The organism is Haloarcula amylolytica JCM 13557 (genome assembly GCF_000336615.1).
GTDB classification, from domain to species: Archaea; Halobacteriota; Halobacteria; order Halobacteriales; family Haloarculaceae; genus Haloarcula; species Haloarcula amylolytica.
The window spans coordinates 1-57,671 of sequence record NZ_AOLW01000011.1 but is presented as its reverse complement, the minus strand read 5'-3'; the positions used below and the strand labels follow the sequence as shown (position 1 = coordinate 57,671).

The 57,671-nt window shown below is 60.7% G+C and carries 41 protein-coding genes (1 of these 41 running past the window's edge); 16 read left to right on the top strand and 25 right to left on the bottom strand.

What is annotated here, in order from left to right; translation table 11 throughout:
• Nucleotides 1-602, top strand: partial view of an enoyl-CoA hydratase/isomerase family protein gene (locus tag C442_RS05030; RefSeq protein ID WP_008308355.1) — the 3' portion only. 160 nt of this gene lie to the left of the window's left edge; 602 of the gene's 762 nt are visible here — the last part of the coding sequence; its start codon lies off the left edge, out of view; its stop codon occupies nt 600-602.
• On the opposite strand, the gene C442_RS05025 is transcribed toward C442_RS05030, so the two are convergent.
• Entirely contained in the window at nt 599-1,474 is an 876-nt protein-coding gene (locus C442_RS05025; RefSeq protein ID WP_008308354.1) for an amidohydrolase family protein, read from the bottom strand. The two genes, C442_RS05030 and C442_RS05025, sit on opposite strands and share 4 nt — an antisense overlap.
• Nucleotides 1,475-1,691: 217 nt before the next feature.
• Between C442_RS05025 and C442_RS05020 the strand changes: the two genes are divergently transcribed.
• Both C442_RS05020 and C442_RS05015 read left to right on the top strand, forming a co-directional pair.
• Nucleotides 1,692-2,525, top strand: coding sequence for an HpcH/HpaI aldolase/citrate lyase family protein (locus C442_RS05020; protein WP_008308353.1), 834 nt, complete (start codon nt 1,692-1,694; stop codon nt 2,523-2,525).
• A gap of 42 nt (nt 2,526-2,567) precedes the next feature.
• Nucleotides 2,568-3,290, top strand: a complete 723-nt coding sequence (locus tag C442_RS05015) for a class I SAM-dependent methyltransferase (RefSeq protein WP_008308352.1) — start codon at nt 2,568-2,570, stop codon at nt 3,288-3,290.
• Between the two features lie 41 nt (nt 3,291-3,331).
• Here C442_RS05015 and C442_RS05010 read toward each other — a convergent pair whose 3' ends face one another.
• From C442_RS05010 to C442_RS04975, 8 genes are all read right to left on the bottom strand, one after another.
• A complete protein-coding gene (locus tag C442_RS05010) occupies nt 3,332-3,796 on the bottom strand; it encodes a MaoC family dehydratase (RefSeq protein WP_008308351.1) in 465 nt (154 codons plus the stop codon).
• Nucleotides 3,797-3,799: 3 nt separating this feature from the next.
• Nucleotides 3,800-5,518 (bottom strand): acyl-CoA carboxylase subunit beta, encoded by a 1,719-nt coding sequence (locus C442_RS05005; protein WP_008308349.1) that lies wholly within the window; start codon nt 5,516-5,518, stop codon nt 3,800-3,802.
• A 2-nt stretch (nt 5,519-5,520) separates the two neighbouring features.
• Nucleotides 5,521-7,305 (bottom strand): acetyl/propionyl/methylcrotonyl-CoA carboxylase subunit alpha, encoded by a 1,785-nt coding sequence (locus C442_RS05000; RefSeq protein WP_008308346.1) that lies wholly within the window; start codon nt 7,303-7,305, stop codon nt 5,521-5,523.
• On the bottom strand, nt 7,305-8,471 hold the full coding sequence (locus tag C442_RS04995; protein WP_008308344.1) for an acyl-CoA dehydrogenase family protein: 1,167 nt from the start codon (nt 8,469-8,471) through the stop codon (nt 7,305-7,307). The genes C442_RS05000 and C442_RS04995 overlap by 1 nt, the downstream gene beginning before the upstream one ends.
• Nucleotides 8,472-8,581: 110 nt before the next feature.
• Entirely contained in the window at nt 8,582-10,276 is a 1,695-nt protein-coding gene (locus C442_RS04990) for an acyl-CoA synthetase (RefSeq protein ID WP_008308342.1), read from the bottom strand.
• A 170-nt stretch (nt 10,277-10,446) separates the two neighbouring features.
• Nucleotides 10,447-11,850: a UbiD family decarboxylase gene (locus tag C442_RS04985; protein WP_008308340.1), complete on the bottom strand. Its 1,404-nt coding sequence runs from the start codon at nt 11,848-11,850 to the stop codon at nt 10,447-10,449.
• Nucleotides 11,847-13,352: a UbiD family decarboxylase gene (locus C442_RS04980; protein WP_008308338.1), complete on the bottom strand. Its 1,506-nt coding sequence runs from the start codon at nt 13,350-13,352 to the stop codon at nt 11,847-11,849. Before C442_RS04980 ends, C442_RS04985 begins: the two co-directional genes overlap by 4 nt.
• Nucleotides 13,353-13,355: 3 nt before the next feature.
• Nucleotides 13,356-13,850 carry a hypothetical protein gene (locus tag C442_RS04975; RefSeq protein WP_008308336.1) on the bottom strand — a complete coding sequence of 165 codons (495 nt, stop codon included), beginning with the start codon at nt 13,848-13,850 and terminating at the stop codon, nt 13,356-13,358.
• 290 nt (nt 13,851-14,140) lie between these two features.
• On the opposite strand from C442_RS04975, the gene C442_RS04970 reads away from it, so the two are divergent.
• Nucleotides 14,141-15,706: an ABC1 kinase family protein gene (locus C442_RS04970; protein WP_049942833.1), complete on the top strand. Its 1,566-nt coding sequence runs from the start codon at nt 14,141-14,143 to the stop codon at nt 15,704-15,706.
• A gap of 219 nt (nt 15,707-15,925) precedes the next feature.
• The gene (locus C442_RS04965) at nt 15,926-17,164 is read left to right on the top strand and encodes an MgtC/SapB family protein (protein WP_008308333.1); all 1,239 of its coding nucleotides are present in this window, start codon (nt 15,926-15,928) and stop codon (nt 17,162-17,164) included.
• 144 nt (nt 17,165-17,308) lie between these two features.
• Here C442_RS04965 and C442_RS04960 read toward each other — a convergent pair whose 3' ends face one another.
• The 6 genes from C442_RS04960 to C442_RS04935 all read right to left on the bottom strand — a co-directional run bounded on the left by C442_RS04960 (nt 17,309) and on the right by C442_RS04935 (nt 26,267).
• Nucleotides 17,309-19,717 (bottom strand): heavy metal translocating P-type ATPase, encoded by a 2,409-nt coding sequence (locus C442_RS04960; RefSeq protein WP_080504283.1) that lies wholly within the window; start codon nt 19,715-19,717, stop codon nt 17,309-17,311.
• A gap of 60 nt (nt 19,718-19,777) precedes the next feature.
• Nucleotides 19,778-20,527, bottom strand: coding sequence for a helix-turn-helix domain-containing protein (locus tag C442_RS04955; protein WP_008308331.1), 750 nt, complete (start codon nt 20,525-20,527; stop codon nt 19,778-19,780).
• A gap of 239 nt (nt 20,528-20,766) precedes the next feature.
• Nucleotides 20,767-21,954, bottom strand: a complete 1,188-nt coding sequence (locus tag C442_RS04950) for an orc1/cdc6 family replication initiation protein (RefSeq protein ID WP_008308330.1) — start codon at nt 21,952-21,954, stop codon at nt 20,767-20,769.
• 1,371 nt (nt 21,955-23,325) lie between these two features.
• The gene (locus C442_RS04945) at nt 23,326-23,757 is read right to left on the bottom strand and encodes an OB-fold domain-containing protein (RefSeq protein ID WP_049942844.1); all 432 of its coding nucleotides are present in this window, start codon (nt 23,755-23,757) and stop codon (nt 23,326-23,328) included.
• A gap of 32 nt (nt 23,758-23,789) precedes the next feature.
• Entirely contained in the window at nt 23,790-24,959 is a 1,170-nt protein-coding gene (locus C442_RS04940; RefSeq protein ID WP_008308328.1) for a thiolase C-terminal domain-containing protein, read from the bottom strand.
• 189 nt (nt 24,960-25,148) lie between these two features.
• On the bottom strand, nt 25,149-26,267 hold the full coding sequence (locus C442_RS04935; protein WP_008308327.1) for an oxidoreductase: 1,119 nt from the start codon (nt 26,265-26,267) through the stop codon (nt 25,149-25,151).
• A 439-nt stretch (nt 26,268-26,706) separates the two neighbouring features.
• On the opposite strand from C442_RS04935, the gene C442_RS04930 reads away from it, so the two are divergent.
• The 5 genes from C442_RS04930 (at nt 26,707) to C442_RS04910 (ending at nt 32,158) form a co-directional block, all read left to right on the top strand.
• On the top strand, nt 26,707-27,903 hold the full coding sequence (locus C442_RS04930; protein ID WP_008308325.1) for an ABC transporter substrate-binding protein: 1,197 nt from the start codon (nt 26,707-26,709) through the stop codon (nt 27,901-27,903).
• The gene (locus C442_RS04925) at nt 27,903-28,787 is read left to right on the top strand and encodes a carbohydrate ABC transporter permease (RefSeq protein WP_008308323.1); all 885 of its coding nucleotides are present in this window, start codon (nt 27,903-27,905) and stop codon (nt 28,785-28,787) included. Before C442_RS04930 ends, C442_RS04925 begins: the two co-directional genes overlap by 1 nt.
• Nucleotide 28,788: 1 nt before the next feature.
• Nucleotides 28,789-29,691 (top strand): ABC transporter permease subunit, encoded by a 903-nt coding sequence (locus tag C442_RS04920; protein WP_049942832.1) that lies wholly within the window; start codon nt 28,789-28,791, stop codon nt 29,689-29,691.
• A gap of 10 nt (nt 29,692-29,701) precedes the next feature.
• Nucleotides 29,702-30,841, top strand: coding sequence for an ABC transporter ATP-binding protein (locus C442_RS04915; protein ID WP_008308320.1), 1,140 nt, complete (start codon nt 29,702-29,704; stop codon nt 30,839-30,841).
• 405 nt (nt 30,842-31,246) lie between these two features.
• A complete protein-coding gene (locus C442_RS04910; RefSeq protein WP_049942831.1) occupies nt 31,247-32,158 on the top strand; it encodes a glycerophosphodiester phosphodiesterase in 912 nt (303 codons plus the stop codon).
• Nucleotides 32,159-32,206: 48 nt separating this feature from the next.
• Here the strand turns inward: C442_RS04910 and C442_RS04905 are convergent, their stop codons facing one another.
• Complete coding sequence (locus C442_RS04905; protein ID WP_008308318.1) at nt 32,207-32,998, bottom strand: HAD-IIA family hydrolase; 792 nt, start codon at nt 32,996-32,998, stop codon at nt 32,207-32,209.
• A 122-nt stretch (nt 32,999-33,120) separates the two neighbouring features.
• Entirely contained in the window at nt 33,121-34,422 is a 1,302-nt protein-coding gene (locus C442_RS04900) for an MgtC/SapB family protein (RefSeq protein WP_008308317.1), read from the bottom strand.
• A 299-nt stretch (nt 34,423-34,721) separates the two neighbouring features.
• On the opposite strand from C442_RS04900, the gene phnD reads away from it, so the two are divergent.
• The 6 genes from phnD (at nt 34,722) to C442_RS21795 (ending at nt 40,209) form a co-directional block, all read left to right on the top strand.
• The gene (gene phnD, locus C442_RS04895) at nt 34,722-35,900 is read left to right on the top strand and encodes a phosphate/phosphite/phosphonate ABC transporter substrate-binding protein (protein WP_193363401.1); all 1,179 of its coding nucleotides are present in this window, start codon (nt 34,722-34,724) and stop codon (nt 35,898-35,900) included.
• A 15-nt stretch (nt 35,901-35,915) separates the two neighbouring features.
• Nucleotides 35,916-36,731, top strand: coding sequence for a phosphonate ABC transporter ATP-binding protein (phnC, locus tag C442_RS04890; RefSeq protein ID WP_008308314.1), 816 nt, complete (start codon nt 35,916-35,918; stop codon nt 36,729-36,731).
• 5 nt (nt 36,732-36,736) lie between these two features.
• A complete protein-coding gene (gene phnE, locus C442_RS04885; RefSeq protein ID WP_008308311.1) occupies nt 36,737-37,552 on the top strand; it encodes a phosphonate ABC transporter, permease protein PhnE in 816 nt (271 codons plus the stop codon).
• Nucleotides 37,552-38,346 (top strand): phosphonate ABC transporter, permease protein PhnE, encoded by a 795-nt coding sequence (gene phnE / locus C442_RS04880; RefSeq protein WP_008308309.1) that lies wholly within the window; start codon nt 37,552-37,554, stop codon nt 38,344-38,346. Before phnE (C442_RS04885) ends, phnE (C442_RS04880) begins: the two co-directional genes overlap by 1 nt.
• A 297-nt stretch (nt 38,347-38,643) precedes the next feature.
• Nucleotides 38,644-39,906 (top strand): RNA-guided endonuclease InsQ/TnpB family protein, encoded by a 1,263-nt coding sequence (locus C442_RS04875; RefSeq protein ID WP_008308308.1) that lies wholly within the window; start codon nt 38,644-38,646, stop codon nt 39,904-39,906.
• 57 nt (nt 39,907-39,963) lie between these two features.
• Nucleotides 39,964-40,209: a hypothetical protein gene (locus C442_RS21795; RefSeq protein ID WP_008308306.1), complete on the top strand. Its 246-nt coding sequence runs from the start codon at nt 39,964-39,966 to the stop codon at nt 40,207-40,209.
• 213 nt (nt 40,210-40,422) lie between these two features.
• On the opposite strand, the gene C442_RS04865 is transcribed toward C442_RS21795, so the two are convergent.
• The 8 genes from C442_RS04865 to C442_RS04830 form a co-directional block, all read right to left on the bottom strand.
• Nucleotides 40,423-43,338 (bottom strand): helicase-related protein, encoded by a 2,916-nt coding sequence (locus tag C442_RS04865; protein WP_008308304.1) that lies wholly within the window; start codon nt 43,336-43,338, stop codon nt 40,423-40,425.
• A gap of 82 nt (nt 43,339-43,420) precedes the next feature.
• Nucleotides 43,421-47,617: a BREX-5 system adenine-specific DNA-methyltransferase PglX gene (gene pglX, locus C442_RS04860; RefSeq protein WP_008308302.1), complete on the bottom strand. Its 4,197-nt coding sequence runs from the start codon at nt 47,615-47,617 to the stop codon at nt 43,421-43,423.
• A 78-nt stretch (nt 47,618-47,695) separates the two neighbouring features.
• The gene (gene pglZ, locus C442_RS04855; protein ID WP_008308300.1) at nt 47,696-49,888 is read right to left on the bottom strand and encodes a BREX-5 system phosphatase PglZ; all 2,193 of its coding nucleotides are present in this window, start codon (nt 49,886-49,888) and stop codon (nt 47,696-47,698) included.
• A 2-nt stretch (nt 49,889-49,890) separates the two neighbouring features.
• A complete protein-coding gene (locus tag C442_RS04850) occupies nt 49,891-50,322 on the bottom strand; it encodes a hypothetical protein (RefSeq protein WP_008308299.1) in 432 nt (143 codons plus the stop codon).
• A 9-nt stretch (nt 50,323-50,331) separates the two neighbouring features.
• Entirely contained in the window at nt 50,332-54,702 is a 4,371-nt protein-coding gene (gene pglX / locus C442_RS04845) for a BREX-5 system adenine-specific DNA-methyltransferase PglX (RefSeq protein ID WP_008308298.1), read from the bottom strand.
• Between the two features lie 351 nt (nt 54,703-55,053).
• Nucleotides 55,054-55,866, bottom strand: a complete 813-nt coding sequence (locus C442_RS04840) for a DUF6036 family nucleotidyltransferase (protein ID WP_008308297.1) — start codon at nt 55,864-55,866, stop codon at nt 55,054-55,056.
• Complete coding sequence (locus C442_RS04835; protein ID WP_008308296.1) at nt 55,863-56,783, bottom strand: helix-turn-helix domain-containing protein; 921 nt, start codon at nt 56,781-56,783, stop codon at nt 55,863-55,865. The genes C442_RS04840 and C442_RS04835 overlap by 4 nt, the downstream gene beginning before the upstream one ends.
• Before the next feature lie 59 nt (nt 56,784-56,842).
• Nucleotides 56,843-57,631: a hypothetical protein gene (locus C442_RS04830; protein ID WP_008308295.1), complete on the bottom strand. Its 789-nt coding sequence runs from the start codon at nt 57,629-57,631 to the stop codon at nt 56,843-56,845.
• Nucleotides 57,632-57,671 lie beyond the last annotated feature (40 nt).

Sequence of the window (57,671 nt, the reverse complement as noted above, 5' to 3'; positions counted from 1 at the left end):
TCAGTGCCGGCGGGGATATCGAGGCGATGAGCGAGCGTGAGGAGTCCGCGACGGAAGCCTACGAGCGGGTCCGGACGACGCTGGGTCAGGTGGCCAGCAACATCCTCGAAGCGCCGGTGCCTGTCGTCGCGAAGGTCAACGGGGATGCGGTCGGTGCCGGGCTGTCGCTCGTGGCTGTCGCTGATTTCGCGTACGCCGCCCAGTCCGCCCGGTTCGGTGCGTCGTTCATCAGCGTCGGCCTCGTGCCGGATATGGGCGCAACCGCGATACTCCCCCGGCTCATCGGGCTCAGGAAGACCAAGGAACTCGCGTTCACCGGGAAACTGATCGACGCCGAGACCGCCGCCGAGATGGACCTGATCAACGAGGCTGTCGAGCAGCGTGACCTCGATGCGCGGACGGCCGACCTGCTCGAAACGCTTCGGGCACAGCCGACGGCGAACCTCGGGCTGGCGAAGGAAGCGATCCACGACAACATCGGCCAGCCGTTACAGACCGGGCTGCGCCGAGAGGCACGCATCCAGTCACTGGCGTACGATACGCCGGCTCATTCGCGTGGCGTCGAGGGGTTTCTCGACGGGCGAACACCGGATTTCGATTAGCGGTCGAAAAACTCCTGCGCGTTTTCGAACAGGATCTTCCGCTGGACGTCCGTATCGAAGTCGGTGTCGCGAGCGAACGATTCGAGCCACGTTTCGGGGTCGATCATCGGGTAATCGGTGCCGAACATCACCTTGTCTTTGAGGACTGTCCCGGCGTAGTGAAGGACCTGATCGTCGATGTACTTCGGCACCCAGCCCGAGAGGTCCATGTACACGTTGCCCTTCTGCTGACAGATAGCCAACTGCTCTTTCTCCCACGGGAACGCGGGATGGGCGATGAGGATGTCGAGGTCCGGATGGGCGGCGGCCACGTCGTCGATGAGCATCGGGTTGCCGTACTTGACTTTCAGGCCTCGGCCACCGGCGCTACAGGCCCCGAGCGTCGAGTTGCCGCCGTGAAAGACGACGGGGACGCCGAGGTCTTCGATGGTACTCCACAGGTGGTCGTGGCATTCGTCCGAGGGGTCAAAGCCCTGTGCGATCTGCTGGAACTTGAACCCGGAGAGGTCCAGATCCTCGACGCACCGAATCGCCTCCTGCACGCAGTCGTCTTTCAGCGGGTCGACGCTTCCGAAGCCAACGAAGAAGTCGGGATGCTCGTCCCGGACCTCGGCGACGTAGTCGTTTGGGACGGGCGGGTTCCCGGTGTTCGTCTCCGCGTCCCAGCCAAGCAGGACAGCGCCACCGACGCCCGCCTCGTGGTACTCCGCGAGCATCTCTTCGTAGTCCCACGTCTCCAAGTCGGTGCCAAAGCGGTCGGCGGCGTCCTGCATCATTTCGCCGCCGGCGTCGTGGAGGAACTCGCTGGTCGGCTGGTGGGCGTGCGTGTCGAACAGTTGCCTGTCGGCGACGCCGGGGAGGTCAGTTGTCACAGAGGGAGGTTTTACCCAGTATCATAAAAATCCATGCCCGTCTGTGCTGTGCAGAATACTCGCCGGAGCGAGTGGAGAACCGTGCTGAGGGTACCAGCATCGAGAAGGGCCGATGGTGACTGTGACAGCCGAACAGATCGCCAGACGAAGGCTCACCATGGGTATGGCCGGGCGTCAATCCCCTACAATCTTACTGCCGGGGGGTGAAGGTACAGCTATGGTTCGTCGCAGTGTTCTGTTCGCACCGGGTGACAACGCGGAGTTGATGCGGAAAGCGGCCGGTGGCGACGCTGATGTCGTCGTCTTCGACCTCGAAGATGCGGTCGCACCGGCCGATAAAGAGCAGGCACGTCAATCCGTTCAATCAGTACTCTCGGCTGTCAGTTCGGACAGCCACATCTGCGTTCGCATCAATCCAGTGGGGGTAAGCGCCACAGCCGACCTCGCTGCGATACTGACAGACGCCGGTCCCGACAGCGTGATGCTCCCCAAGGCCGGGTCCGCCGACGACATCGAAGCACTGGAACGGCTCCTCAGAGAACACGATACGGACCTCCCGGTGCTTGCGCTGGTCGAATCGGCCACCGGCGTCCTCAACGCGGCGGAGATCGCAGCCGCCGATTCCACCGATGCGCTCCTGTTCGGGGCCGAAGACCTCGCGGCCGACATCGGTGCGAGTCGCACCAGCGATGGACGGGAGGTGCTCTATGCACGCCAGCGGGTCGTCGTTGCGGCCAGCGCCGCGGGAATCGACGTAATCGACACGATCTACCCGGACTACGGCGATCTGGACGGCCTCCGCGAGGCAACTGAGTTCGCCGCACAACTCGGGTACGACGGGAAGATGGCGATCCACCCGGACCAGGTCGCGGTCATCAACGACGCGTTCACCCCCAGTGACGAGGATATCGCATGGGCCGAACGCGTCGTCACAGCCGACAACGAGACAGACGCCGGCGTTTTCGAGGTCGACGGGGAGATGATCGACGCACCGCTTATCGCACAGGCGGAGCGTGTCCTCGAACGCGCTCGCGAAGCCGGTCAGCGGTAGCCAACGGCAACACCTATCCGGGACCTGGCTGTGCTGTCGCGTATGAAAGACGTCGTCCGGCAGAACTTCGATGCCAGCGTCGACGCCTACACGACCTACGAGCGGCGGACCAATCGCTTCACGTCGCTCGCGCGACTACTCGCCGCCGAGATGGGCGCTCGTACTGACGGCGGCCTCGGGACAGTTCTCGATGCGGGCGCAGGAACAGGCGTGAGCACACGCGTATTCGCCGAGACAACAGCGGACACAATTGCCCTCGATATCAGCCGCGAGATGCTGAGCGAGATCGAGTCCACTGCTCGACTGCAGGCCGATTTCGACCATGTGCCACTCAAAGACCGGTCAGTCGACGGCGTCGCGTTTACCGCCTCGCTCTTTCTGGTCCCTGACCCGGCCGCCGCAGTGCGAGAAGCCGCCAGAATCCTCCACACAGACGGCGTGGTCGGCGCTGTCGCACCGCTGGGCTGGTTCCGGCCTGACGGCACGGACGTCTTCGAACAGTTCGAGCGCGAGTCACGCTCCCCGACTGATACACCGGCTATTCGGGACGCCCTCGCGGACGAGTTCTCGACGATTACGGGGACCTGGAATTTTTCGACGACTGCCGAAAACATCCGGCTGTTCCACGCGATTCCCGCGATGGCCGCACGGCTCTATCCGAAACTCGAAACGGAGGAGCGGGTTCGACAAGCTCGTGAACTCCTCGGCGCTCTCGACGGCACGTTCGAGCAACGATGGCGCTGGGTCGTCGGTGTGCCCGAATAGGTGACTTGAATCTGCGGTTCGTCCGTCGAGCGGTCACAGCGTCACTCGGCGTGGTCCCGTTTCAGCGACAGCACGGTGCGGTCGAACTCACAGACGAGGACGTCGTCCGAATCTGCGAGTTTGAACACCTCGACGTGCATCGTGACGACGCCGCGTTCGCCGTCGCTGGTCTCGCGTTTGTCGGTCACGGTCGACTGCACGCGAATCGTGTCGCCGTGGAACACCGGGTTCGGATGCTCGACGCTGTCGTAGGACAGGTTCGCGACGATGGTGCCGTCAGTCGTCTCTGGAATGGTCAGTCCGACAGCGACACTCATCGTGTAGAGTCCGTTGACCAGTCGTTCGCCGAACTCCGTCTCGGCCGCGAATTCAGCATCGAGATGGAGCGGCTGCTGGTTCATCGTCATATCGCAGAACTGCTGATTGTCGCGCTCGCTGACGGTACGGCGCTTCTCGTGTTCGATGGTCTCGCCGACCTCGAACTCCTCGTAGTAGCGTCCTGTCATAGCTCAGAGGATGGTCCCGTGTTTCTTGTCCGGGAGGTCTTTCTCGACGGTCTCGTAGAACGCAAACCGGTTTGTCAGTTCCGTTCTGAGGTCGCTCGGCGGGACGATGTCGTCGACGACGACCTCGCTAGCCATTCGATGAATGTCGATATCCTCGCGGTAGGCCTCGCGGAGTTCCTGCTCCTTTTGCTGTCGCTCGTCCTCGTCGTCGATCTCGGAGAGCTTGCGGGCGTACACGGCGTTGATGGCCGCTTCGGGACCCATGATCGCGATTTCCCCGCTCGGAAGGCCGATTGTCGATTCGGGGTCGTACGCGGGGCCGGACATCGCGTAGATGCCCGCGCCGTAGGCTTTCCTGACCACGACTGACTGCTTGGGCACTGTCGCCGAAGACGTGGCGTAGATCATTTTCTTGCCCTGTTCGAGGATGCCCTCCTTCTCGACGCCTGACCCGGCCATGAACCCCGGCGTATCACAGAGGTACAGTAGCGGGATGTTGTAGGCGTCACAGGTCCAGATGAACTGGGCGGCTTTCTCCGCCGCGTCCGGGAAGATGGCCCCGGCGCGCTGGGCTGGCTGATTGGCGATGACTCCGACCGGGCGGCCGTCTATCCGGGCGAACGACGTAATTATTTCTTTGCCGTACTCGGGCCGGAGTTCGAGCGTCGACCCGGCGTCGACGACCCGCTGGATCACGTCGAACATATCGTAGCCTTTGTTCGGCTTGTCCGGGACGACGGCGTCGATGCCCTCCGGCGAGCGCTTCGGGGCCGTCCCACTGGTCTGTGGTGGGTCTTCGTCGGCGTTGTCGGGCAGATAGCTGATGAGTTGGGCGACGAGTTCCCGGGCGTGTTCCTCGTCGTCGGCGATGAGGTCCGCACTCCCGGAATGCTGTGCGTGGACAGCAGGGCCTCCGAGGTCTTCGAGGCTGATCTCTTCGCCGGTGACCATTTCGACCATCCGGGGGCTGGCAATCGCCATTGCACTCATATCCCGGACCATGACGGTGAAGTCCGCGAACACCGGCGTGTACGCCGCACCGGCGATACAGGGTCCGTACAGCACACAGATCTGTGGGACCCGCCCCGAGAGCATCGAGTGGTTGTAGTAGAACTTCCCGATACCCTCGCGGTTGGCGAAAAAGCCCGTCTGCTGGTCGATACGGCCGCCCGAGGAGTCCATCAGGTACAGCACCGGTCGCCCGGTTTTCAGCGCCCGCTGTTGCATCCGGAGGAACTTCTCGACGCCCTTTGCGGCCATGCTGCCGCGCTTGACCGTGTAATCGTTGGCCATGAAATGCAGGTCACGGCCCTCGAACTCCGCGGCCCCCGTGATGAGCCCGTCGGCAGGGAGCTGGTCGTCGGCGTCGAACTCCGCGAACGTCCCGTCCTCGAACAGGAACTCGTCACCGAACCACAGGTCGATACGGTCCCGGACGAACAGCTTGCCCTCTTCGGGCAGCTGCTTCTTGTACTTTTCCGGCCCGCCTTCGAGGATCTCAGCAATCTCCTTGCGCAGATTCTCCTCGCGTTCGGTCGGACCGAGGTCGTCGTCGACTGGGTCCGTGGCTTCGGCCCGTCCATTGCCGTCGTAGGTCGCGCTGCCGACCGCGTCGCCGCTGTCGACGACGAGGGTTACGTCGTCCTCGAAGTGTGTCGCCAGCGCCTCGGCAATGGCCTGTGCTTCCGATTCGGTCGCGTCGGCTGAAATTCTGACTTGCATACTTACTCCTCCAGTACGACCAGGGTGTCTCCCATGTCTACGGAATCGCCCTCCGCGACCGGGACGGACGCGACGGTTCCACCCGTGGACGCCACCACGTCGTTTTCCATTTTCATCGCCTCCAGCACGCAGACGACATCGCCCGCGGCGATATCGTCGCCGGGCGTGACTTCGGTCGAGAGAATCGTTCCCTGCATCTCGGCGGTAATCGCACCCGACGTGGCCACGTCCGCCGTGCCGCCACCGGCTGCGTCGCCGCCCGAGGTACCACTGCCGGAGCCGCCACCGGCGTTTCCGTCACGGGAGACGCGGGGAAGTCCGTCCGTAACGACGACATCGAAGCGCTTCCCATCGACCTCGACGGCGATTTCGTCCGTCGACGCCGACTGGGCGTCGCCACCGACCTCGTCTGAACCCCATTGCGCAACAGCCGCGTCGAGAGCATCGTCTGGGAGTTCCTGGTCGAGGTATTTCGTCGTGTGCGTCCCGGCGACGAAGGTGTCGTCGTCGAGCATCAACCGATGGAACGGGATGGTGGTATGGACGCCTTCGACGGTGAAATGGTCGAAGGCACGCTTCGACCGGTCCAGACAGTGGTCCCGGTCCTCGCCGGCGACGATGAGCTTCGCGATCATCGAGTCGTAGTCGCCCCCGATCTCGTCGCCCTGCGAGACCGCGTGGTCGAGGCGCACACCGATGCTGCTGGGCGGCGCGTACGTCGTCAGCGGTCCCGGCGTCGGTGCGAAGTCCTCGGCCGGGTTCTCCGCGTTGATCCGGTACTCGACGGCGTGCCCGTCTATCGACACGTCGTCCTGTGTGAAGTCCAGTTGCTCGCCCGCGGCGACCCGGAGCTGCCAGCGAACGATGTCGATGCCCGTCACAGCCTCGGTGACGGTGTGTTCGACCTGGATCCGGGTGTTCACCTCCATGAAGTAGAACTCCCCGTCCTCGACGAGGAACTCCACCGTGCCGGCGTTCGTGTACCCGGCTTCGCTGACACCGCGTCTGGCGGCCTCGCCGATCTGCGTGCGCAGTTCGGCACCGAGGGCCGGACTCGGGGCTTCCTCGATGACCTTCTGATGGCGACGCTGGAGCGAGCAGTCGCGCTCGCCCAAGTGACGGACGTTGCCGTGTTCGTCTGCAAGCACCTGCACTTCGACGTGTTTCGGGGCTTCGAGGTACTTTTCGACGTACACGGAATCGTTGCCGAAGTAGGCTTCCCCTTCGCGCTTCGCGCTTTTGAGCGCCTCTGCGACCTCGGCCTCGCTCCGGACGATCTTCATGCCGCGACCGCCGCCGCCACCTTCGGCTTTTATCGCGATGGGGTAGCCGTACTCGGCACCCAGTTCGCGTACTTCGTCCGGTTCACTGACGAGGTCCGTCGTGCCGGGGACGACCGGGACGCCGGCGTCCTGCATCACCGTCCGGGCTTTCGTCTTTTCGCCCAGCGTCTCCATCGCGTCGCTTGGCGGGCCGACCCAGGTGATTCCGTCAGCGGCTTCGACGCGGCCAGCGAACGCGGCGTTTTCCGCGAGGAAGCCGTACCCGGGATGGACCGCGTCGGCCCCGGCCCGCTCGGCGACGTCGAGGATCGCGGTCTGGTCGAGGTACGACTCGCTTGCGGGTGCCGGCCCGACGTTGTATGCTTCGTCGGCGTACTCGACGTGGCCGGCGTTGCGATCGGCGTCGCTGTAGACGGCGACCGTCTCGATACCCAGCTCTTCACACGCAGCCATCACACGGACCGCGATTTCGCCGCGGTTTGCGACAAGGACTTTCTCGAACATTAGTAGGATCTGGGGAAACCGAGGTGCTGCCCGATGTGGTTGTACGCCATCTGCTGGGAGACCGGGGCCAGCCGCGTCAGGTTGATCTCGCGCCACCACCGCTCGACGTCGTACTCCTTCGCGTAGCCCCAGCCACCGAACGCCTGCATGGATTGCTTGACCGCTTCGATGCCGGCACTGACGGCCGTCGCCTTGGCGACGTTCGTCTCGTACCCGCACTCCTCGCCCTGATCGTAGAGCCAGGACGCCTTCTCACGCATGAGCGCCGCCGTTTCTATGCGGGCGTACGCCTTGGTGATCGGGAACGAAACCGCCTGATGGCTCCCGACCGGCGCGCCAAACACCTCCCGGTCGCTGGCGTACTCGATAGCAGTGTCAGCAGCCAGTTTACCGATGCCGGTCCCGGCGGCCGCAAAGCCGATGCGTTCCGGGTTCAGCATATCGACCAAGACCCACCAGCCGTCGTCTTCCTCCCCCAGGAGGTTCTCCTCGGGGACCCGAACGTCCTCGATGAAGACTTCACAGGACTTCGAGTAGTTGATACCGTGTTTGGGGATCGGCGAGACGTCGATGCCGGGGTCGTCCATATCGACGATAAACAGGCTTATACCGTCGGTCCCGCGCTCGACCTCGTCGCGTGGGGTCGTGCGCGTGACGAGGATCATGTTGTCGGCCCGGTCCGCGAAGGTAATCCAGGCCTTGTTCCCGTTCAGGACGTACTCGTCGCCGTCTTTCTCGGCGCGGGTCGCGACGTTCAGCGTGTTTGTCCCGGCCTCGGGCTCTGTGATACCGATAGAGAAGTTCCGCTCGCCGTTTGCGATGTCCGGCAGATAGGTCCGTTTCTGCGCTTCTGTTCCGTTGTCCCTGATGCCGACGGCGGCCATACCGGCGGTGAGCACCAGATACCAGGTGCCCGCCATGCCACAGCCTTCGGCACAGAGCGTCTCCATGACCAGCCCCATCTCCTGTATGCCCATCCCGGCCCCTTCGTACTCCGGCGGGACCAGCAGGCCGTGGAAGCCGGCCGCGGCCAGTTCGTCCCAGAATTCCTGTCCGAACTCGCCTGCCTCCTCTTTCTCGCGCCAGTACTCCGGTCCGTACTCGGCCGCCACGTCCGCCGCGGTCGACCGGATCATCGAACGTTCCTCCGTAGATTCGAAATTCATTGGTGGTTGTGTGCGTGTTGTCGCTCGTAATTCTCACAATCCGCGTCAGGATTCGGCTTCGGCTTCTGCTTCGGCGTCGTCGTGGAGTTCGGTTCGGCGAATTTTCCCGGTCACTGTCTTGGGCAGGCCCTCCCGGAACTCGATTTCGCGCGGGTACTCGTGTGCCNGCTCAGAGATGTGTATAAGAGACAGGTCTTGGGCAGGCCCTCCCGGAACTCGATTTCGCGCGGGTACTCGTGTGCCGAGAGCTCTTCTTTCACGTAGCTCTGGATGTCTTCTTTGAGCGGGGCGGACGGCTCGGCGTCCTCGCTCGGCACGACATAGGCCTTGACGATGTTCCCCCGCGCCTCGTGTGGTTTGGGGACGACTGCCGCCTCGGCGACCGCGTCGTGTTCGCCCAGCGAACTCTCGACCTCGAACGGCCCGATGCGGTAGCCAGCGGAGAGGATCACGTCGTCCGCCCGCCCCTCGAACCAGAAGTAGCCGTCCTCGTCTTTGTGTGCCAGGTCACCCGAGAGGTACCATGTCCCGTTTGGCCCGTCAATAAACGCTCGCTGGGTCTTCTCGGGCTTGTTCCAGAACTCGGCGAAGAAACACGGGTAGTCGCCCCGCTGTGCGATTTCGCCCGTCTCGCCGGGTTCCAGAACCTCGCCGCTCTGTGGGTCGACGATGTCGGCCTCGATTCCGGGGAGTGGTTTCCCCATTGACCCGGGCCGGAGATCCATCGTGGGATAGTTGTTGATGATCATGTTCCCGGTCTCAGTCTGGCCGTACGTGTCCAGAATCGTGACGCCGAGTTCGTCTTCCCCCCACTCGACGACGCCGGCGCTGAGCGGTTCGCCGATGGAAAGCGCGTGCCGCAAGTCGAGGTCCACATCAGCAAGGACCTCCTCGTTCTCCCGGAGCATCCGGTACGCCGTCGGGACCGAGAACAGGACGCTGATCGGGTATTCGTCGAGCAGGGCGGCCCACTCGTCGGTGTCGAACTCGCCCTCGTAGGTGAACAGCGATGCCCCCCAGAACCATGCGCCGAGCGTGTTGATGGCCCCGGTCAGCCAGCCGAGGTCGCCGGTCGACCAGTACAGGTCGCCGTCCTGGAGGTCCACAGCGTACTTCTGTGTTGCCGCGACGCCGGCGATCCAGCGCTGTTTGTGGAGGACACCCTTGGCCAGCCCGGTCGTTCCCGAGGTGTAGTACAGCAGCGCGTCGTCTTCCCCGCTGGTCTCAGCGACCTCGTACGACGTACTCTCGCCGTCAAGTGCGGTATTGAACACCACGTCGTCAGCGGGTGCGCCGCCCCCACGGTCGACGGTGATTACGTGTTCGACCGCCGGGGCCTCGTCCAGCGCGTCTTCGACCGTGTCGCGATTGTCGGTCGTGGTAACGACGACCTTCGCGTCGCAGTCGTCCAAACGGTACGAGATGCCGTCGGGGCCGAACCGCTCGTTGACGCTTCCCCAGACAGCACCGTGTTTGAGCGTGCCGACCAGCGCCACGTAGTGCTCCGGAATCCGGGGCATATATGAAAAGACCCGGTCACCCTGGGCGACCCCGAGGTCGTCGAGAACGTTGGCAAACTGGCTCGAACGGTCAGCAAGCTCCCAGAACGTCATTTTCGACAGCTCTCCGTCGGTCCCGACCTGGTAGAGTGCGATCTGGCCCCGGTCGGTCGCGTGTCGGTCGGCGACTTCGTGGCCGATGTTCAGGTCGTTCGGTGCGTCCCAGTCCGCTGCCGCGTAAATATCGTCCCAGGAGAACTCGTTTCGCGCTGTGTCGTAGTCCGGGAGGTTGTGGCTGGTGACCATACACCGCTCGGAATACCGGAATCTGGTATAACTGTACCGGTTGCTTTTTGCGAATAACGTATTGAATATATTTTATTTTTTATTCCCACATAGGTATTATTCGATTGTAGTATGGCGTAAACAGAGCTGATTACAACATATTTGAAGATATATACACGCGAGAGACATATTCAGTGGGGCGATTCGTTTTCGGTCGTCTCTCCGGGAGCGGTGTCGGGTTCGTCCCACAGGACACGAGCCACGTCACGGACGTCGGTTGGGAAGGAGTTCTCGAACGTGACTCGCGGTGCGATGTAGGTCTCCTTCCAGCGCGGGTCCCACGCCGCGTTCACGTACAGGCGCGAGCCGGTTTCGTTGTCTCGTCGATAGTGTGGGCGTGTCGCTGCCGGTGCATCCGGTTCGCTGAACGTCCAGTCGCGAGCGGGGTGGGATTTCAGCCAGATATCGGCCAGAACGCGGCCGAAGTCCTGTGGCGGAACGTCTTCGTCGACGATGACGACCGTGTCGAAAAGCGACGAGAACGAAAAGAGAATGTTCGCGAGTTGCCACTCGAAGCCGCCGTAGAGCACGTCACTCGCGACGAAACAGATTCCGAGTTCAGCCTCTGCCGGCAACATAATCCATTCGACTGGCGAGATGCCCCAGTAGTTGTTGAGCCGGTGATAGAGCGCTGCGGCGGTCGCGAGCCCCGTGAGACGGGTGTCATCCGCGAGTGGGCGACCGACGGGGGAGATAGGGATGACCGGGTTTTCAGTAGTGCGGACGCGCTCGACCGACAGCGAGAGCGGGCCGCTCTCGACGACGTACTCCCAGCCCTCTCGGCGGTCGGACCGGAAGTCCGGTTGGCGGTCCACGACTGTCGTCTCCATGACGACCTCTGTCGCACTCGGGACGAGGCCGCCGTTGGTCGGGACGAGCGGGACGGTTCCGGTCACCCCACAGGACTGGATCGGCGTGGCAGTTTGCTCGGTGACAGCGAGCAGGTACGCCGTCGTGATCGCCGCCGGCGGCACGCCGAGCGCTATCGTTATTGTCGTCCCTTCACTGACAAGCGACGACAGCGTGTCCGGGACGCGCACTCTGAGCGTGTCGCCGCCTACGACCGAGCCGTGGACCGGTGCCCAGTGTGTGCCGTCAGCGGTCGAAACCGATGCGACACCGAGCGTCATAGCGGGCCACGTATCGGTTTCCCCCTGCGGGAACTGCAGGTCCTGTACGTCGATATCTGCCTCCGAGGCCGCCTGCCCGGTGTACGTCGGTTCGGAGTCCCTCCCGTCCGGACCGAGGCTGCTGATCGTCTCCAGCACCTCGACGAGCGTGGCTTCCGGGTCGAGTCCGAGGCCGAGCGACAGCCGCGACCACGGCCGGGCCTCGCGCTGCTGTGTCTGGTCCGGACCGCTGAACACACCGCTAACGAGGTCACTGCCAGCGGATCGCTGGAATCGAAGCGCCGGCCCACTTGCCCGGAGCGCCTCCGCCGCAAGTACGTCCACCGGGACCTCGAACGGGCCGTCGAGTCGGACGAGATCGTCGTCGCCGGCCAGTCCGCGGACGTACTGCGTGAACGGTATCACTGTGACTGCCCCTCCCGCTCGTCGAGCCGGTCGAACCGCGCAGCGTTTAGGCCCGCTTCGACCAGCCGCTCCTGGGCTCGCTTCCGGGTTTCTGTGGTCGCTGCCATCTCCGCCGCGTCACCGTCGGTCGTTGCGTCAATGTAGGCTTTGGCCGTCTTCGCCTTCGACGTCCCCACGTCCGCGTTGCCCTTCTCGTCGGGCGTCTGGTAGATGTTGAGCGGAACTTTCGGCATTCGCTCGACGCCGAACTGGTGGAAGTCGGCATCCGGATCGGCCTCAAGCGCGATAGCTGTCAACACTGCCCGTGGATCGAGCGGGTCGACAGCAGCGTCGACGAACACGAAGAAGTCGATGTGGAGCATCCCCCACGTCGTGAAAATAAAGTTCGCCAGTTCGTGGAGATAGCCCGGATACGGTCGATCCGTCGCGATGACCCAGACGGTGCGGGAGGTGAACCGCCATGGGACCGCCATCGCAACGTCGAATCCGGCGGCCCGAAGACCGACAGTCGCGTCGGGACCGGCCGCGACGAGCCGGAGCGTACTGGTCGAGTTTTGCCCGTATCCGACACCGCTCCCCTCGACACAAAACGGTATTCGCGGTTCGTGGCGGTGGGTGATCGCATCGACCTCGAACACCGGCATGGAACGTCGCGGGCCGTTCATGTAGCCGAAGTAATCGCCGAACGGTCCCTCATCCAAGCGGTCGTCAGGTCGAACGTGGCCTTCGAGAACTAGCTCGGCCGTCGCCGGGACGTACAGATCATTGGTTTCACACTGGACGAGGTCCACAGGCTCGCTTTTCAGGCCGCCCGCGAATGCCGCTTCGCTCCGGCCTGTCGGAATCCACATATCGGCAGTACACTCGACGGTGGGTTCGGCACCGATGACGACCGCGACTGGCATCGGTTCGCCCCGGGGTTCGTAGTCGTAGTAGTAGCGGTTGGGCACCTGCTCGCCGGCCAGTAACAGCAGACTGGCCTGAGAGTCGTCGTGGATCATCATGCGATGGCTCGACCAGGTCCCCCACTCCGTATCGGGGTCCGGTGCGACGATGGTGTGGTGATTCGAGTACCGTCCCCCGTCGCCCTCGTGGATATATGGCCACGGGAACGACAGGAGGTCGACCTCGTTCCCCGTCCGTACTGTTTCTTTGCAGGGGGCGTCCTGGCTCGCGACAGGTCGGGGCGCTTGCGGCGCGTTGAGGCGATCAATCACTCGGTCGTAGTACGTACGGCCCGAAAGGCCGCTTGGGAGCCCCAGCGCACGGGCGAAGTGATCCCAGGGACGCGTCTGGGGGCCGCGGTACGGATCGCCAACCAGTTTCGACTCCGTCTCTAGCCCCGCGATGGACTCGAACACCGGAATCGGGCCGTCACGGATATTGGCGAGCATCGTCGCTGCGCTCGCTTCGAGGTCCCACGACACCGGTTGGTCAAAGGACCGGAGCCAACCGGTCGTGTCGAGCAAATCGAGGTACTCGCGGAGCGAACTAACCGACATAGATCACTCCTGGTGTTCCAGCACGCGCCTCAGTGGGTCGTCGTCGAGTTCGCGGCGGACCTCAGCGTAGGCGTCAAGCAGGGCCGGTCGTTCTGTGGCGAGCTGGTCGAACGCGATCTCGCGAAGCGCATCGGACGTTGACTCGTACTCGCCGGTCTCGACGAGATACTGCAAGAGGACCTTCAGATCGTCGGACCGTGTATTGAGGATGTTCGACGCCGTCTCCTGTTCGGCCGCCAGATGCGTCACCAGCTCCTGATCGATACCGGTCTCCTCAGTCTCGTCGAGCAGTTCGACGTATCTGGTCTCGCTGACGCTCTCGTGTGGCCCGGCAACGATCGTTAGCGGTTCCGGGTCAGTGAGCGTATCGGGGTCCTTGGCAATCCGAACGCGTGCCTCGAAAATGCGTTTCGTTTGGGCATCCGTGATCTGTAGTGTGGTCTCTGCCTGTGCTTCCTCGGGGAGATGGTCTGCTGACGTGATGTAGTGGTTCGACATTACCTGCCCTCAGTTGTTTTGCTGATGTTCTTAGCAACCTCTTGTCCCTATGGCATATATGTACCGTCGTCAGTCCACCGTTTCACTGACCCGTGCATCCCGGGCACAGTTTGTCGCTCGAATCAGCCCTCTGTGAGGTGAAATGCGCGAATCACTAGTATTGAGAGGGTATCAGAAAGCGTATATTTACACGAGACAATATAATGTTTCCTTCAGTTATATATGCCACTTGATCGAAGCCAGAGTATGCACTGCCAATTGACGCCACTCGGCCGTTTTCGCTTCGAGAGATGAACGGATTGTTTCGCCGGTATCTGGTTGTCATCGTCCGATTTCTACCCTTTGCACTGGCATTTCTCCGTGACCGTCGGCGGTTCGTCCTTTTTGGCTCACGAAGACAGGTTCCAGACGAGAGCCATCGACAACGAGCCGAGCGTATCCGGGATACGATGCTCGAACTCGGACCGGCATTCATCAAAGTGGGGCAAGTCCTCTCGACACGCCCCGATATCGTTCCACCGGTGTACGCCGACGTTTTCGGAACCCTTCAGGACGAAGTGCCAGAGGGCACAGGGGGAGATCCAAAACACGTCGTCGCGGAAGAACTGGGCGACGAACTCGATCAGTCGACGCTCGAACCGGTCGCCGGCGGGTCGCTCGCGTACGTCTATACGGCAGACTATCGGGGTGAGCGAATCGCACTGAAAGTTCGACGTCCCGAATTGAAACCCGTGATAACGCGTGACCTCCGGGTGGTCCGGGGGCTGCTTCCGCTGATTCGGCCCGTCGCTACCGAACGCCAGCAGTATTCGATCCAAAACGCGGCTGACGATTTTGAAGACATCATCCTGAACGAGTTGGATTTCAAGCGTGAAGCGACGATCATGGCCGATATCAGGGAGAACTTCGACGACGATGAGCGAGTCGTCATCCCTGCCATCTACGAAGACCTGTGCTCGGAGCGTGTGTTAGCTATGGAGTATCTGACCGGTCGGAAAATAACCGACGACGACGCCTTCAATGATATCGACGTGACGCCACACGAGATGGCGACACGGATCATCACTGTGTACCTGGAGATGGGTCTCGTCGACGGCGTGTTCCACGCTGACCCCCATCCGGGCAACCTCGGCGTCACAGACGACGGCCGTCTGTTACTCTTCGATTTCGGCATGAGCGAACGCCTGCCACCGACGGTTCAGGACGATATCATCGCCCTCTATCGGGCACTCGTCCGTCGAGACGTGGACGGCCTGGTGGACGCGCTCATCGCGCTCGATGTCCTCGAACCACACGTCAACCGCGCCGAGGTCGGCCGAGTGCTCGAACTCGTCATCGAGAACCTCGAAGGCCAGTCGGAGATCACCTGGCGGCAGATTATTACGGAGTTGACGACGACCCTCCGTGCGTTCCCGTTTCGGATTCCGCCGGACGTGATGCTACTCATCCGGGTCGGGACCGTCGGTGAGGGCGTCTGTCGACAGCTCGATCCGGAGTTCGATTTCCTCGCCGCTGTTCGCTCGTTTCTCGTCGAACAGGGCCTCATCGAGAGTGAATTCGACGCAATCATCGAGGAAACGTGGGCGGACGTGCGCCGGTCGCTTCCCGCGCTGGCACGGGTCCCGTCACGAGTCGACCGAACGTTGTATCGGCTCGAACGGGGTGAACTGGTCGTCCGTACGGAACCGGCTGATGGACATGGAATGGGGGAGCGGAATCTCGGTTACGCGGTGATCGCCGGAGCGCTCATCGTGGCAGCAGCGATTCTGTCCTTTCACCAGCGTCCGTACGAGATCCCAGTACTTGCCGTCGCCGCCGGCTTTCTCCTCGTCTACCTCGTCGACATCGAGTCGTAGCTCCTGCCTCACCGGGTCTCCAGAAGAACAAACAGCGATCCGACCGAGAGTCGGAATGCAGGTGACGGCACAGGTGTAGTCGGCTCATCCGGAATGGCTCGCGCAGTTCTCCGGTCATCAGGGAAAAACCGAGCACGGCTCCGTAGTCGCCACAGCAGACGACCGATGCCGGCTCTCACACCCGAAGTTTGACAACTTGGAGGCATGAACCCCTAGAGAATGGTCGCGATCATCGATTCGCTTCTCCTTCGTCTCCTCGTTGCATTCGGTATTGGCGCTCTCATCGGACTGGAGCGGGAACAGGCGAAATCTGGGGGGACGTTCGCTGGCAGCCGGACGTTTCCGCTGTTTGCCCTCGTCGGCGCAACCGCCCAGGCGTTCTTTCCTGGCCTCTTGCCCGTCACTGTCCTCGCTATTGCAGTCCCCCTGACCGTCGCGTATGCCGGGAAAGTGCTGACTGAAGGGGATATCGGACTCACGACGGTGACCGCTGCCTTGCTCACTGTCCTTCTGGGTGCGTTGGCAGTGTCCTCCGAACGCGGGATGCTGTTCGCGATCATTCTCGGCGGGAGTGTCACTGTCCTCATGTCTGCGAAACCGACGATCCACAGTTTCGTCGACCAGATCGACGAGCGTGAACGCCGTGCCTCGCTCAAATTCATCCTCGTCGTGGCGGTCGTGCTGCCGATCCTGCCTGATCGTGAACTCGATGTCCTATTCGGTCTCAATCCCCGGTTCATCTGGCTGATGGTCGGCTTTGTCACCGGCCTGAGCTTCGTTGCCTACATTTTGAGCCGGTTTCTCGGAGCCAAGCGGGGGATCGCCCTCACGGGAATCCTCGGCGGGTTCGTCTCTTCGACCGCGACGACGGTCTCGATGGCCGAACGGATCAGTGAAACTCCCGAACTCTACAAGATCGGGTCGTTCTCGATTGTCGTCGCATCGATCGTCATGTTCCCGCGTGCACTCGTCGAAGTCGCCGTCGTCAACCCGGCCTTACTCCCTCGCGTCGTCGTTCCGCTTGGAGTAATGACTGGTGTCGGCGTGGGTATCGCCGGCATCGTCTACTGGCGATCGACGACAGAGTCCGCGGTCGAGACCGATCTCAAGAACCCGTTTCGTCTCCGACCGGCACTGTTTTTCGGCGCTGTTTTCGCTATCGTGCTCCTCGTGTCTCAGTCCGCGAATACCTGGTTCGGCGATTCGGGTATCTATGCGACTGCGTTCCTCTCGGGGCTCGCTGACGTCGATGCGATCACGCTCACGCTGAGCGCACTCGAAGCGGACGGTGAGATCTCGCCCGAAGTAGCGACTACCGGCATCGTCATCGGCGCTATCGCGAATACGCTCACGAAAGCCGGACTCGCGTGGCTACTGGGGACGGTCGAACTGGGCCGGCGAGTGACGGTCGCTCTTGGAATCGTCGCCGCCGCCGGCATCGCTGTCGTCGTCCTCTAATCCGTTGGGCCACCGAAGCCACATCGGTCCCGAAAAACGCGTCTGAAAGCCCTGAAAGGGCTGCCTATGAACGCCCGAGGTGCCGAGAAGCCCGCAAACAGTCTGTGGACGTAAGTGCTGGGCTGGCGGAACTCAGACATCGAATTACCGGTCCGGCTCGATCCGCGACAGCCGCATCGCGTTTCCGGTGACGCCGAGGCTCATCCCCATGTCGCCGACCACGACCGCGAGCGCGACGCTCACAAGTCCCAGTGGGACGCCCAGTGCGAGCAGGAACTTCGCGCCGAGGCTCACCCAGATGTTCTGCCGGATCACGCCGTTGGCGGTGTGTGACAGCTCGTACAGGTAGGGGAGCTTCCCGATATCGTCGCCCATCAGTGCGATGTCCGCCGTTTCCAGCGCGGTGTCGGTGCCGGCAGCGCCCATCGCGATACCGACCTCCGCGGTGGCGAGCGCGGGCGCGTCGTTGATCCCGTCGCCGACCATCGCCACCTCGCCGTACTCCGCCTGCAACTCCTCGACTGCATCGACCTTCTCGTCCGGCAGGAGTTCGGCGCGGTACTCGTCGACACCGACCGCGTCGGAGATAGCGCGGGCAGTACCCTCGTTGTCGCCTGTCAGCATCACGACCCGCTCGACACCAAGCTCGTGTAAGCGCTCGACAGCCTGTTTCGAGGCAGGACGTACCTCGTCGGCGATAGCGATGGCACCCAGCAGCTTCGACTCCGTCCCGACGATAACGACCGTCTTGCCCTCCCGCTCCAGTGCGGCGAGTGCATCCTCGGCGAACGCCCCGTCGTCGGACGCAGCCGTTTCTTCCGGCACGATGCCACCGTCAGACCGATGCGCTGACGAGGCTCCGGTCGCTCCGCTCCCGGGGACACCGTCTGGGTCGCGGCGGGCCCGCGAGAGATCGAAGCCAAACTCCTCGAAGAGCGCGGGCTTGCCCGCGTAGTACGTCTCGCCGTCGATCTCCCCGCGGATACCCTTCCCGGTGAGGCTCTCGAAGCCCGTCAGGTCGGGGCGGTCGTCCACACCCTCCTCGTTTGCACGGGCGAGGATCGCCGTGGCGATCGGATGCTCGCTGCGCCGCTCCAGTCCGGCGGCGTGACTGAGGAGCGTCGCCGCGTCGGTGTCGCCGGCAGGGACGACATCGGTGACGGCGAGTTCACCCTTCGTGAGCGTGCCCGTCTTGTCGACGGCGACGGCGTCGACCCGGCCCATCGCTTCGAGGTAGTTACCGCCCTTGATGAGGACGCCGTTCTTCGCGGCGCTGGTGATGCCCGAGACCACCGAGACGGGCGTCGAGATGACAAAGGCACAGGGGCACGCAATCACCAGCAGCGTGAGCCCGCGGATGAACCACGTCTGCCAGTCGCCAGCGAACGTGACGCCGTACCCGGCCACGCTCACTGACACTGGGTCGGCGATGACCAGTGGCGGAATGGCGGCGGTCAGAATCGCCAGCACGACGACGACCGGCGTGTAGTACCCCGAGAACCGGTCGACGAACTGCTCGGTGTCGGTCTTTTTCGCCTGTGCGCCCTGTACCATTTCGATGATGCGCGAGAGCGTCGAGTCGCCCGACGTCGACGTGACTTCCACTTCGAGGTACCCCTCTTCGTTGATAGCGCCGGCGTACACTTCGTCGCCGGCGGACTTATCCACGGGAACACTCTCGCCGGTAATCGGTGACTGGTCGACCGCGCTCTCGCCCTCGACGACCGTCCCGTCGAGCGGGATTTTGTCGCCAGGGCGGACGACCACGGTCTCGCCGACCGCCACCTCGTCGGCGGGCACCGTCACTTCCTCGCCATCGCGCATGACGGTGGCCTCGTCCGGTGATAGCTCCATCAGCTCGCGCAGGGAGTCCCGTGCCCTGTCCATCGCGTAGTCTTCGAGCAGCTCGGCGATGCTGAACAGGACAGCCAGCGTCGCGGCCTCGACAAAGTAGCCGATACCGGTCGCGGCGATGATAGCCGTCCCCATCAGCAAGTCGATGTCGAGGCTCAGATTCTTCGCGGAGTAGTAGCCGCTGCGGACGACAGGGGCGCCGCTGGCGGCGACAGCCCCCAAAAATAGCACGTCGGCAACGGCCAGCGGATAGCCGAGAACACTTGCCACCGCGATATTCTGTGCTGTCAGGAGAAACTCGAAGAGGAGACCGAACGTGACCAGCGCCGCGCCGATCCACGTCTTCATGGCGCGGGGACTCGTCCAGACCTCCGAGGGCGGCGCGATATCGGCGCCGCCACCCATCTCCGCTTGCTCGTCGGCGTCGGAGGCCGGGCCGCCGACGACCTCGTAGCCAGCGCCCTCGATCGCCTTGACTACGTCTGCCTCGCCCGTGCGTTCAGAATCATACGTGACACTGGCTGTACCGGTGGTCGGCTGGAGCGTGGTGTCGACAACGCCGTCGACACGCTGGAGACTTTTGTCGACTTTCTGGGCACAGGAGGGGCAATCCATCTCAGGAACTGTGAGGCGGACAGTCAACTCCTGTTGCTGACCGCCCCCACTTGCCTGACCCGTCGAATCCGGATTCTCTGTCATCACTTCATGATAGGCGCGTGAGTTCGATAAGGTTTTGTTGGAATATTCCAACCCAATGGGTCAACGTGATACCGAGGACTCCTCGCCCACTCGCCTGCCCGCGACGTACTGCTTCGCCAGCTGTTCCTCAGCCCGACGCAGTCGGTAGGTGAGCGTCGACCGGGGGACATCGAGGTGCTCGGCTAACTCGCCGACGTCGACCTCTCGGGGTGACTCGTAGTAACCGTGCTCGACAGCGGCCCGGAGTGCGGCCTCTTGCTCCGGCGATAGGGCACCCTGTGTCCCGTCGGATTCTCGCATCGACGCCGTCGTGTCCGCAGTGCGGAGTATCTCCATCTGGGCACTTTCCCCGACTGCCGCCGCGAGGTCGTCGAAGAACGCGGCCACGTCACCCTCGCCGGAATGAATGAGCCGCCACGTATAGTGATGCCCCTCATGGCGCGTCTCGAACAGCACGCCCTCTCCGAGGTGATCGCGGGCGATGTGGGGAACCGAAGCACAGGCGGGGGTGCGTTCCCAGTCGGAGTAGAGGACAAGCGTGTCGTCGGCGCGGTCGAGGACGCGAGTGGTCTGGGTGGCTCCGCAGTCCTCGGTGGCGAGACAGTCGGCGTAGTAGTCGCTGGTGAGAAAGGCGTCTTCGATGGCGTCGAGTGCCTCGGGAGTTCCGGTAGCGTGGTCGACGCGCCAGAGACGGTCAGCAGTGGCGTGCAGCGAGAGCGAGCGGACACGGACGTTGGGGTGTTCGGCGAGAGCGTCTGCAACCCTGTTGCAGCCCGGCTCGTAGTCGAGAGCGAAAACGAGTTCGCGCATACGCATCGTAAGCAGCGGTTCGATAAAACACGTCGGGACGATGCCGTTCAGCCTTGACTTCGGGACGCTCCGCTCAGCGTTGACGACAGTCAGAGCACGTCATCGGTATCGGGCCCCGCATTCGTTGGATCTCAACGGCTTGTCGCTCGCGGTACGGAATTCCGTCGGAGAGATTGTCTATGTCTGCTCTCCGTCTAACAGCAGAACCAGTGGGGTGGCTAACAGCGGAAGCGGTGGGGTTACGGACTTTTTTGCAGGAGTTCTGATAGGCCCGTTTTGATCGAACTGATGGATTGCTCTAACTCGAATTCCTTGTACTTGCCACCGCCTTTCCCCCGGTTGTACTCCGTCGAGGACACAATTCCGAGTTGTGTGAGTTCACCGAGATAGTCACGGACGGAACGCTCTGAAACCGGGTCCAGACCCTCATCACGGGCTAACTCCTGATACGCACCCAGGATGTCTCGTGTCCGGGCTGGCGTGTCATCGTCTTTGGCGAGCCCGGTGAGCGCATAGAGAACGAGTTGGCCGTGATCGGAGTAGTTACGGATACCTTCAACGACCTGGTCGGTCTGAAGCCGCTGCCGGGCTTCGCGTACGTGATGTTCCGTTACGAGTTCATCGTCGTACTCCCGAGCGAGGTCTCCGGCCTCAAGGAGGAGGTCCAGAGCCTGGCGGGCGTCCCCGGAGTCTTTCGCGCCGTACGCAGCACACATTTCGATGACGCCGTCATCGAGGACATCGTCCTGAAACGCGACAGCCTCACGCTGTTTCAGAACGAGCTGAAGCTCGTTGGCGTTGTACGCCGAGAAAGACACTTCCTTTTCACAGAGACTCGACCGGACTTTCGAGGACAGTTGATTGCGGAAGTCGAGATCGTTCGAGATACCGATGACGCCCAGTTTCGCTTCGGAGATGTCACCGTTCGATCTGGCGCGGGGAAGTTTGTACAGCAGCGAATCGTCTTCGATGTGATCGACTTCGTCGAGAACGATGAGTACCGTGCCGCCCAGGTCATCGAGTGCGTCGAAGAGGAATTGATACACTGAAGCCTGTGGATATCCGGTGTTGGAGATTTGATTCGCTGGATCACGAAGTGTATTGACGATTGCGACCGCGGCCTGATAGCTCGAATTGAGTCCATCGCAGTTGACTTCGACCGTACTGAGGTCCAGTCCGTCGACATCTGCTGCATCGCGTTCCAGGGCGGAGAGGAGGTATCGGGTGGCAGCAGTCTTCCCGACACCGCTTTTCCCGTACAGGAAGATGTTCGACGGAGTTTCGTTGTTGATGACTGGCTGGAGAGCAGCGTGATACTTCTGGAGCTCCTCGTCACGTCCGACGAGCTCCTCAGGAGTCCACTCTTCGAGTAGTGCCTCGCGTTGTTCGAATATTGTGGAGGTGGGCGAAAACGTAATATCGCTCATTTGTGTGTAGTTGCAACACGGAGTGTCTTAACCTTTGGTTCCGCTGCTTCCGCTGTTCGGTTAAGTATATAAATGAGCGACCCCGCCACTTCCGCTGTTAGATGAGAGGGGGCACCTGACTGACCACTCCCCCACCCCACCGCTTCCGCTGTTAGATGGGAAATGGGATAGCAATCCTCCTACTCCCCCACCCCACTACTTCCGCTGTTAGATGAGAAATGGGATAGCGACCCTCCTACTCCCCCACCCCACCGCTTCCGCTGTTAGCGCGGTAGCCGAGAAGTTCCCTGGTCGAGGAACGGGATCGAGTAACTGCGAGTGGTTAGACAGCAGGATTTCGCGGGATTGTAGCTGTAGAGCGACACACCCACCCCACTACTTCCGCTGTTAGCTCGATGGAAAGGGGTATACGGTGTGGGACCACGCTGTTTCGCCACCCTGAACAGGACGAGTATCTTGGGATACCTCTTCTTCGACCCTTACCCCCACCCCACTGGTTCCGCTGTTAGGACTGAAAGTTGGTGGTGACCTATCCAGATCGCGGCCTGAATATCTCTAGAGCTAGTAAATAACTTCAAGTGCCTCGGCAAGAAACCGTAACCGTACGGCGTTAACACAAAATAGCAAAGCACCCCCTCCCATGGGGGTGGTGCCGTCTATTTATTCCCTAACAGCGGAACCAGTGGGGTGGGGGTGTGGACCCATTCCTGTTACAGTTGTTGGGGCAGACCATCCACAACTTCCAGTCGAGCCAGAGAGTCGGCTGAGATATCTATCGACTCGACACAGCGATGAACCACACGGCCCAAACTTACGCCGACAGACGATACCCGGAGTAGACTTTATTCATGAGCGAGAGTAAGACAACCGCTCGGTAAGCGTGCGGATTGACTGAATCCAGAACCGTAATACGACTTGAAGCTGCATTGTCCATTATGGCCGACAAAAAACCACAGCCAAATAATCCATTAGCTCCGTATTATCCCTCAGAAACGCCGAGTTTGTCGGGGAATGGACGAAAGTGGTTTACCATACTTGTTCTCGGGTTCTGGCTATTCCTGGCGGCGGTTGCGCTCGCTGTTGAGCTTTTCCTGTGACTTCGCCACAGTTGCGACTGAGAACCGCCGGCACGAATAGACACACCCATTATGACAACTGGTGGAGAGACGCTGTGTATCCAGAGGTTTTGAGTAGTGGTGCAGTACGTACTGTCGGTCACCCGTCCATCTGTCAGCTACCCGGCAGCGCCCTAATAACCATTTTCAGCGTATTACGCGCGTCTCCTCACCTCAGTGCCCCTCTCCAGTTTCGCTCGTACCAGACTGGGCTCCCGGTCACTCACCGATAATCGCTGTGGAGTCGGCCTGCCCCTCACCGCGGTTCGAAAACGTGGACCGGCCAGTCGCTCTCGTAGTCGAGCGCGACCTCACGCTCTGTGGCCGTCGGCTCCCGCACCGTGAGTTCGACCGCGTCGCCGATAGTGACATCGGCGTAGTCGGCGGCAACGCGGCCAAGCAGGCGGCCACCGTCCGCGAGTTCCACGACGGCGACCGTGTAGGGCGCGTCCGCTGCGAACGCCGGCGGCGGCGTGTGGACCGCCGTGTACGAGAAGATCTGACCCTCGGGGGACTGTGGTTCGACGTCGACGGCGCGACTGCCACAGGCGTAGCAGGCCGGTCGCGGCGGCAACAGGACCTGTCCACAGTCCGAACAGACCCCGCCCAGGAGTTCGCCATCGGCGAGCGCGTCGAAGAAGCCCGGCAGCGTCCGCGGGTCGGTCGCATCGAGGCCGCCGTCAGTCATGCTGTCTCCGCTGGCATCGAGGCCGCCGTCAGTCATGGTGCCTCCGCCGTCGTGAGCACATGGCCAACGGTAACCGCGTCCGCGACGCCCCCCTCGTTGAGCAACAGGGCCGTCTCGGCATCCTCGACTGCCCGGTCGCCCGCGGCCCCCGTGAGCTGTTCGTAGGCTTCGAGCGCCTGCAAGAGCCCGGTCGCACCGATGGGGTGACCGCGGGCCTTCAGGCCGCCGCTCGGGCTCAACTGCACATCTGTCCAGCCGTCAGCCCGCTCCGCTGGCGGCTGATAGCTCTGGTAGCCCGTTCCCGCGGGAGCGAAGCCGGCGGCCTCCGCGAGCAGCGCCTCGCAGACGGTGAAGGCGTCGTGAACCTCGGCGATATCGACGGCCTCAGCATCGATACCGGCTTCATCGTAGGCCGTCTCGGCAGCAATCCGAGCGCCCGCGATGTCGGTCATGTCCCGCTCGGCGACCGCGATGTTGTTCGCGGAGGCCCCGCTACCCGCGACGCGCACCTGCGGCTGGTCGAGGTCGGCCGCCATCTCGGCGGTCGTCACGAGAACAGCGGCGGCACCGTCCCCGACAGGCGCGCAGTCGTAGAGCTTCAACGGCGGGGCGACGGGGTCGGACTCTAAGACGGTCGCGACGTCGATTTCCTTCGGAAACTGTGCCCGAGGGTTGCGAGCGGCGTTGGCGTGGTTCTTCACTGCGATCTCGGCGAGGTCGCGTTCCGTGGCGTCGGTCTCGTGGAGGTACCGCTGGCCGAGCAGTGCGTACTGGCTGGGGGCGGTGATGCCGGAACGCTGCTCGATGGCGCGGTCGAACGCCGCCGAAAGCGCGTCCGTCGCGCCGCTGGTGCCCGCGGACGTCATCTTCTCGACGCCGCACGCGAGCACGGCCTCGTGTTCGCCGTTACGGACGTCCTTGACCGCGTGTCGTAGCGCGAGCGCGCCCGCGGCGGCACACCCTTCGACTCGCTCGGCGGGGACGTGTCGGAGGCCGGCCCACTCGGCCAGCAGCGTCCCCTGCATAATCTGGTGTTCGTAGGTCTCCGACTGGTTGCCGACGTACACCGCCTCGACGATGTCGGCAGGGTCGGGCAGGTCGTCGAACGCCTCCGCAAGTGCGACCGAAAACAGGTCGCGGCCCGGGAGGTCTGTGCGGCCGAGCGGCGAGGCACCGACCGACGCGATGACTGGATCTGGCATTCGTACCTCCCATATCTCTGCGGGCCTAGTTAGTAATTCCCATTTTCTCGATAGTTGAAACATTGGGCCGTCGAACGACGAACATAGCATCGCAGGTGCCGCCGGGGTCGCTCGTCTCCGATCTAACTCACCCCTCGAATCGGCGTTCGGACCGTCTTTCGCGTCGCGGTATCTGGTGTCCAGACTGCTTCAGTCGTCGGCCGAGGCACCGCTTGTCTGCAGTTCATGCTCCGAGAGTTCTGCGGACGGAGCGAGGAACTCAGCAGGGTCGAATGCGGTCAGTTCTTCACCCTCCGAGACCTTCTCAGGCCAGTCCGGATTGGCGAGTGCGCTCGTCGCCAGCGTTACTAGGTCGGCACCGGCATCGACCTTCTCGCGTGCCGCGTCAGGCGTTCCGAGCCCGCCGTTGTCGATAATGACTGTCTCATCCGCTGCGTAGGTAGCCGCGGCCTCGGCCAGCGTCGGTCCGTCGTCGCCAAACGCCGGCGTGGTCGCATCGGGTTCGGTGACGTGGATGTAGTCGGCACCGGCCATCGACAGTTCCTCGAAGAACACCGCTGCGGCGTCCTCGCCTTCGGGCCACCGGTGGTCCTCGTCAAGGGCGGTCGACTGTGAGACACGGATGCCAACGACGAAATCGGCGGGTGTCGCCTCGTCGACCGCAACGACAACCTCTTGCGGATAGCGCACTCGGTTCGCAGGCTCACCACCGTACTCGTCATCACGCTGATTGAACTCTCCCGAGAGGAATTCGTGAAGCAGATACCCGTTCGCACCGTGGATCTCGACACCGTCGAACCCCGCTTCGATGGCGTTCTGCGCTGAGGTAACGAACCCGTCACGGATGTCGGCTAGCTCGTCGACCGTGGCTGCTTTCGGCGTAGGGAAGTCACCGCTCCCGCCGTAGGCTTCGGCCTTTTGTCCGTCCGGTTGCACCGCCGATGGGGCGATGGTCTGTTCCCCGTCGATATGTGGATTCCCCTGGCTCTGTGCGCCGGCGTGCATCAACTGGGCGAAAATCGGGACACCGGCGTCGTGGACCGCCTCGGTAACCCGTTGCCAGGCCGCTGCCTGCGCGTCGGTCGCCAGACCTGGCTGGTTCAGATACCCCTGGCTGTATGCGTTGTCTGGATAGGTCCCCTCTGTAATAAGAAAAGAGAACCCACCGTCGGCGAACCGCTGATAGTACTGTGCCATCTCCGCCGTCGCACGGCCGTCGTCGGTGGCGCTCACCCGTGTCATCGGCGCGAGGCCAACTCGGTTGTCTAACGACAACTCGTTGAGTGTAGTTCCGTCGAACAGTGTCACACCACCCGGTAAGCGGATAAGACAATTAACGGCTGGTTCAGCATACGCCGAATCAGTCGCCTGTGAGTGAAAAGATAATACATTTGCCATTTCGAAGCACGCTTCGAACGTGTTCACTCCGGCGTGACTGGGGAGCCTCCAAACGCACGGAGACTCGGGAGCCAGCCGCTCACTTGCTACGTCTATCGTTCGGTTATGACGCCCATATACGCGTACTGTCTGCTATAGAGAGCAATTATAATCATTCATTTTTCATGCCTTGCTGGCAAAGGGTATGGTTCAAAGTGGTGGCGGGTACGACCATGTATCGCGGCGGTCGGTTCTGAAAACATCGGGGGCTGCACTCACGGTGGGGACCGTGGGGCTAGCCGGATGTAGCAGTAGCAGCGGTGCCAGTGTCCGGCCGGTCGACGAAGACAGCCTCACCATCTGGCATGCCATGGGTGGTACCAACGGTGAGACGCTGCAGGGGCTGGTCGACCAGTTCCAGTCCGAGACGGACATCGACGCGAACCTGGTCTTTCAGGACTCCTACGAGGGGGTACTGACGAACACACTGAGCGCACTTGACTCCGGCGAGGTCCCCGATGTCTTCCAGATCGACAGTCTGTTCGCACAGCAGGTCCTCGACACGGACGCGGTCGAGCCCGTCGAGAACTTGCTCTCCGACGACTACCCGGTCGATGACTTCCTGTCGAACGTGACCTCGTTTTTCACCATCGATGGGACGCTTACGTCGATGCCGTTCAACAACTCCAACGCCATCCTCTATTACAACCGGTCGGCGTTCGAGGAAGCCGGACTCGACCCGGACAGTCCGCCGACCACGCTTGAGGAAGTCCGAAGTTACTCGCAGACGCTCGTCGACGAAGGCGTCACCGACGCCGGCCTCACATGGCCGAACCATGTCTGGTTCGTCGAGCACTTTTATTCCGTCGACGGCCAGACGCTACTCGACGCCGAGAACGGCCACGCCGGTCAGCCGACGACGATGCAAACGGACAACGCCACGGCCCGGTCACTGTACGAATGGTGGCACGAGATGGCAGACAACGGCCTGTTCAGCAACCCCGGGATAGAGGCTTGGGGGGAAGCAACGTCCACGTTCCTCACCGGACAAGCCGCCATGTTGATGACCTCGACGGCATCGGTCACTGGTATCCGCTCCGGCGCGGAGGAGAACGGGTTCGAGGTCGACAACGCGTTCTATCCGACGATTGACGGCGACCGGACCGGGCCAGTTATCGGCGGGGCTTCGTGGTTCGTCCCCTCCGGACTGCCACAGGACCGCCAGGACGACATCGGCAGCTTCCTCGAATTCATGGGTCGACCGGAGTCACAGATCACCTGGCACAAGGGGACTGGTTACTACCCGATCCGACAGACCGCTGTCGAGCAACTCGAAAACGACGGCTGGTTTGCGGAGAACCCGATGTACCGAACCGCGTTTGACCAGTTGACACAGGCCGAGAACACGCCGGCGACAAAACGGATGCTCATCGGCCCGGCTCGGCAGGTCCAGACAACAATTCAGGATATGTCGGTCGAGCTGTTCAGCGGCGAGGTCGGCGTCGACGAGGGGCTCTCCGAGCTGAAATCGGCCGTCGAAGACGAACTAGACCGATACTACAGCTAATGTCCACCCACGAAGTATTCACAGACCGCCTGCAGGCCGGTGTGTTGCTGTTACCGACGATGGTCGTGTCGCTGTTGTTCCTCTATTACCCGACGGTCCGTGCGATAGGGCTGAGCTTTTACCAGGCCTCACTCGCCCGGGGTGACGTGTTCGTCGGACTGGAGAACTACAGGCGGTTAGCCGGCTCCACAGAGTACCTCCGGAGCGTCCTGCTATCGGTCCTGTTCGCTACGTGCGTCGTCGTCGGCGTGATGGCCGTTGCCCTGTGTGTCTCCTTTCTCATCCACGAGATCGAAGTCGGGAAGGGGCTGTATCTGGTGGCGGTTATCTGGCCGTACGCGCTGCCGCCGGCAGTCGCCGGGTTGGTGTTCCTGTTCATCGCACACCCGAACATCGGTATCTTCACGAGCTACATCGAGGCTCTCGGCATCGATGTCAACTGGTTCAGCAACGGTCCACAGGCGTTCGTCGTCGTGTTGATCGCAGCGGTGTGGAAGCAGATCGGATACAACGTTATCTTCATGACAGCCGCGCTCGGCAACGTCCCCGAGTCGCTGACTGAGACGGCCGAACTCGACGGCGTCTCCCGAACGCAGCGACTGCTCCGCGTGTACGTCCCGATCATCTCGCCGACGCTCGTGTTCCTGGTGATCATGAACACGATCTACGGCTTCTTCGGTACGTTCGCGATGGTCGATCTCATGACCAAGGGCGGTCCCGCCGGTGCGACGAACATTCTCATCTACGACCTCTATCGGACCGCCTTCCAGTTCTACGAGTTCGGGTTCGCCTCGGCGAAGTCCGTGGTGCTGTTCGTCGCTGTCGGGCTGTTGATGTACGGCCAGTTCCGGCTGAGCGACAGGTACGCCTACTACGGAGGCTAACATGCTCGGGTCACTCCTCACTGCGTTGACTACTGCCGCTGAGCGCTCCCGTACTGCGGGACGAATGACTAGCGAGCGCATCCGGCGATTCGAGACTGAGCAGCTCACGCTGCATGTGCTTGCGGCTACCGTCGCGTTCCTGATCGTACTGCCAGTGGTGATCGCGGCCCTCGTCTCCACGAAGCGGGCCGGAATCGTCACCTCTATCGGCGATCTGGCACCCGGTGGCCACGCGCTGTCGAACTACCGGCGTGCTCTCATTGGCCTCGAATTCTGGCGGTACATGCTCAACTCGTTCGTGATGTCTGTCGCCGTCGTCGTCGGAAAGCTGATCGTGTCGCTGCTGGCCGCGCTGGTGATCGTCTACTACAGGTTCCCGTACAAGAACGCCGTGTTCCTGTTTATTCTCTTTACGCTCTTGCTCCCGGTCCCGGTCAGGTTTGTGCCACTGTATCGCTTGACGACGGAGCTTGGCATGGGTAACACGATCTTCGCTATCACGGTCCCATATCTGGCCAGTGCGACGACCGTCTTCATCCTGCGCCAGCACTTCCTGTCGATTCCGGCCTCGCTCGTCGAGACGGCAAAGGTCGACGGTGTCGGTCCGCTGCGGTTTCTGTGGTCGGTCCTGGTCCCGATGTCCCGTGCCGTCCTCGTGGGCGTCTCGGTGATCATGTTCGTCTACACATGGAACCAGTACCTCTGGCCGCTGGTGATCATCAACGCTGAGAGCCTGCAGGTCGCACAGGTTGGGCTGAATCTGCTTCGAGGACAGGCCAGCACCGGCGAAGTGGCCTGGTCAATGGTGATGACCGGGTCGATACTGACCCTGTTGCCACCGCTGGCGCTGCTAGTGCTGTTCCGACGACAGTTGCTGGAGACGTTTACGATCCAACAAAAATGAGAGGATACCAATGACTGACGTAACCTTACAGAACGTACGGAAGGAATTCGATGGTGTCGTCGCCGTGAAAAACATCGACCTCCAGATCCCGGACGGGGCGTTCGTGACTGTCGTCGGGCCCAGTGGGTGTGGCAAAAGCACCACGCTTCGGCTCATCGCCGGGCTAGAGCGGGCCACTGACGGCACGATCCAGATGGGCAATGAGGATGTCACCGCTGTCGAACCGAAAGACCGGGACGTCGCGATGGTGTTCCAGAACTACGCGCTGTACCCGCACATGACCGCGCGCCGGAACATCACGTTCGGGATGAAGTCGGCTGGCGACTTCAGTGACGAGGAAATCGACCGCCAAGTGAGAGAAGCCACAGCGGTGCTCGACATCGACGACCTGCTCGACCGAAAGCCAGGCGAGCTATCCGGGGGCGAACGCCAGCGGGTCGCACTCGGCCGCGCACTAGTCCGGGACCCGGAGGTGTTCCTCATGGACGAACCGCTGTCGAACCTCGACGCCAAACTCCGGATCAAGATGCGGGCTGAACTGGCGAAACTCCACAGCGAATTCGAGACCACGACAATTTACGTGACCCACGACCAGACAGAGGCGCTGACGCTCGGTGACCGGGTGGTGGTGATGAACGACGGCCGCATCCAGCAAGTCGACAGCCCACAGCGGCTGTACGACTACCCCGAGACTCGGTTCGTCGCGGAGTTCATCGGCGACCCCGCGATGAACATGCTCGCCGTGGATATCTCCAGTGATGGCACTGAATACGAGGCCGTCGGGCCGACGTTTCGCATCCCGTTACCCGAGGGCGACGGCTTGGAAACAGTCGCCGGAGGACAGGCGCTGCTAGGCGTTCGTCCGGAGAGCCTTTCGGTAGCTGATTCGGCCGACCGAAGCTCGTTCGCCGCTGAAGTAACCGTCACCGAACCGCTCGGTGATAGCCTCCTGCTGGAGTGTCGAACCGGCGATCAGGAGTTCAAACTACACGCCGAACCCCGAACGGCCGTCGAGCCGGGCGACCGAGTTGCGTTGACAGTTGAGACTGAGCGGCTCCACCTGTTCGACCCACAGACGGGCGCGGCCATCTATCACGCAGCGGCGGCGCAACCACCCGAAGAAACTGGCCCCATCGATAGCACTCTTTAGGTTTTCCGCCCGATTCTCGATCCTCCGATAGAAGCGACGAGCACCGACACTTTCGGTTCGATCCGGTGCTGTGGTCTTCTCGAACGCGACGACCGGAATCGACCACGGGATAGTGGCAGAGCACTGTCCCAGAGCCGCTGCTAGCGAGAGCGCTGTGCAAGCCCAGTTCCGTCCGATTAGCTTGCTACATGTAGTCTCAACTCAACAAAGCTGGGATTCAACCGGTATTTATGCTATATATTGATATATACATTCACTCTGCAGCCGTTTCTACTGCTGTATAACCCAAATAAACTCAAGAAAACGCAATAGTATATACTGATATGTGCAATCAATAGTTGTATATAGATTGTGTAGGTAATAGGCCACGGAATGGTTCGAATACCAGACATATGCCGACGAACCGTGCTGAAGAGTACGTCTGCTGCCGCACTGGGCTCCATTGTAGGCACTGCGGCTGGCAGGGAAAACGATCACAGCAGTACCGAACCGCCTATCGCTTCTCCACCGATCCTCGCTGCACACCGTGGCTACCGCGGGCTGTATCCGCAAAACACCATCGCCGCAGTTCAGCAGGCGGCGTACGGCGGTCCCAGCAGTCACGAGTACAATACCGATATGATGGAATGTGACCTCGTGCCTGCGGGCGGGAAGCCCTGGAAGGGTGAGGACTTCGAAATCGTCGTTTTCCACGACGATAAGCTCGACGACCTGACAGACGAATCCGGGTACGTCTGGGAGAACGACGTGCAGACGGTTCTGAACGCTGAAATCCGTGACAGCGGACAGACGATCCCCCGACTAGACGAGTTCGTCGAAGCGACTCCGGACAGTATCCCACTCGACATCGAGTGGAAGGCCGCTGGTGTCTCTCCCGACGACGACGCGTCGGAATCCGATGTCGAGACCTGGGACCCGTTCACGGAACAGGCACTCGAAGTCCTTTCGCATCACGAAAACGACGTTATCATCCAGTCGTTCCAGAAGGCTGCGCTGGAGTCCGTCCGAAACGCGGACGCCAGTATTCCAATTGCGTACCTGTTCTGGGATTCAATCGAGGACGGTCTTGCTATCGTCCGTGACCTGGACGCGGAGTACATCCAGCCGCCGTACAATATGATCATGAACACGCCCTTCTTCAACGAGGACTACTATCTCGAAGACCCGGATTTCGCCGAGATCGATCTGGTCGAGACCGCACACGAGGAAGGTCGGAAGGTAATCCCGTACACGATAACGACATGGCATCAGGCGGAGAAACTGGTCGAGGCCGGTGTCGACGGAATCATCGCTGACTACCCCGGAGTGCTCGACTGAGAATTGGGTATCGAGACCCTGGAAACAGTTACTCCCCTGTTTCCGGACCTACTGTCCGTTTTCTACGATAGCTGCCAGTTCTGAAAGGTCGGTCACGACGTGGTCCGCGCTCACGTCACTCTCCTCTACGTCCGCCGTACTGGTAACGCCAGTTAGCGGCAGTACCGTCTCCATCCCGGCCTGGTTTCCCATTCTGATGTCTGTCCCGAGTCGATCACCGATCATGAGACAGCGCTCCGGCTCGCCACCGAGCCGTTCCAGCGCCATCTGAAGGATTACGTTGGACGGCTTGCCGATCAACTGGTCCAATTCCTGCCCGGTAACTCCTTCTATTGCCCCGATCATCCCTGCTGCATCGGGTATCTCACCACCATCTACCGGACACGTTCGATCCGGGTTGGTCGCAACGAAAAGCGCGTCGTTCTCCGTAAGTGCGATTAGCGCATCTTGTAGCGCCTGGTAATCGAAACCGAAATCAAGTGATGCGATCACAGTGCCCGCTCGTTCGGGGTCGGACGTCGTTTTCAATCCAGCGGCACGCAACTCCGCGACCAGAGCGTCCTCGCCGATGACGTAGATTTCGCGCTCCGGGTACTGCGCGGATAGATAGTCCGCTGATGCAGTGGCGGACGTGATTATGTCCTCACTGCTGCACTCGATGCCCAGCGCGTTCAGTTTCTCGCAATACTTCTCCCGCCGGTCGATCGGCTTGTTCGTGACGAACAGCGTCGAAAGCTCCGCCTTACGTACTGTCCGCACCCCCTCTGCAGCGTTTTCGACTAACGAATCCCCGCGATATATCGTCCCGTCGAGGTCGATGATGGCACTGGTGTACGTCATCTAGAGTTCCTCCATCTCGAACAGTGACGCTTCGGCAGAAGCCGCTGCCGACGTGACCACAGGCGCTTCCTCTGCCGCAGGGGCCGCGGCGACCCTCGAAACACGCTGATAGCTTTGACTGTTCATATCAATTGGATACTGATAACCACGCCGCTGATTCCGATCAGCGACAAGTAGAGTGACTTTCGTACCACCGGCGCTAGCAGTGAGCGGTTGATACTCGCTGCAAACCCGATTTTAACGAGTATACTGGAGAGCGTCCCGGCCAGCACGCCTTGCGCCGCTACTGCCGGCGATATCTGACCCGTCGACGTCAGCGTCACTGCGGTCGTTGTCGTCGTGCCGCTCGATACGATGCCGCTGAGGAAGCTCGTAATCAGGAACCCGGCTGTTCCGAAGATGCGCTGTGCTCCGGCAGTCAGAATCAAGACAGCGAGGAAGAGCAGTCCGAATTTCAGCGCATTCGCGCTGCTAAACGGCGAGTCGAAATCCAGTTCCAGATCTCCCTCCCAGTCGCTATCGTAATATGCGAGTCCGACGCCACTAATCGCGATCAGGCCGAGCGGGAGTCCAACGCTGACAGCCGACTCGGGGACGAATGCAACGATGATCGCTAAATTACGGACCGCCATCGCCGCGTCGGCTATCAGTATCGTTCCGACTGCGAGCTCTGTGATCCCCGCATTGTTCTTTGCCCGGCCCGCGATTTCGCCGATCACGGCAGTGGAGTTCACCAGCCCGCCGAAGAAGCCAGTTACGGCGATCCCCTTGCTGCCGTATCGCTGCATCACGATATAGTTGACAAACCCGATCCCACTGACTGCGATCACGAGCATCCAGACCAGTTTCGGATCAATCGCGTCCCATGGCCCGTACGTCCCGCCAGGCAGGAGCGGATACACGACAAACGAGATGATCGCAAACTCACCTGCGCTGCGTACTTCTTCTCGCGATAGCTGGTTCGCAAACTCGTGTAGCTCCCGCCGAAGGACTAGCAGGAACGACGACGTTATGCCAATAATGACGCCGATCAGAACGTGATTGGCTCCGACCAGTATCCCGACCGCGTACGCGACAAGTAACGAGGTCGAGGTTGTCAGAGACAGGCCGAACTCCAACTCACTATCGTCGCTGGTCCACTGTGCGACTATTCCCCGGATCCCGAGCAACCCCCCTTGCACGAGTACCAATGCCCCTCCCAAGGCAAGCAGTATCCTCTCGTCGAGTGACATTGCGGCAGCGCCGACCAGACTCGTCAGCGTAAACGTTCGGATTCCCGCAGACTTGTTGGCCCACTCTCGTTCGAGCCCGAGCAGCATACCCAGTGCACCTGCAATAAATAGGTGGAGTATCTCAGTATCGACAGTTATCCCCTCTATACCTCCGAAAGCAGCCGTATTCGCGATTGCACTCATTACAGTCATCTTATCTTACAAACGGTGGTTCCGTCATTTTTATATAGTCTATATACTACTATATTCTATATGGAGACAAATATACTGATGGGTAATAGGTGTTGGCCTTGAGGATCGCTTGAATATTGCCGTGGCCCCTGCGGAACTCGAAGGTCGCCCTCGATTACTGCTTAGTGTCCAGTATCCTTCATATGTCTAAATCTAATACTTATTCTAGTTTTTATATGAAGAGCGCGTAAAACTCGGTATGAAGGGCTTGTTGTTTTGTCAGATTTAAACATAAATACTTTTTAACCCAGGTTTCGCACATGTCTGCGTCGACAATGAAACAGAACCCAGTTGACCGACGATCTGTGTTGAAAATTGGTGCTACTGCGCTTGCAGCGGGCGTTGCAGGCTGTTCTCAGGAGAGTAGCCAGAACACCGAAGCGTCTGGTGGTGACAGCACTGATAGCAGTGACGGCTCCAGTAGTGGTGACGGTAGTTCCGGACAGAGTACCAACTATCCCGAGTTCGATCCGGCGAACCCGGAGTTCCCGCAGCTGATGCAGACGCTCATCGAGGCTGGCTTCGAGACAGGGTCTCTGCAGGACCTGAAGAACATGAAGGAGCGCGAGAAGCCGCGCTACGGTGAGCCCGTCCAGAGTACTCCTAGTAATGAAGACGATCTCATTGATCCGGACCGGATCGCGTTTGCGATGACGCCGACGGAGGACCCGGCAGTCTACCGGGATACGATGCAGCCGCTGATGGACAACATCGCCGAAGAGACGGGGAAATCGGTCAAGTACTTCCCCCTCAACTCGTACGCGTCCCAGATTGAGGCGATGCGATCCGAGCGCCTCCACGTCGCCGGGTTCTCCACTGGGCCAACGCCGTTCGCTGTGAATCTGGCCGGCGCTGTCCCGTTCTCGCTCCAGATCTCGAAGGAGGGGGACTTCGGTTATCGGCTGTGGCTCGCCACACAGGCGGATAACGACGACATCTCGTCGCTTGAGGATATCAAAGGCAAGCGTGTCGCACACGCCGAACCGTCGTCTAACTCCGGGAACCTCGCTCCGCGTGCGCTGTTCTCGAACCAGGGCGTTACTCCGGGAGACGACTACGAAGTGAGCTACTCTGGCGGGCACGAACAGAGCATCCTCGGTGTGGCAAACGACGACTACGACGCTGCCCCCGTTTGTAGCACCTGTGTCACGCGTGTTGCGGAGGCGGACAACATTGACCCGACAAATCTCAAAGTCGTGTGGGCCAGCAACCCGTTCCCCACAACGAGCTTCTGTTACCGCTACAACCTGAAACCAGAAATTCAGGAAGGCATCAGGGCGGCATTCCTCGATTACGACTACTCGGACACCAAGATCGCGGAGGTATTCGGCGGTCGCGGAAAATGGACGGGGATTGATTACGCCACTGTCTACGATATCATCCTCCAGATTCAGGAGAACAACGACATCAAGTACAACACCGAGAACATCGAAGGCTAAGAAGAGAACCGAATAATGCTCACTGTAGATAATCTGGAAAAAACGTACGACTCCGGTGATAAAGCACTCAAAGGTGTCTCATTCGAAGTCAGTGGTAACGAGATCGTCGCGATCATCGGGCCAAGCGGGGCCGGAAAAAGCACGCTCGTTCGTAGTATCAACAGGCTGACCGAGCCAACTGGCGGGCGTGTCTCGCTCGATGATACAGAGGTGACCGGCCTGGACAAATCAGCCCTTCGCGATGTCCGTCGCGATATGGGCATGATCTTTCAGGAGTTCAATCTCGTCGAGCGCCTCACGGTGATGGAGAACATACTCTCTGGCCGCCTTGGCTATCTCAGTACGTGGAACGCGTTCCGTCGGAACTTCCCACCAGAGGATATCAAGCGCGCACGGGAGATCCTCAGTCGGGTGAACCTAGAGGGCGTCGAGAACAACCGTGCAGATGAACTCTCCGGCGGCCAGCGACAGCGCGTCGGTATCGCCCGTGCCGTCATTCAGCGGCCGAAAATTCTGCTCGCTGACGAACCGACGAGTGCGCTGGACCCCGATACCTCCCGGGAGGTTATGAGCCTCTTGACGGACATCGCTCACGAAGACGATATCCCGATCATCATCAACATCCACGAAGTCGATCTGGCGGTCGACTACGCGGACCGGATCATCGGACTCAGTGACGGTGAGATCGTCTTTAACGGCCCACCTGACGATCTGGATCAGGCAGCCAGAGACGAAATCTATCGCGGTGGTGAATCCATTGCGGACCGCGAGGAGCCGAGTGCTGGTAGCAGCACCGGCTCTGACGACGTCATTGCTGAACGAGGTGACTAATCAATATGGCTGCTGAATCTGGATCGGCCGTTGAAGGATCTTGGGAGCGGCCCACAGTCTTCTACAACAAGAAAGTCAAGTATCTCATCTACGGGCTTATCTTGTTGTTCTTCGCGTATAGCTTCTGGAACCTTCGGATCTCCCCCAGCCGGTTCGTGCGAGGGATCGGAGCTGGTGTCGAACTCGTCACGAGTATGCTCCCACCAGCGTACACTCCGTCGCAGCGAGACCTCCTCATACAGGGGATCGTCGAGAGTATCGTGATGACGATTGTCGCCACGACAATCGGCATCATCGTCAGCGTGCCGGTCGCTGTCATGGCTTCAAATAACCTCTCGCCGAAGCCAGTCTACTACGTCGGTCGCAGCATCGTTGCAGTCACGCGCTCACTCCACGAGCTCATTGTTGCGATCATTATGGTCAAAGCGGTCGGATTCGGTCCGCTCGCTGGTGTCCTTGCCCTCGCGTTCAAAACGATCGGATTCTTCGCGAAACTCCTCGCAGAGGAGATCGAAGACATCGATCGTGGGCAGATGGAGGCGATCACTGCTGCCGGCGGGACGCCCGTTCAGACGTATCTCTACGGCGTTCTCCCGCAGGTAATGCCCCGGATCGTCGGGCTGTCGATTTACCGCCTGGACATCAACCTCCGACACAGCACTGTCGTCGGAATCGTCGGAGCGGGTGGTATCGGTATCACGCTGCTGAACTCCTTCGATAAGTACGATTACCAGTTTAGCATGGCAATTATCGCTGTCATCGTCGCCATCGTCATGGTTGGTGAAGGTGTCAGCGCTCTCGCTCGGAGGCGGATCCAATAATGTCAAACAGCACTGACTCCTGGAGCCGGTTCGACCGCCGTGAGCGCTTACTCCGGTTCTTCGGGCTGCTAGCTGGACTCGTCATTCTCGTCGCAGCCTGGCGCGCCATGGAAGTGAATTACGGCTACGCCGTGACTGCCCCGCGTGAGCTGGCCGACCTCTTCGGCCGGATGTATCCCCCCAATGTGGGGTACTCCCGGGAGATTGTCGGGCCGCTGCTCGAGACGATCAATATCTCCATCCTGGGGACGGCACTGGCCATCGTGATGGCGATCCCGGTTGCGTTCCTCGGAGCCAGTAACACGTCGCCCAACAAGCCGGCGTACCTGCTGGGGAAGTTCATCATCTCGTTTACCCGTTCGGTCAACGTCATCATCTGGGCGCTGATCTTCGTGGTTATCTTCGGCCCTGGGGCCCTCGCTGGCGTGCTGGCGATCTCGATCAGATCGATCGGGTTCACTGCAAAGCTAATCGCGGAAGCCATCGAGGAGATCGACCGCGGGTCTGTCGAAGCGATCACTGCAGCTGGAGCATCGCCGATTGATGTGCTCATCTACAGTATCGTTCCACAGATCAAGCCGGCGTTCATCAGTGTCGCGACGCTTCGATGGGATATCAACGTCAGAGCGTCGACGATCATCGGGTTCGTCGGCGCAGGCGGGATCGGTGTCCCGCTCCAGACTGAGATCAATTACTTCAACTGGGAAGCAGTCCTGACGATCCTCATCTCGATTCTGGGCCTTGTGCTCATCAGTGAAGCCATCTCGGCCTATCTGCGCAAGAAAGTAATGTAGGCGAGCAGTCCGCTCGTATCGCCTATTATTATCCGTCTAACTTAATACATAATATTGTATATTATCTATCAAAAAACTTATATGTTTGGGCTGTATATTGCCAGTGGGGCCAACGCCAGTGTCTGCCAACCTGGTTTCCCCACTCTCCGTTTTACAGCGGTAGCGAGGCGAAAGCCCACCCGTTTACGGGTGTGGATGAAGCCGACAACTGGGCATCTCTCTACGCTCGTAGCCACGGCTGGATATTCCACGCCGAGATGTCCAACGTTTATGTAATTAAAAATACTATGCTTACATATGTCGAATCAGGTTGTCACTCGGACACTCAAAGCGAGTATCTGCAACCACTCGCAAGTCTGTGACAACCTCGATTCGCATGGCTTTGCCGCGTCGAAATTGTGGAACGTCGGGCGATGGACAATCTCGCGTGTCTGGGACGCTATCGGCCACATTCCAGACGCCGACGAACTCTGTTCGTACCTCAAAACCCACGAACGCTATGCAGACTTGCACAGCCAATCTAGTCAGCGAGTTCTTCAGGAACTCGGTGAGGCGTTCGTCTCGTGGTACGAACAAGACGACCCGGAGGCGAGCCCACCCGGCTACCGCAAACACGGCGACGACCACCCACGCTCGACGATGACGTGGAAAAACCAGGGCTTCAAACTCGACACGCAGTACAACCGTGTCCGACTTTCCAAGGGCACGAACATGAAAGAGTCGCGATACGCCGCCGACTACATACTCTGTGAATACACACTCCAAGCAGACGACCAGACGCTTGACGCTGTTGAAAACGTCCAGACGGTGCGTGCTGTCTGGACTGGTGAGCAGTGGGAGCTACGTTTCGTCTGTAAAATGCGGATTGAGACGCCTGAGACGCCCGGTGAGAAGACAGCAGGTGTTGACCTCGGTATCTGCAACACTGCGGCTGTCTCTGTCGGTGACGAGACGCTGTTGTATCCAGGGAACGCCCTGAAAGAAGACGCTCACTACTTCCGACAGCAGGAATACGACACGGAAGGCGAGAATGGCCCCAGCGACCACGCAGAGTGGGCACGACAGAAGAAATCCCGGCGACAAGAACACTTCCTACACGCTCTCTCGAAAGACATTGTTGAGCAGTGTGCTGACCGAGGTGTTGAGACAATTGCAGTCGGCCATCCGAAGAACATCTGTGAGGATGAAGACTGGGGACGACACGGCAACAAGCGACTACACGACTGGGCGTTCGAGACGCTTCTCAGCCACATCGAGTACAAAGCCCACGAACGCGGTATCGACGTAGTGCGTGTGGACGAAGCAGGATTGAAAACATCGAAAACCTGCTGTGACTGTGGGACGGAAGCTAACTCAAATCGGGTTGAACGTGGCCTGTACGTGTGTGCAAACTGCGACTTAGTTGCGAACAGTGACCTGAACGCGGCAGAGAATATGCGAAAAACGGTAACTCCGAGTCCTGCGAAGGATAGGAGTAACGGCTGCTTGGCTCAGCCATCGGTATACCTGTTCGACAAATCCACGGGGCAAGTAGCCCCACAAGAACAGGTCGTTCCGTGAACCATAATATCCCAACCAAGCGGTGCGGTGCCGTGGGAATCCCACGACTTCAGTCGTGTGGAGGAAGTCAAGATGTCTTACACTAGGGTCACGCTGATATACTCGAACCAGTCTGTGGCCGCCCCGCTGCTGGAGAGACTGGCAGTGACGGCAGACGAACTCCCGGATACGTGTCACGAGGGCTGCTATCTCCTCACTCAGGTCAGCAACGGAATGGTGGGCAGCCGGGGGGGAGTGGCGTGCAACGCACCATTCGAAGTCGTCATCCACGACGACAGGTTCTGGACTCGGGCCAATCGATGATCTGAATCGGATTCAAGGGGGAAATGGAGCGAGGACCAGAACCCACCTACCGGTACACAGTTGGTAACAAAAACAGTTGTGATATCGGCTTGCAGTCTATCGGTTCTGTGATTGCGCGGCCACGAACGCGCTCTCGGAAGGAAAATTATTCAGCCGACTGTCAGCGAGCCCGTCGGAATTCCGACACTGGGGTAGTCTCGTTCAGAAACCGATTCATAATGGGAGAGTCAAACAGTAGTTGTCAACCTCGGGCGCCAGTGAGATGATCTGTTCTCGGCGCTCTAATTCACGACGACGTGTCTCGATTCGCTCTTCGAGCTGTTCAAGTCGCTCCTGTTGGCCACGGATCGCGATGTCCATATCCGAGCCGGCGTCGGATTTGCGCTCGTACTCCTCGATGAAGGACTCGATCCGTTCTCGTTCCGCCTGTGCATACTCCTCGAGATTCTCCAACTCCTGGGCGGTCTCCTTGTGACGTTTCTCCTGAAGATGGTTCTTGATCTCGTTGACACGCACGCTCACGTACCGGTCGGCGGCCGTCCGTAAGTCGGATTGAGCGTCGAGAACCGTTCGCAAGCCGTCGACGTCGGGCTTTGCTGCTACCGAATCGCCCTCGACGACACGTTCACCAAGCGCCTGCTGAGCGTCCTCTTGCGTCGCATCCACGAAGACGGGGATGGTCTCCTCTCGAATCACATCGCCAGTGCCGTCCTCGAACGCTACGCGATAGTTGTAGGTGATCCCCGGCGTGTCGACGAACGGCAGCAGTTTGAGTCCGACCGCACCGCGCTCGTCCTCCAACACGCGTGCCATGAGCCGTTGCAGGACGTCCGTGTCCGGAGCGAGGTAGGTGATGTCCTCGTGATCCATCGCGAAGTCGCGGTCGAACGTGAACGGGCCGAACGTCGCATCTTGGCCGGGCGAATTGATCCCATCAGGCAACTCGGCTTGATAGAGGTTGGTACCGCGTTTCTCGAATTCGCCTCCGAAGGCTTCGACTGCTCGCTCGAAGAACTCGCGGATGTCTCCCTCGCTTCCGTAGACGTCCGCTGACTCGTCGACGACCTCCTGAATCTGCCGGCGACTCTCCGCGTCGAAGGTGCTCGTATCGACGAGGCTCCGCTCGTACCACTCCTCGAGCGTCCGCTGGCGCTCCTCGATCAGCTCCTCGAGTTCCGCTTTGGTCGCACTCGGCGGGTCGTCGTTCTCGATGGACTCCATGATGAGCGCATCCACGTCGATGTCGTCGAGGATGCCAAGCACGTCCGCTGTGTTTCCGAGCTGGGAGCGGATCTCCTCGACCTTGGTCTGGAGCATTTCGAAGATCTCGCTCTCGCGGGTGTCGTCGAAGAGGAAGTTCCAGACCTTGACCTCCTCTTCCTGTCCGTAGCGATGGATGCGGCCGATCCGCTGTTCGAGGCGGTTCGGGTTCCACGGAAGCTCGTAGTTAGCCATGATGTGACAGCTGTGCTGGAGATCGATCCCCTCACTCGCTGCATCGGTCGCGAACAGGAGTCGTGACTGCCCGTGATTGAATTCGTCTTCGATCCGGGTCCGTTCGTCCTTGTCAACGTCGCCGTGAATCACCAGAATCTCGTCGGCCCACGGCTCGTCCTGCACGAATTCGAGAAGGTAGTCCAGCGTATCGCGGTACTCCGTGAACAACAGGAGTTTCTCGTCCGGCTGTTCCTCGAGGAGTTGGGAGATGAACCGTCTGACTTTCTGGGCCTTGGAGTCGACCGGTAGATCCTCCGCCAGGGACACGAGGTCGCGGAGCGTATCGATCTCCTCTTGGAGCTGTTCGTCGGTGCTAGTGACGGTCAGACCGGCGATCTCGTCTTCCGCGTGTTGCTTGTCGTCCTCGTCTAGGTCCTCGCCGTCGAGGTAGGCTCGTGCTTCCTCGGAAAGACCGTCTGTTTCTGCCTCTTCGTCGAGAAGGTCGTCCAGTCGTCGTCGGAGCGTCGCGTGAATCGCGCCGACGCTGCTCACCAGTCGTTTCTGCATGAGCGCCATCGCGAACCCGACCGCGGGTTCGTTCAGCTTCTCCGAGCGGTTGTAGACGTTTTTCACGTAGTCGGTGACCGCCCGGTAGAACTGTCGTTCGTCGTGAGTCATCGAGACCGATACCGAGTTGACCTCGCGGTCCGGGAAGACGCGGTCACCGTCCTCGTCGTAGATGTCGGTCTTCCCGCGACGGATCATTACGCGGTCGACTGTTTCCTGTGAGAGTTCCTGGTTTTCGGCGACGAGGAACGGATCGATGTACTCCACGAGCGAGCGGAACGCCTCGCCCTTCCCGTCGTGTGGCGTCGCGCTGAGAAGCAGCAACGAGTCGGAGTTCCCCGTGACGGCGTCAATCATCCGTGCCGTCTTGCTCGGTGAGTCCCCCCGCTTTGCAGCCTTGTGGGCCTCGTCGACCACGACGACGTCCCAGAACGCGTCCCGGAGTGCAGGCCGGAACTCGTCCTGCCGCAGGAACGCCATGCTGGTGACGAGCCGTTGCTGGTCTTGGGCCCAGATGTTAGCCTCCTCGCCGAGCCGTCGGCGCTCACCTTCCACCCACGCGCGGTCTGCCACGGTCAGGTCGATGTCGAAGAAGCGGTCCATATCCCGGATCCATTTCTTCTGGAGGTGGGCGGGAACGACGAACAGGACGCGGTCAGCACGATTCCGTGCAGCGAGTTCCTTGAGGACGAGGCCCGCCTCTATCGTTTTCCCGAGCCCGACGTCGTCACCGATAAGCGCCCGCTGCCGGAGCTTCTGCATCACCCAGTTTACGGCGTCAAGCTGATACGGCTCCAGTCGAACGAGCGAGTTCGAGATGCTCAGGAGCTGTCCCTGTTCGTGAGCGAGTTTGAGCTTCGTCGCCTGCGTCCGGAGGTCGAACCACTGCGCCGCGACCGCATCGTGATCCGGATGAAGGTCGTCGATTCGCTGGTTGGCCAACTCCTCGATTCCGGACTGCTGTGGCTGAATCTCTACATCGTCGAGACAGACAGTCTTGACGCCTTTCCCGTCGATGTATGCTCTCAAATATTCGATCTCGCCGACTGTCTGTGTTTTGATGACTTCAGCCGGCGTTCCGTTGAGAAGGACTCGTTGCCCGGACGAGAATGAAGAATCCGTCATCGAGTGCTACGTGTTCCAAAACGGCATAGACTCTTGAACCTTGTCAGCCACCGCCTCTGTCGGAGATCGGTTCCCCACCGCCTCAGAGTACGTTGTCTGCCACCACTTCCGGGACGATGTCTTGCTCGGCGAGCGGCGTGATGTTGATCGCGACGCCGTGTTTGTGGGTGGGCTGGTAGCCCGCGGTCACGACTTCTGAGAGCGCCCGTTCCTCCCAATCGCCGGAGATATCGGTCGCAACCTCGTCGCAGTTTGCAGCGATTTCGTCGGCCAGTTGCCGATACTCGTCAACGTCGGCCGCGAGTTCTGCGAGCAGTCGCCGCCGCTCGGCGACGCCGGTGTCTCCGATCTGTGACTGCTCGGCATCCTCGAACTGTTCGAAGTAGTACGTCATGAACAGGATCCCGTTGCTCGCGTAGTGGGCGGAGCCGACGAGATCGTCGTAGTACTCGAAGAGGTCATACAGGTGAGCTTCGACGGGTTCGGAGCCGTCTTCGGCGTACGCTTCGAAGGCAGTCTGTAGGTCGTCGAGCGCATCGACCCACTCGTCTTTGTTCTCCTGTACCGTTTCGTAGAACGAGGGACTGAACAGGTCTGCCATATCTACGTCCTTCAGGTCGGCGAGGGTTTCGAGAGTGTCTAGCCGTGATGCTGTCCGCTCCCGGAACTCCGCCACGCGTTCGGCTGCCTCGGCCGCGCGTTCCTGATTCACGCTGGGCCAGTCACGCGGGGTGGCCTGCGAAAGGTCGCCAAGCCGTTCTTCGAACGCGCTGAGCTGTTCGAGGGCGCTCTCACACTGGTCGTACTCTTCGGCGGCGTCGGCTCGCTCAGTGGTCGAGAGCGATTCGTCGTTCCGACGGCTGTTTGCCGCCGCCTGCCGTTCGCGGAGGTGCGTCCGCCGCGGTTCGAGATACTGGTTCTGCAGCCGGTCGAAGATGCTCGCGTCCAACTGATGGTAATCGACGAGACAGCCGAAGCCCTCGCCCGTGGCGTCGGAAACGAGTCGCTCGGTCGAGAGCCGCCAGAGGATCGGCGTTCGGTCGAACTCCGCGACGTGGTACTCGAACAGGTCGTTTTCGAGCCACGCCCGAAGGTTCGGGTACGCTTCGTCGCTCGCACTACGGTTCCCGAGTACCGCGTCGGCTTCCGCGAGGCGGTCGGTCGCGTGCTCGCCCCAGACACGTTCGAACTCCGCCTCGATGTGGGTCAGAAGGTCGTCCGTGCCGTCGATTTCGGAAAGCGGGATAATGCCGTCATCGGTGTCGTTGATCGCTCGGAGCGTGAAGTGGAGAAGGAGGTCTTTGACCTGTTGCGGGAAGTCGCTAGACGGCTCTGAGATGGCCGCTGGAGCATACGCCTCCTGTTCGCGTGGATCTTCGATGGTTCGGAGCGCGATCTCCTGAAGGATCGTTTCGCGCTGCCCGTCGGTGATGTCGAAGCAATCGAAGACGGCATCGTCGATGTCGTTCGCACAGGACTGGAGGGTTTGCTCGACTCGCGCCAAGTGCTTCGCGGCGGCAGTTCCGACCTGATTGAGCGAGTCTGCCGTGGACACAGTTTGTGTCGGGCTATCGAGAGCAAGCTCGTCCCGAAGTTCGCGGTGTGGATGGTCGTACTGCGGTAGCGGGTCATCGACACCGAGTGCATCGAGCAGGACAGGCCCATCGTAATGCGGCGACACGAAGTCGTACTGCCGCTTCGAGATGAGGTGCCCGACGGCCTCCCGGGCGAGGGTCGCCAGTTCGTCGATCTCTTCGAGTTCTTTCCGCCACGGGACTTTCGAGACGAACCCGACCTCCCACATTCGCTCGGAGGTCTGTGCAAGCATCAGATACGTGAATAGATGGCTATTCGTGTACGAGAGGGCGTTCCAGATAGCCCGATCCGGAATCAGAACCGAGCCCTTGTGACCGAAGACGGACGAATCGTGGAGATACCCGAACCTCCGACCGCTTCGCTTTGCGACGGTGTACGTTAATGATTCGTTGAAGTAGGCGTCTGTATTGCGGGGGTAGGATTTCGGGTATCTATCGACTTCCGTCCCGTCTTCTCCCCAGAGGATGGTGTTCTTTATTCGAGGCAAAAGCCACGCATCAGCGCCCCCCTTCGCAAACGGCACCCATTCAGCGCCCCTGTCTTCCCAGAACTTATGCACGAACCGGGAATCGTCTGCGGTTGCGGTACCCTGTTTGATGTCTCCAAGCGTCTCCCGGTCCTCTAAGCCCGCATTATCCGCGTCGAGAACGGTATCGGACTGATAGATGCTTCGCAGGCCTCGCGGCACCCAATAAGAAAGCGGCGTGCCGGGAACCATCGCAAACTCGGACAGGTCTCGATGATAGAGTCGCTTGACACCGGTTTCAGAACCCTCGAAAGACGCGCTGATGAATTCCCCTTCCTTCTCACCCTTTGCAACATCCGGGAGGCGGATGAACGTCCCTGTCTGCCCGCTGTCTGCCTCGGAGCGAACAACTGTCCCGACAGTGCCGACGGTCGCGTTGTCGAGGATGTCGTACCCGAACTCCGAGAAGAAGTCGAACGCACCTCTCCCACCGACGAAATCCTCCCGGAAGGTCTGGAAGGACTTGTTGAACATGAACGACCACGGAACGAGCATCCCCGTGCGTCCGTCGGCTTTGGCCAGCCGATCACACGCCTCGAAGAAGTTGATGTAGTACTCCGTCGTATATTTGTAATTCTCGTTCTCTTCGACGTATTCCTGCACGGTGTCCGGCATTCGTCCCCCCGAACCATACGGCGGGTTCATAAGCGCCACGTCGTACGATTGGCTTAGCACTACCAGCAGATTCAGGAAACTCTTGAGGTTCTGTTCGCCGAACGAATCTGACGAGCGCTCACCAACGGCTTCTCGAAGTGCCTTCAAGAAGGAGTTCAGCGACTGGTGTGTTCCGTCGCCCCAGTCCGAGAGGTCCGTCTGACCGCTCTCGAACACGTCTTCGAGCGTCCCACTCACGTCGAGCAGGCTCCCGAGGGCTTCCGTGTGCTGGAACGTGTCGATGATCTCGCCCAGCGCAGCACGCAGGTCCGTTCCCTCGCCGGTAATGTCGTCCAGCACTTCTGCGCCTTCCTCGACGTCCGCCACGCGGGCGTCCGCACAGACGATGTCGACGCTGGGCATCTCGAACTGGCCGTCTTCCGCTTCGGTACGTGTTCTGGCTTTCAGATACAGATTGAACGCCGAGAGCTGACACGAGCGCAGGTCGATGTCGACGCCGTAGAGGTTGTGCTCCAGCACCTTCGCCGGGATCTCGGCGCGGTCGAGATCGGTTTCGGCCCACCAGATGCGCTCCAGTACGTCGAACGCATAGAGGAGGAAATGGCCGCTCCCACAGGCCGGGTCGATGACCCGCAGTTCCGACGGATGGTCGAACTCCGGTGCGTCGCCGGCCTCCTCGTCCGGGATGAGGTACGTACAGAGTTCGGGAACGGACGGGCTGTCCTCCGGCGTGACCAAGCGCTTTTTTCGCTCTTCGGGGCTGAGTGCGTCCGGCTGCGAAACGGCGTCTTCCTGTCCCGTGGCTTCGAGATAGAGCTTCCCGAGCGAGTTGTCGGTGAGCATCCGGACGACCCAATGGGGCGTGTAGAACTGGTTCGCCGGTCCCACGTCCTCCGGTTCGAGCGTGTTCTTCGCGTCGAGCGCTTCGACGACCGGGCGGTTGTAGTACTCGTACACCCAGCCCAGCACGTCGTCAGCCCGCCAGACCTCGTCGGGTACCTCGTCCAGCATTCCGCAGAGATCTTCGTAGGTGTCGTCGTCGGGGTCGATCTGGCTGTAGGCGGTCGAGCGGTCGAAGAGGATCTCGATCTCCGCGGCCAGTTTGTCGCACGCGTTCCGATAGGCTTCGAGGACGGCCTCCTCCTCCAGCATGAACTCCTCGGTGACAAGCCGGTCAGCGGCCGGTGTGAGGCCGTCGTCACGGAAGGCCGTCACTTCGTCGTCGATGAAGTCCCGGACCTCCATGCAGCGAAGCGCGGCCAGCCGATTGACGACCGTGTAGCCGACGCCCGTAATGTACTGCTCGTGGGCCTCCTCCCAGTTGTGGCCATCGGCGGCTTCGAGTTCGATAGCTTCCACGAGGGTTTCCTGCGTCTCGCTCAGGGACGCGTCATCAGGACGGTCTGCCAGATCAGACGCTTCGAGCTGGTAGCGAACGTTCGCCTCGATACGGTCTCGCATCTCGGTGACGACCGCTTCGAGGTGTTCGCGCTCTTCCTTGTCGAGTTGCGCCTTTCGGGGGGCCAGAGCGTTCCCATCCATATGAGAGTCAGTGATATTCTCCCAGTACAACTGTGGTCTCTTGAATATTGCCCCATCGCGATGGCTCGACCAGGACAGCTACCCCTGCGTGATGCTGATGAAATCGAGCACGAACTCCTGTGGGAGCAGGCCACCGTGGTAGAACCGTGCGTCCCCGAGGCCCTGCTTTTTGAACCGCTTGAGCGGGCTCGCCAGGACGCTGACGTTGGCATCGAGATACCCCAGCCGGGAGCTGGAGTCGAGTAACACGCCGGGCGAATCCTCGTCCACGTCCTCCCCAGCGATCCATCGGCGTCCGGAGTCGGACGCTTCCGCTGGCCGAGAAATCTTCTCCGGCGACGCGCTGTCCGGGAGCAGGACGAACCCGTGGTCGGTCAGCACGTAGGCCTGGTCCCACTCTCCCTGTTCGAGCTTCGTCCCGATGAACTCCGCGAGCGAGTCGACGCGTCGGGCCAGCATCGCCTCGAGGTCGCTGAGTTCCTTCTCGCCGATGTCGTCGAGGTCGTTTTTGAAGTAGGCGACGCGCGTCGACTGCCAGCCGTCCTCGGTGTCGCGAGTGACCGTCCAGCCGTCGCCGCCCAACAGCGAGTTCCGCCGGTTCGTGTTCACCTTTCGGTTGTTTCGAAGGGGCTGTAACTCGCCGTCGACCAGCGAGACGTCGAACATCTGGATCTCTCCCGGCGTGAGTGCGGCCTTCCCGAACTCGGTCTCCGAGGGCAGCGTCCCGAGCCAGACGTCTTCGTCGACGGCGAACTCGGGGGCGTCGGCCGGGAGCGTCGCCACGTAGTCGCGCAACTCGTCCGCGAGTCGGCGCGCGAGGTCGAGTCGGAGGGCGTCGATGACGAACAGTGCGACCGTCTGGCCGCTTTCGAGGCCGGCGGACTCCTTCGTGAAGAACTGATAGGAGTGGTCCTCGTCGACGAACGGAGCGCCGGCCTCGACAGTTTCGGTGACGCGGTCGCCGAGGGCTTCGAGGTACTCGACGTATTCCGACTGGAGCTGGGTGCGGAGGTCGTCGAGGGTATCGACGGCAGGGTGGTCGGCAGGGAGGTCGGACTCGGGCGCGCCGGCGACGACGAGGTTGAGCATCGCGTTGTCGATCTGCCACGTTCCGTCGTCCGGGTCGGCGTACAGCGAGACGACGTCGTCGGTGGCCCCCTCGTCCCACGTCTCGAGTTGGTGTGCGAGGCGGGCGACCTCCGCGGCCTGCTCCCACGTCTGCGTCCACGGACTGTCCGGGCCGTAGGCACCGCGGTAGGTGCCCCGGAAGTCCTCGCTGCCAAGGAGGGCGTCGTAGCGCTCCGCCGCGCGCGTGAGACACGTCTCGTAGTCGCCGGCGTCGAAGGACGCGTGCCACTCCTCCCAGAGTCGCCGTTCGAGCGCGGCGTCGACGAGACAGTCCGCGAGGTCCCACGGGTCGTCGACGTCCGCGACGACATCGGGCCAGGTCGCTTCGCCGAGGTAGCGGTCGGCGAGGAGACCGGCCGAGGTGGTGTTGTTCAACAGCGACTTGAGTTCGGGGAGGTCGTGATCGCCGGCCGTCTCGGCGCGGCACTCCGTCGGGAACCGTTCGGCGTCGACACCGGCGTGGATCAGCCACTCGGCGACGGCCCACCGACGCGTCGCCGCGACGATCCCCGCGGGTTCGTCCTCGCTGGCGACCGCGTCGACGCCCTCGCTGGTCAGCAAGTCCTGCATCTGCTCGATGGTTCCGGGGCTGTCGTCGATGTCGCCCCAGCCGTTCTCCAGCACGAACGCGACCGGGTCGGTGTAGCCGCCGGTGACGATCCGCGTGCGGAGCTGTTCGAGCGTCGGGAGCTGGCCGCCGGTGAGCTGGTCGTGGAGAATCCGCGCGATCTCGCGGCGCTTTGCGGGGTCGTCCGACCGCGTCGTGGTTTTCAGCTCCCACGCGTCGAGTTGCCCGCGCTCGAACGCGTGGACGGTGAGGTCTTCGATGCTCATCTCCACCTCGCCGCCGGTGTGCTCGACGTCGCGGAACCAGTCGAAGTCGCCCTCGGCGTCTTCGGGCTCTTTGACGTGTGGAACGTACCAGACCTGTTCGCCGTCGACCGGGTTGGCTCGGAGTTCCAGCGGCGTCTCCTCGGCGACTTTCAGGTGAACGCCGAGTTCGTCACAGGCCTGCTCGATGACGTCTTCGAGGTAGTTCCCGTCGTCCCACCAGAGGACAATCGGGTCCGCTGATTCGGCTCGGTCGAACTCGTTTCGGATGGTGTCTTTCGCGGCTTCGGGGAGCGTTTGCGTTGCTTGCATAATCAGTTGGGACGGAGACCGTCGAGATACTCGTCTACCGGTGCGTTGGTGTAGTCAAGGTAGGCTGCTATCGAGAGAGCCGAAACAACAATGAGCAACGTCGTGCCCATCGCGTAGACATTCATACGTGACTCTGGGACGGCTGAATTGAAAAACTGCATTGTACTGATGAGTGTCACCCACCCGACGCTAGCCACGAGTAGCCAGTACCCGGTCAGCTTCTCCGCAAACCGCTCAGGGAGATCATACAGCACGACTGGGACACCGATGACGAACATCGGGCCAAGAAAGCCCCACATCGCGACGGAGTCCCAACTCAGTACGCCGAGGTACCCGAAAAAGTACGATACAGGGTAGCTAATCGGGAACAGCGATGCTCCGCAGAGCATCGCAAGAATCGCTTTCCCGACCGGGAATTCGACTTCGTTGCTCATGGATCCGACTTACAGCACTTTGTCCTCGACGATTTCGGGGACGATGTCTTGCTCGGCCAGCGGCGTGATGTTGATCGCGACGCCGTGTTTGTGGTTGGGTTGGTAGCCGGCGGTCGTGATTTCCGACAACGCTCGGTCTGCCCAATCCGCGGGAATCTGTTTGTCCACAGTCTGGCAGCGGTCGTCGATCTCCGCGGCGAGCGCCTTGAACTCCGCTAACGGTGGGAGTTCGTCCACGTCGTCGACATCTTCCTCGGCTGCAATCTGTTGGAGGTACTCGTCGTCGAGGACGGACGCGTCGTCGATGCCCGTCGCGAGCGACGCGAGCAGTTCCTCATCTTCGGTGAGGGTGTCGAATGGCTCGCCGTCCTCATCGAGAAGGTCGCTCCCTTCGCGCTCGAAGTAGTACGTCATGAAGAGGATGCCCGTGCTGGAGTAGTGGTCCGAACCCTTGAGCCGCCAGTTGAAGTAGTCGAAGAGGTCGGCGAGGTGGGCTTCGACGGGCTCGTCGCTGGGCTTGGCGTACTCCTCGCAGGCGTGTTCGAGTTCTCTGAGGGCGTCCAGCCACTCGTCGCGCCACTCGTCGACCTTGTCCCAGAAGCCATCGGAGAAGGTGTCTTGGAACCACTCCTCGCCGTTCACCTCGCGGAGTCGTTCGAGCGTCTCGATGCGTGCCGCAGTCTCCTCGCGGAACGCGGCGACCTTGGGGGCCAGTCCATCCACGCGTTCGCGGTCGCCGTCGTCGAAGTCCCGCTCGCTCGTCGACCCGAGTTCCTGAAGTACCGCTTCGAATTCTGCGATCTGTTCGAGGGCGCTCGAACAGAACTCGAACTCCTCGGTCGCGTCGGCGCGTTCGCTCGTAGAGAGCGACTCGTCGTTCCGGCGCTGGTTCGCCGCCGCTTGCCGGTCGCGGAGGGCAGATTTCCGTGGTTCGAGATAGGTGTTGCCGAGGCGGTCGAAGAGGCTGGCGTCGAGTTGGTGATAGTCGACGAAGCACGCAAAGCCCTCGCTCTCGGCGTCGGCGAGGAGCCGCGCCGTACTGAGCTTCCAGAGGATCGGCGTGTTCTCCATCGTGTCGACGTGGTAGGCGAAGAGGTCGTCCTCGACGAACGCCCGGAGGTTGGGGTAGGCCTCGTCGGCGGCGGACTCGGCCCCGAGGATGTCGTCAACTTCGACGAGTCGGTCTTCGGCGTACTCACCGTATGCGTCCTCGAACCGCTCGACGATACGGTCGAGCATATCCGCCTGTTCGTCCGCGCCTTCGACTGGGATGATACCGTCCGATTCCTCGCGGACAGCCTCCATCGCGAAGTGGTGGACGAGGTCTTTGACCTGCTTGTCGAGGTTGTCGGGGACTTCAGGGACGGACTCAGGGTCGGGGACTTCGCGGTCTTCGGGGTCTTCCGCTGTTCGTAGGAAGATTTCTTGGCGGATTTGCTGCCTCGTGTTCTTGGAAACACCGAGGGTTGTATAGACGATCTCGTCGATTTGATCAGAGAAATCTTCTGTACGTTGCCTGCGTTTCAGTTCCTGATTACGTATGGCCACAGCCGCTTCACCGATCGTATCTCCCTCCCTGATCGAGACTCCTTCCTCTCCCTGCTTGGCCAATTCGGCGTGTGAATGCTGATAAACACTACTGGAACACTCATTAGGTAACAGCCCTGGCCCAGAATAGAACGGACTTTTTGGGTCATCAGAGCGTAATTTCGCAATTGTTTGATACTGCTTCTGGGCAAGTGTCGATAATTGTTCTTCGGAATCGAGAGGTCTTTTCCACGGCAAGCTGCCAATCTCACCGGAGTTCCAATGTCTCTCCGTCGTTAGCGACAACATCAGACAGTGATATAGGGAGGAATTGAGTATTGCAAGTGTTTTCCACAAATCCCGATCATCACGAGGAATCAGCATATACCCAGTATTACTGTACAAACCTCCTGACGGGAAATAACCGAACCTCCGTCCGGTCCTTTTAATATACGTCCAAGTAAGCCCCCTCTTCCCGTAATGTTCCTCGTTTCTTGTCCGGAATTCACTGGGTGACCGCTTAATCGTCTCACCAGAATCTCCCCACTCCACAGTTTCGTGTACCTGTGGAACCATCCATGCAACTGGGCCACCTTTCGAGATTGGGCTAAACGTTTCGTAGTCCTCTACTTCCCAATGAAGTCGTATGAATCGATCATCGTCGCCGGTGGTAAGCCCTTGGCGAGCGTATGCGATCGACTTTCCATCAATGTCTGCTTGGTCTGCATCGATTTTCAACTCCTCTTTGTGTAGTTCTCGTACTTCTTCTGGAATTGAGTAGCATATAGAAGTTCCGGGAATAGAGGCAAACTGACTCAGATCAACCTCAAAATGCCGTTTGATTTCTTCGGTTTCTCCAGTAAGAACCCGGATAAACTCGGACTCCTTCTTTTTGTTATCGATATCGTGCAACCGGAGGAACGTTCCCTTGCTAGTAACGTCTTCTACATTTGTCCGCACTACTGTTCCGACTGTCCCAACAGTCGCATTATCGAGAATTCCGTATCCAAATTCGGAAAGGAAATCAAACTGTCCTCGCTTCCCAACAAAGTCTTCTCGAAATCTCTGATACTTATCTTTGAACATGAAGCTCCAAGGAACAAGCATCCCGACTCGCCCACGCCCTTTTGTTACTGACTCACATACCTCAAAGAAGTTGATGTAGAACTCGGCGGCATACTCATACTTCTCTCCGACATACTCCTCGACCACATCTGGCATACGGTTAACTGAACCATACGGCGGATTCATCAACGCAACATCGTAGTCCTGTGCCAACACATCCAACAGGCGTACGAAGCTCCGCAAATCCTGCGCTAAGAACGAGTCTTCCTCCCGGTGCTCGTCAACAGCCTCTCGAAGGCTGTGGAGAATCTGCCCGAGCGTGTGATGCTCAGTCGGGTCATCTTCCAGAGTAATCTGGACGCTCTCTTGATCAATTCCGTCTTCAAACAGTTCGCCAAGCGTCCCACGAACATCCAGCAGGCTTCCGAGGCCGTGGACTTCCTCGAATGCATCGAGAATCCGCCGCAGTGCGTTCTCAACATCACCCTTCCCATCAGCGACCTCGTCGAACACTTCCTCGACGCCCTCGATGTCGGCCACCTTCGCGTCAGCACAGACGATGCCGACTTCTGGCATATCGAAGCCAGTTGCCCCTTCGGCCTCGGCACGCGTCCGCCCTTTCAGATAGAGATTGAACGCGGCCAGTTGGCAGGCCCGCATATCGAGGTCGACACCATGGAGGTTGTGCCGCAGAATCTCCCGCGGAATCTCCGCGTGGTCAAGGTCGGTCTCTGCTCGCCAGATGCGCTCCAGGACATCGAACGCGTACAGGAGGAAGTGGCCGCTTCCACAGGCCGGGTCGATGACGCGAATGTCTTCTGGGCCGTCGAACGCCGGTGGCTCGCCTTCCTCCTCCGAGGGAACGAGATAGGTACAGAAATCCGCCAAGTCCGGGGATTCGTCGGGGGAGAGTGGCCGGTTCTTGCGCTCGTCCGGCGTCAGCGCGTCCTGTGCTTCGACGGTCTCCTGCAGCGTTCCGTTGTCTTCGAGATAGAGTTTGCCGAGCGAGTTGTCGGTGAGCATCCGGACGACCCAATGGGGCGTGTAGAACTGGTTCGCCGCCGGCACGTCTTCGGGCTCCAATCCTTCGCGGTCGCCCTTCCGACGCAGGTCATCGAGGAGTTTGACGTTGTAGTACTCGTACACCCAGCCCAGCACGTCGTCGGCCCGCCAGACTTCGTCGGGGACCTCGTCCAGCATTCCGCAGAGATCTTCGTAGGTGTCGTCGTCGGGGTCGATCAGGCTGTAGGCGGTCGAGCGGTCGAAGAGGATCTCTATTTCATCAGCGAGGGCGTCGCATTCGTTCCGATAGGCTTCGAGGACGGCCTCCTCCTCCAGCATGAACTCCTCGGTAACCAACCGGTCAGCGGCCGGCGTGAGACCGTCGTCGCGGAACGACGTGACTTCGTCGTCGATGAAGTCCCGAACCTCCATACAACGGAGCGCCGCCAGACGGTTGACGATAGTGTAGCCGACGCCCGTGATATACTGCTCGTGAGCGGCCTCCCAATCGTGGCCATCGGCGGCTTCGAGTTCGATAGCCTCGACCAGGTTTTCCTGCGTCTCGCTCAGGGACGCGTCGCCGTCCTCGCGAGCGGCAGCGAGGGAGGACTCGTCGGCGCTTGCTCCGACGGTGTCCGGCTTCTCGTCGAGGCCGTACTCGTCTTCGAGCTGGTAGCGAACGTTCGCCTCGACCCGGTCGCGCATCTCGGTGACGACGGCTTCGAGATGCTCGCGTTCTTCCTTGTCGAGCTGGGCCTTGCGGGGGTGGGTAGATTGTCCGTCCATACGAGAATCCGTGATGTTTCAAGCAGAGCCATTGCGATGTCTTGAAGATTGTCCCTCGATCTCTCGGACGGCGGTTAGATTAGCACTCGGAGACAGGCCGACCGAGCAGTCCGCCCCGAGGATGCTCTCGGGGCTGTTGATGAGCCCCTCTCAGCGGTCGTCCTCGCGAAATCCGTCTTCCGGCAGCGAGACCGTTGCTACAGTGGCAACGGCTTCCTCGTTCCCGACTCTAGACATGCTGCCGAGATACTCTCCCAGACACATGACACTCTTTTGGAGCCATCAGAACGCGAGCGGGCTGCGAAACGCCCCATCCGTTCAGCGCCGCGCTCGCCGAGGGTGGCGGCCCTGTTAGAGCGTGGTCGATTTCCGGCCTATCGCGTCGTCTTCGACCGCGACGACGTCCTTCGCTACGAGATGTTCGATGGCCTCGTCTACGTCCTCGGGAGCGAGGTCGACCGCGGCTTGCAACTCTGCCCGGGAGATCGACTCGTCGAGGGCCTGCAACACTTCGAGTTCCCGGTACACGCGTTCGGTGATCTCGGAGACCCGCTCGGCCAACGGCGTCGAGATGTTGTGCTGCCCTTCGAGTTCCAGTAGCGCCTCGTTCGCGTGGGTGACGAACAGCTCCTGTCCCAGCAAGTCGATCTGCTGCTCCAGTTCGTCCTCGATGACGTCGAAATCGAGTTCGGTCTGCACGAGCGACACCATGTCCTCGATGTCGTCCGTTCGCCCGGCGACCGACTTGAACAGGAAGATGTCCGCAGAACTGACCAGCGCGACCGACAGCCTCCCGGCGTCGAGATAGCGGTCGCTCCGCCGGCGCATCCCCTCCGAGAGGACGAGCTTGTCGATCACCTGTTGGTTGAAAACGTCGATACGACACCCGTCGTCGTTTTCGAGGATCCGCTGCGCTCCGAGGTCGTCGTACTCCTCGCCGGGTTCTTTGACGATGTCGTACCCGTTGTCCAGCAAGACTGCCTGTAGCACTCGCAGGTCATCGCCGTCGCTAACGATGAGGTCGATGTCCTTGGTGGTGTTCTTGAGGCCGCGGAACGCCATCGCACCGCCGCCGATCAGATAGACGGTCAGTTCGGTTTCGAGCTGCCCGCCGACCCGTCGCAGTTCAGACTCGATGTACTCGCTGTCGAACCGCCGCCTCATACTGCCACCCCGTATTCGTCGGCGAGCTCACGGAACTCCACCCATCGTGGGAGGGGTCCCGACCGACGCTCGCCCTCAGTGTCGAGGTATTCGAGGAGGCTCGACACCTGTTCGTCGACCTCGTACTTTTGCGCGGCTCCGAGCAACTCCTCGCGGTCGATTGCCGTCTCGCTGAGCAAGAGGAGGCAGTAGGACTGCGAGCGCGTTCCGTCGTCGATCACGAGCATATGGCAACACAGCTCCGCCGGCGAGACCTCTACAACTGACTCCGAGTACAGGTAGTATCGACGCTGACGAGCCAGTAACGGGAGATCGTACGCTTGGAACAGTTCCGGCCCCGTTAGGTGGAACGCGCCTGCCTCGATCTCGGTGCGGGTCTGGACGAGAAACTCGTCCAGCGATTCCCAGCGGATTGTGAACGGCTCCGCGTAGTCTTCGACGCGGTGTCTGTGCCGCAAGTGCGCAAACTCACGGGCCACGGTAGATAGCTCCTCGAAGTCGTCGTTGAGCGTGTACTTCCCGTCCGACTTGTAGATCATTCCGCGGTTCTCCAGCGGGGATAACGACCGATGTACCGTGCTCCGATGTACATCGACTTGCTCCGCGAGCTGGGTGGCAGTCGCCGGCGACTGCAGGTAGTACAGAATACGTAGCGTTGCGCCGCCGAGCAGTTCGGGAAACGGGATGTGGGTGTACTGTTGGACGAAGCTGTCGAACAGTTCGATGGCTCGGGCGTCTGACCGATTGATCCGCTTCTGCCTTCCCTCACGGCTGGTGTGAACCAACCCCTTCGACTCCATCCGGGCAACGAGTTCGGACACGTAACTGCGACTCCGGTCTAGTTCCTCGGCGAGTCCCGAAACCGTCGACTCTCCTTGCAGGGCTTCCAGCGCCCGAAGCTCCGCCTCAGTGTACACTACGTTGCATATTTACGAACTGATGATAAATAACTTCGGTGTTTTGCAACGCCGGTGTGTCAGTCGAGCGACTCGATCAACACGACAGCGCCATCCGGTAGGTCATCCATCGTCTCCTGAATCCGCCGCAACTGCTCGTCCACGCCCGCAAGCACCTGTTCAGCTTCTTCGATCAGTTCCCCCACCCGTTCCTCACTCGGCGAGCGGGTACCCGCTGCTGCATCGACAATCTCGTCGGTGATGTCGTGGTCGGGGTGCTCGGACTGCAGGTCCGCGGCGAGTTCCGCGAGCCGCTCGTCGACCGTGAACGGGTTCTCCGCCGCATCGAGGAGTTGTTCTACATCGTCGACACTCGGCGGCTGCGACCGACTGAGCATCTCGCTCACGTCGGCCGTGACTGGGTGATTCGGATGGTCTTCGGCGAGTCGTTTCGACGCGTCGCGGAGTTGCGACCAGAGCGAGGCCTCGCTATCGGATGCTTCGAGGAGCCGCCGTGCCCGCTCGTACCGCTTGGCCTGCTGGACGACCGTCGGGTCGACGAGGGCTTCCTCGGAGAACGAGTCACCCCGCCACGCCGTCTCGAAGAGATCGTAGAGGTCGTCGATGGTTACGCCGTCGAATTCGACGGCGACGCGGTCGGCAATTTCCTTACTGCTCCCATCGTGAGCGTAGAGCCACGTCGCGAGACTGGACACCACGCTCTCGGGCTCCTCGTCCGTCGGCGGTCCGCCCGTGATGCGTTCGTACTGCGCACGGACGACGGTACGCCTGTGCGTGTCAGCTTCTTCGAGTAGTGCTCGAAGCCGGTCGGCATCTGGCACTTCGTCCCCGCCGATGACTGCTTGCATCTCCCCCGTAACTGTCTCTTATACACATCTCTGATGGCGC

Bases quoted from the DNA above. Each gene is read 5' to 3' on its own strand.
- C442_RS05020 (WP_008308353.1), top strand. From the start codon at position 1,692: ATGGTTCGTCGCAGTGTTCTGTTCGCACCGGGTGACAACGCGGAGTTG.
- C442_RS05015 (WP_008308352.1), top strand. From the start codon at position 2,568: ATGAAAGACGTCGTCCGGCAGAACTTCGATGCCAGCGTCGACGCCTAC.
- C442_RS05010 (WP_008308351.1), bottom strand. From the start codon at position 3,796: ATGACAGGACGCTACTACGAGGAGTTCGAGGTCGGCGAGACCATCGAA.
- C442_RS05005 (WP_008308349.1), bottom strand. From the start codon at position 5,518: ATGCAAGTCAGAATTTCAGCCGACGCGACCGAATCGGAAGCACAGGCC.
- C442_RS05000 (WP_008308346.1), bottom strand. From the start codon at position 7,305: ATGTTCGAGAAAGTCCTTGTCGCAAACCGCGGCGAAATCGCGGTCCGT.
- C442_RS04995 (WP_008308344.1), bottom strand. From the start codon at position 8,471: ATGAATTTCGAATCTACGGAGGAACGTTCGATGATCCGGTCGACCGCG.
- C442_RS04980 (WP_008308338.1), bottom strand. From the start codon at position 13,352: ATGTCGGTTAGTTCGCTCCGCGAGTACCTCGATTTGCTCGACACGACC.
- C442_RS04975 (WP_008308336.1), bottom strand. From the start codon at position 13,850: ATGTCGAACCACTACATCACGTCAGCAGACCATCTCCCCGAGGAAGCA.
- C442_RS04970 (WP_049942833.1), top strand. From the start codon at position 14,141: ATGAACGGATTGTTTCGCCGGTATCTGGTTGTCATCGTCCGATTTCTA.
- C442_RS04965 (WP_008308333.1), top strand. From the start codon at position 15,926: ATGGTCGCGATCATCGATTCGCTTCTCCTTCGTCTCCTCGTTGCATTC.
- C442_RS04960 (WP_080504283.1), bottom strand. From the start codon at position 19,717: ATGACAGAGAATCCGGATTCGACGGGTCAGGCAAGTGGGGGCGGTCAG.
- C442_RS04955 (WP_008308331.1), bottom strand. From the start codon at position 20,527: ATGCGCGAACTCGTTTTCGCTCTCGACTACGAGCCGGGCTGCAACAGG.
- C442_RS04950 (WP_008308330.1), bottom strand. From the start codon at position 21,954: ATGAGCGATATTACGTTTTCGCCCACCTCCACAATATTCGAACAACGC.
- C442_RS04945 (WP_049942844.1), bottom strand. From the start codon at position 23,757: ATGACTGACGGCGGCCTCGATGCGACCGACCCGCGGACGCTGCCGGGC.
- C442_RS04940 (WP_008308328.1), bottom strand. From the start codon at position 24,959: ATGCCAGATCCAGTCATCGCGTCGGTCGGTGCCTCGCCGCTCGGCCGC.
- C442_RS04930 (WP_008308325.1), top strand. From the start codon at position 26,707: ATGGGTGGTACCAACGGTGAGACGCTGCAGGGGCTGGTCGACCAGTTC.
- C442_RS04925 (WP_008308323.1), top strand. From the start codon at position 27,903: ATGTCCACCCACGAAGTATTCACAGACCGCCTGCAGGCCGGTGTGTTG.
- C442_RS04920 (WP_049942832.1), top strand. From the start codon at position 28,789: ATGCTCGGGTCACTCCTCACTGCGTTGACTACTGCCGCTGAGCGCTCC.
- C442_RS04915 (WP_008308320.1), top strand. From the start codon at position 29,702: ATGACTGACGTAACCTTACAGAACGTACGGAAGGAATTCGATGGTGTC.
- C442_RS04905 (WP_008308318.1), bottom strand. From the start codon at position 32,998: ATGACGTACACCAGTGCCATCATCGACCTCGACGGGACGATATATCGC.
- C442_RS04900 (WP_008308317.1), bottom strand. From the start codon at position 34,422: ATGACTGTAATGAGTGCAATCGCGAATACGGCTGCTTTCGGAGGTATA.
- phnD (WP_193363401.1), top strand. From the start codon at position 34,722: ATGTCTGCGTCGACAATGAAACAGAACCCAGTTGACCGACGATCTGTG.
- phnC (WP_008308314.1), top strand. From the start codon at position 35,916: ATGCTCACTGTAGATAATCTGGAAAAAACGTACGACTCCGGTGATAAA.
- phnE (WP_008308311.1), top strand. From the start codon at position 36,737: ATGGCTGCTGAATCTGGATCGGCCGTTGAAGGATCTTGGGAGCGGCCC.
- phnE (WP_008308309.1), top strand. From the start codon at position 37,552: ATGTCAAACAGCACTGACTCCTGGAGCCGGTTCGACCGCCGTGAGCGC.
- C442_RS04875 (WP_008308308.1), top strand. From the start codon at position 38,644: ATGTCGAATCAGGTTGTCACTCGGACACTCAAAGCGAGTATCTGCAAC.
- C442_RS04865 (WP_008308304.1), bottom strand. From the start codon at position 43,338: ATGACGGATTCTTCATTCTCGTCCGGGCAACGAGTCCTTCTCAACGGA.
- pglX (WP_008308302.1), bottom strand. From the start codon at position 47,617: ATGGATGGGAACGCTCTGGCCCCCCGAAAGGCGCAACTCGACAAGGAA.
- pglZ (WP_008308300.1), bottom strand. From the start codon at position 49,888: ATGCAAGCAACGCAAACGCTCCCCGAAGCCGCGAAAGACACCATCCGA.
- C442_RS04850 (WP_008308299.1), bottom strand. From the start codon at position 50,322: ATGAGCAACGAAGTCGAATTCCCGGTCGGGAAAGCGATTCTTGCGATG.
- pglX (WP_008308298.1), bottom strand. From the start codon at position 54,702: ATGGACGGACAATCTACCCACCCCCGCAAGGCCCAGCTCGACAAGGAA.
- C442_RS04840 (WP_008308297.1), bottom strand. From the start codon at position 55,866: ATGAGGCGGCGGTTCGACAGCGAGTACATCGAGTCTGAACTGCGACGG.
- C442_RS04830 (WP_008308295.1), bottom strand. From the start codon at position 57,631: ATGCAAGCAGTCATCGGCGGGGACGAAGTGCCAGATGCCGACCGGCTT.